The organism is Pandoraea apista (assembly GCF_001465595.2).
Lineage (GTDB): Bacteria > Pseudomonadota > Gammaproteobacteria > Burkholderiales > Burkholderiaceae > Pandoraea > Pandoraea apista.
Genome location: NZ_CP013481.2, coordinates 1 through 57671 on the forward strand (window position 1 = coordinate 1; position 57671 = coordinate 57671).

Sequence of the window (57671 nt, forward strand, 5' to 3'; positions counted from 1 at the left end):
GCAGCGTGTGTCCAGGTGGCGCGGCCTATCCGACTGCTTCGGTTGGCGCTCTTGCCGCCCACTATCCGTTACATCAGATATGGGGGCAGAACGTCGCAAACCAAGCCGGTTACCCAGTCCCCAAGCAAGGGGCAGACGGGCTTCCGGCCGGGGTCGAGTCAGACCGACGGCGCAATGCAGACGCCCGGAGACATACGAACCATGGCGCTGCGTTCGGGCTTTGACTCGCGCGTGCGGCCGGCGTCGGCGCGCGCAGACGACAAAACCCGGCGCGCTATCCACATGGCGGCGTCACCGGTACTCTGCTGGGAAAAAAATTGATGGGGGATTTTAACGCCAAAGCGTCGGCAAAGCGAGTTATCCACAGGAATGCCCACAGCATCGGCATCTCCGGGCGGGCGCGCCGCGTTAACCCGCCTGACTTTGCGCGAGCGCTGCGCAAATGCCCAGCAATTGCGACGATTTGCCGCGAGCACCGGGATATCTTTTCCGCCAGGGTGGTTATCCACCGACGCAATCTGATGGAAAGGGCAATTTCTGCCATTATCCACAGCCGGAAGGCCGCCAGGTGGCGAATCCGGGACATCGACGGCGCCGTCGGCGCGCCGCCGTGTGGCGGGCGACGGCTAACCTATTGACACACAACGGAAAAGCCGATTAAATAGCGGGTTCGTTAGAAAGATAACCGGATTCTTATCCAACTCCCGACGGCTGGGCCGCGCGTGAAAGTCCTTGAATTTGCAGGTTTTCACGGTGTCCATGTGGCGTTTTGCGATGCTGCTGCGCGGGAATTTTTTCACACAGTGAGTGCATCATGAAACGTACTTTTCAGCCTTCCGTGACGCGCCGCAAGCGCACCCATGGCTTCCTGGTTCGCATGAAGACCCGTGGTGGCCGTAAGGTCATCGCCGCTCGTCGCGCCAAGGGCCGTAAGCGCCTGGCCGTTTAATCGCGGTTCTCGGTCGTACCGCGGTTTGCGCGTCAAATCCGCAAGGCGCGAAGTCCCGGCAATGGGGTTTCCCAAAGCTGCGCGACTTCTCAAAACGGATGAGTTTTCATCCGTTTTTAGTTTGCGCCCCCTGCGTCGCAGCGCGCACTTCGTGTTGTACATGCGCTGGCGCGAAACTGCGCCAGACACCCCTGTCGATGCCATGCCTCATGAAGGCCGCATCGGCATTGTCGTCGGTAAGAAACACGCACCCCGTGCGGTCACCCGCAACCTGATCAAGCGTCAGGCCCGCGAGATGTTCCGCCAACGCCGCGTGGCTCTGGCCGGCTGGGACTTCGTACTGCGACTGACCCGGCGCTTCGACAAAGGGACGTACACTGCGGCGGCGGCACCGGTATTGAACACGCTGGTACAGGCCGAATTCGCGCAGCTCTTCGACGCGGCTGAAAAAGCCGCCCGCAAGCGCCGCACGACCGGCGACAAGACGGAAGGTAGTTAGTCCCCAAACGGTAGCGCCCGACCCCGGGCATGCGCCGCCCACCCGGCCACCTCGGCCGGACTGACAGGCGGAATCGAGATGCGAAGCGTGCTGTTGTTGCTCCTGCGCGGTTACAAGCTGGTGATCAGTCCCTGGCTGGGGAACCGTTGCCGCTTTCATCCGAGCTGCTCCGACTACGCGCGCGAGGCCATCGTCGAGCATGGTGCCGGTTACGGCACTTATCTCGCGGCCCGGCGTCTATGCCGCTGTCATCCGTTTCATCCCGGCGGTTTCGATCCCGTTCCGCCGGCTCGACACGTCTGCAACACTCCCGATCCCACCGCCAAAGGCGCCGATGCGGCCGCCGGAAGCGACACGTCGCGAGTCAAGCAGACGGTCTCGTCCGGGCCCGCGGCCGCATCGGCAGTCACGCGCCGCGCGCCGGGCCATTCCTGAGTTTCGTCCACCACGAGTTACCGCATGGACATCAAACGCACCGTACTCTGGGTCATTTTCGCGCTGTCTGTCGTGATGCTTTTCGACAACTGGCAACGCGGCAATGGCCATTCGTCGTTGTTTTTCCCGTCGGCTGAGGTTTCGACCCCGGCCGCCACGGGTGGAAACCAGACGCCGGCCAACGACTTGCCGCAAGCTGCCAACGCCGCTGCCGCCGCAGGTAGCGCACCGGGCAATGCACCGGCCGCCGCCGCTGCGCAGAAGGTGCGCATCACAACGGACGTCTACGAAGCCGACATCAGCACGCAGGGCGGCACACTGTCGTTCCTCGCGCTGACCAAGTGGCCCGACGCCGACGAAGCCGACAAGCACGTGGTGCTGTTCGACAATACCCCGAGCCACCAGTACTTCGCCCGCACGGGTCTGATCGGCGGCGACTTCCCGAACCACAACGACATCTTCACGCAAGTGCCGGGGCCGACCACGCTGACGGGCGACTCGCTGACCGTGAAGTTCGAATCGCCGGTCAAGGGCGGCCTGCAGTTGGTGCGTGCTTACACGTTCCATCGCGGCAGCTACGTGATCGACGTGTCGAACACGATCGTCAACAAGACCGACGCCGCCATCAAGCCTACGCTGTACATGGAGCTGGTGCGCGACGGCCGTGAAATCAGCGGTGCGAAGTTCTCGCACACGTTCACGGGCCCGACGGTCTACAGCAGCGACGAGAAATTCCAGAAGGTCACGTTCAGCGACATCGACAAGGACAAGGCGAAGTACGTCAAACAGTCTAGCGATGGCTGGATCGGCATGGTGCAGCATTACTTCGCCACGGCCTGGATCCCGAAGGAAGGCGCAACGCGCGACAACTACATCGGCAAGCTGGATAACGGCCTGTACCGTGTGGGCGTGAAAGAGCCGCTCGCGAGCATTCCGGCAGGTGGCACCGAAACGGTGGACGCGCGCCTGTTCGCCGGTCCGCAGGAAGAGCACATGCTCGAGCAGATCGCCCCCGGCCTGGAGCTGACGAAGGACTACGGTTACTTCACGATCCTCGCCAAGCCGTTGTTCTGGCTGCTCTCGAAGCTGCATGGGCTGATTGGTAACTGGGGCTGGGCGATCATCGCCGTGACCGTGATCATCAAGCTGGTGTTCTTCCCGCTGTCGGCAGCAAGCTACAAGTCGATGGCGCGCATGAAGGAGATCACGCCGCGCATGCAAGCGCTGCGCGAACGCTACAAGAGCGATCCGCAGAAGATGAACGCGGCCCTCATGGAGCTGTACAAGACCGAGAAGGTCAATCCGTTCGGCGGCTGTATTCCGATCGTGATTCAGATTCCGGTGTTCATCGCCCTGTACTGGGTGTTGCTCTCGTCGGTGGAAATGCGCGGCGCGCCGTGGTTGGGCTGGATTCATGACCTCTCGACGCAGGACCCGTACTACATCCTGCCGGTGCTGATGGCCGTGTCGATGTTCATCCAGACCAAGCTGAACCCGACGCCGCCGGACCCGATGCAGGCCAAGATGATGATGTTCATGCCGCTGATTTTCTCGGTCATGTTCCTCTTCCTGCCGTCGGGCCTGGTGCTGTACTACGTGGTCAACAACACGTTGTCGATCGCGCAGCAATGGTCGATCAACCGAATGCTCGGTACCAAAAAGAAGGAAAAGGCGGCCTGACGATTCAGGTCCGACCGTCTGACTGACATAGCCGCCCGCGAGTCTCTCGCGGGCGGTTTTGTTTGGTGCATGTCAAAATAAGTCCCTGTTTTTCAAAGACCCCTTCCATGAGCGCCACCGTCTCCACTGTCCCGATCGCCGCCATTGCCACCGCCCCCGGACGCGGCGGCATCGGCGTCGTGCGCGTGTCCTTCGGCAAGCATCGCGGCGACGCCGTGCAGCGTGTGATCGCGCGTCTGGTCGGACAACCGCTCAAGCCGCGTCATGCGTCGTATCTGCCGTTTCTCGACGCCTCCGGCGAGGCGTTGGATCGTGGCATTGCGCTGTACTTCCCGGGGCCGAATTCGTACACGGGAGAAGACGTACTGGAATTGCAGGGGCACGGCGGGCCTATCGTCCTGCAGTTGTTGCTGCAACGTTGTATCGACGAAGGGTCGGCGCTGGGCGTGCGCCTGGCGGAGCCGGGCGAATTTACGCATCGCGCTTTTCTGAACGACAAGCTCGATCTGGCGCAGGCCGAGGCCGTAGCCGACCTGATCGAAGCGAGTACCGAGGCGGCGGCGCGCTCGGCCAGCCGCTCGCTGGACGGCGCGTTCTCGCGCGAGATTCATTCGCTGGTGGATCTGGTGATCCATTTGCGCATGTTGGTGGAAGCGACACTCGACTTCCCGGAAGAGGAAATCGACTTTCTGGAGGCGGCCGACGCCTTCGGGCAACTCGAGCGAATTCGCGCGCAACTGGCACAGGTGTTGTCGCAGGCGAAGCAGGGCGCGTTGCTGCGCGAGGGCATCAACGTAGTGCTGGCGGGACAGCCGAACGTTGGCAAGTCGTCGTTGCTCAACGCGTTGGCCGGGGCCGAGCTGGCGATCGTCACCCCAATCGCCGGCACCACACGCGACAAAGTGCAGGAAACGATTCAGATCGACGGTATTCCGTTGCACATCATCGACACCGCAGGCCTGCGAGAGACGGAAGACGAAGTAGAGCGTATCGGCATTGCGCGTAGCTGGAGCGAGATCGCCAAAGCAGACGCCGTGTTGCACCTGCTCGACGCGCGCTCAGGAATCACCCCCGAGGATGAGGACATCGCGAAGCAGTTGCCCAGACATGTGCCTGTCGTGCGCGTGTTCAACAAAACGGATCTGGCGGGCGAACCGGCGACAGTGCTACCGAAGGAAGGCAACGCGCCGCTGGGCGTGCGACTGTCGGCGAAAGGCGGGCAGGGAATCGATCTGCTGCGTGCGGAACTGCTCAGGATTGCCGGTTGGCAGGCGGGGAACGAAGGCGTGTTTCTCGCGCGCGAGCGGCATTTGTCGGCGTTGCGTGCGGCCCGCGATCATATTGAGATGGCCGATGCGCACGCACGTCAGAATGCAAACGCGCTCGACCTCTTCGCCGAGGAATTGCGCCTCGCGCAGGAACAACTCAGCACGATTACCGGCGAGTTCACTTCGGACGACCTGCTCGGGGTAATTTTCAGCCGGTTCTGTATTGGGAAGTGACGCTGCGCGCGCCCCATCTTCCGCGCAGATCCCTTACATCCGCTGTAAAAGGCGTAATGCTTTGAAACACTTCTAACAGGCCCCGTAATTGCTCCGGCAGGGGGACGGGCCTAGACTCGGAAGCGTCAACTCCAGGGCGGCGTTGCGGCACATTGGGGGACATCCACCTCATTGCGACGCACGTACGCGAGGCGGAATCCACCGCGCCCGGAGTTTGTTCTTCGAGGTCTGCGTCGTGAAACGTCTTCCTGTTGTCATCGGCTTCGTTGCCGTGGCGGCTGCCCTGGTCAGCGGTAGCGCCTTCGCCTGGCGAGGTGGTGTGCGTGTCTGGGTCGGCCCCGGCTATTACCCCTATCCCTACGCATACCCGTACTACGGGCCCAGCTATTACGCGCCCCCGGTGGTGGTCGTTCCCAGCCAGCCTCAGCAGTACATCGAGCAGCCCCAAGCCGGCGCACAAAACGGCCAGCCAGGCACGAACAGCGACACCTGGTATTACTGCGACAAGGCCGGTGCCTACTATCCCTACGTGAAAACGTGTCCGGCCGGATGGCGTGAAGTGCCCGCGCAGCCGGCAAACTGATCTGGAGACGCACCATGTCATTTGAGTCGTCCGTCGTCTCCCAGGCGCAAACCCCGTCGACAACCGGCGCCGGTGCCGACCACCGTATGGCCAATGCGGCACGGACCACCCGGCGCCTCGCCGCGCCGGTGGCCATCGTCATTGCCGCCGCCACACTCGCCGGTTGCGCTGTTGTTCCCGCCGGCCCAAGTCTCATGGCGTTGCCCGGCACCAATAAATCGTTCGATCAGTTCCGGCAGGACGATTTCAACTGCCGCCAATATGCTTCGGGCACGAACGGGGGTCTGGACACCGCGACCGCTGCCAACACCAGCGCTGTCGGAAGCGCTGTGGTCGGCACAGCCATTGGCGCCGCGGCCGGTGCGGCGTTCGGCGGCGGCTCGGGCGCCGCCATCGGTGCCGGTGCGGGTCTGCTCGCTGGCAGCGCCGTGGGCATGGGCAACGCCCAGTCGTCTGCATATATGACGCAAAGCCGCTATGATCAGGCCTACGTTCAGTGCATGTACGCGTATGGCAATCGGGTGCCTGTTCGCGGCGACATGGTGATGCCGCAGCCCGAGCCGCGCTACGCACCGCCGCCGCCGCCGCCCCCGGGCTGGAAGCCACCTCCCGGCAGCTACTGATTCTACAAAGACGTGACGCCGACATTGCTTCCGAAGAGGTGACGATGTCGGCGACATCGCGTCGCTTCGCCCGAGACACCCATGACCCACCCTTCGTTTGTCCGCTCCGCTCGCAACACGTCGCCCCTGCGCCAATGGCTCTGGGCGGTGCTGCCCGGCGCCATTGTCGCCGTGCTCGTGCTCGCGCCGCATGCCCACGCGCAGAACACGCCGGCCCCCGCCAACCCGGGTAACGCCGCCGCTGCGGCAGGTACCGCAGGCGCAGCGGGATCGGGCGCCTTCAATCCAAGCGCCGATATTTCGCGCGCCGTCTCGCGCGACACCACCGACACCGCCATCCAGAACAACTGGAACAGCATCATGCGCCCGCCCGTGCAGGCCAAATCGGACGACAAACCGGCAGAGACACCACGTCGCGGCCGTCGCGGCATCACCCCCGGCATTTCGACGAACTGATGTAACCCGCTGGCGGCCACCCCGGCAGCGTTTGCCCACGCAGATACCGGCAGGCGAGCCCCGAATCGCCGCCATGCCGGCTGGCATTCGCCCGGCCCCCCGTCTACTATGAGAATCATCAGCAGGACCCAACCCCTGGTGTTCTCATGCGACTTTTCCTTGCCCTGTGGCCCGGGCCGGGCGTACGCGAGCAGCTTCACACTTGGGCCGTCTCGGCTCACGCGGAATGCGGCGGACGTGTGCTGCGCGCCCAGACCCTGCATCTGACACTCGCCTTTCTCGACGAGGTCGATCCGGCCCGTCTCCCAGTGTTGCTCGCCCTCATGCAGCGCACACCGCTCACGCCCTTCGTGTTGAGCTTCGATCATCTCGGTTACTGGTCCGATCGCAAGATCGTCTGGGCGGGAGCGCCCAGTGTTCCCGAGAGTCTCGTCGCCATGCGCGACACCTTGCTTTCGCAATGGCGCGCGACGGGAGCCCGCGTGATCACGCAATCGTTTCGCCCGCATGTCACGCTGCTGCGCCACGCGCGTCGCGCGCCGTCGGACCCGCATCCGCGTCCGCTCGTGTGGCACTGCGACAGCTACGTTCTCGTGCACTCGGTCCGCACACCACGCGGCCCGCATTACCGTGTGTTGGCGGAACATCACGGCGGCCTGTCCGAAGGGGTTTTCTCAACGTCGACGGAGAAATCGGCGATCGCCACAACGCAATACGGTATAGTCGGATGACGATGTGCCGACCGGTTGGCACATCGGTTTTTCGTCATTCGCAGGAGGCTCAAGTGCAAGTCGGATCGATCGTCAAATCCAATCACATCGCAGTGCCACGTGGTGCCATGGGAATCGTCACCCGAATGCTGGGCGACATGGCGATGGTGTGCTGGTACTCCGGCCAGCCCGGTGCATCGAAACAACTCAACACCGAACCGTTCTTCATCGTCGACCTGATCGAAACAGGTGATGTCATGCCTGTCGGGGCAAGCCCCATCCTGCACTGAACAGTGTGCTGTGCCGCAAGGTGCGTCAGAGATCTACAGCGACGCAAACGGAAACGCCGGCCCGTCGAAAAACAGGCCGGCGTTTCGCTTTTCATACCGCCAGAACGTTACCGCTCTCCGACGCGTCAGACCTGTCCCGCGCGCTGGCGCATGAGTGCATCGAGTCGCGCCGCCATCCGTTCGCGCCGCCTGCGCGACGTGCGATACAGCAGCACGCCCATGGCAAGCAATACGACGCAAGCTATCAGGAATACGCCATACGGCAGCGTGTCGCCGTGCAGTCGAATGCTGATCTGTGCGGGCGTCGCAGCCGTGCAGATGATCGTGCCCGCGCGCATGCCCGTGTAGTGCATGCCGCATACCGCCACCGCCATCACCAACGACGCCAGCACGCGTTGCAATGTCGTCTCCAGATGGAACGCCAGCCACAGCGCCACGCTTGCTGCCACGATCGCGATGAGTATCGACAGTGCAATGATCGTGGTGTCCCATTCGAAGTACGCCTGCGTACGCATGGCACTCATACCGAGATAGTGCATGCCGGCCACGCCCAGTCCTCCCGCCACGCCGGCGATCGCGCATTGCTGGGCGTTGCGATACGGCGCGCGGGCAACGTACCAGAGCGCCGCCCCCGACACCACCACTGCCAGGAGCAGACTGCCAAGCGTTGGCCAAAGGGAATACGACACGGGGAAGGGCATGCGCTGCGCAGCCATGCCGATAAAGTGCATCCCCCAGATGCCAACGCCCCCCAAGGCCAGCGCCGAGACCGCGAGATAGCCCAGGCTGATGCGCCCGTCGTCGTCGCGAATACGCGACGCAGCCACCAGCGCGACATAGGCGCCCAGTGCCGATATCACGAAGGAAAGCAGGACAAGAAATTCACTGTATTGAAGAGGAACGACGCTACCTGGCTGCATGGGCTTATCCTGTGATTTTGCTGTCACCGAGGCGCCGGAAGCGCGAGCGAGAGCACTTTATTGAGCCTGCACGACTACGCCCCGGGGGGCTTCGACGTGGCATCGCGCACGTCGGGCGTCAGCGGCGATTCAATCCCGCCCGCCCACTCACGTCAAGGGGGAAAAGCGTCTGACGTTCGCAAGATGAAATTGATTTGCCGCATATGAATTGTGCGCGATGCAACGGCGCCGTCGGAAACCCTTACGGGACGCGTGCTTCGCGCAACGGCGACCAAGGCAAAAGCACGTCGAAGCATTTCCTGACGATTTAGAGACTGAATTCCAAACCCGCGTCGCACACGGCTGTCGTTCTGCGGCACCATCCGGAAAAAGACTCTGGCGCCGGTGCATATCCCGGCCGTCATTTCAGGGAGACGATTCACATGGCAGACGCCACCACGGCAAACGCCGCCGCCGCGCCGCAAGGGGCACCGCTGACCGGCGCGCGACTGGCGATCCTCACTGTGGGCCTCGCACTGGGTACTTTCATGGAGGTGCTCGATACGTCGATCGCCAACGTGGCCGTCCCGACCATCGCGGGAAGCGTAGGGGTGTCGAACAGTCAGGGCACGTGGGTCATCAGCTCGTACGCGGTGGCCGCCGCCATTGCCGTGCCGCTCACCGGCTGGCTGGCGCGGCGGGTCGGTGAAGCCAGGTTGTTCGTGGCGTCGGTCACGGCATTCACGGTGGCATCCATGCTCTGCGGTCTGGCCCCCAATATGGAAGCGCTCGTTATCTTCCGGTTGTTGCAGGGGCTCGTGTCGGGCCCGATGGTGCCCCTCTCCCAGACCATTCTGCTGCGCAGCTTCCCCGAGAAGAAGCGGGGTCTCGCGCTCGGGCTGTGGGCCATGACCGTGATCGTCGCGCCGATCTTCGGCCCCGTCGTCGGCGGGTGGATTACGGATAACTACACATGGCCGTGGATCTTCTACATCAACGTGCCTGTCGGGATTTTCTCTGCGGTCTCTTGTTTCTTCCTGTTACGCGGGCACGAGACGAAAACGCAGCAACTGCCCATCGATCTGATCGGTCTCGCGCTGCTCGCCATCGGCGTGGGGTCGCTGCAAATGATGCTCGACCTCGGCAAGGACCGCGACTGGTTTAACAACAGCCTGATCCTTACGCTCGCGCTGACCGCCGCGATCTGCCTGTCGTTCCTGATCCTGTGGGAGCTGACGTCCGACAAGCCCATCGTTGACCTGACACTGTTCAAGGATCGCAACTTCGCCCTCGGTGTCGTGGTGATTTCGTTCGGCTTCATGACGTTCTTCGCCTCGGTGGTCATCTTCCCGCTATGGCTGCAAACGGTGATGGACTACACGGCGGGCAAAGCCGGACTGGCGACGGCGCCTGTCGGCCTGCTGGCGCTCGTGCTCTCGCCGCTGATCGGGCAGAACATGAACCGGCTGAACCTGCGTGCCGTGGCCTCGTTCGCGTTCTTCGTATTCGCGGGAGTATCGTTCTGGAATTCGCACTTCGCGCTGAATCTGTCGTTCGCGAAGGTCATCGAGCCGCGGCTCGTACAGGGCATCGGCATCGCATGCTTCTTCGTGCCCGTAACCACGATCACCCTCTCGAGTATTTCGGACGATCGGCTTGCAGCGGCCTCCGGGCTTTCCAACTTCTTCCGCACGCTCTCGGGTGCCATCGGCACCGCTGTGAGTACGACGATGTGGGAAGACCGGGCGATCTACCACCATGCGCGCCTCGTTGAGAATCTCACCCCGTATTCCGACGCCACGACGCGCTATCTCGACCAGTTGCGTCAGGGGCTGGGACTGGCGAACGGGGCCGACTTCGGCATGCTCAACGATCTCGTTACCCGTCAGTCGTTCATGCTGGCCACGAACGATATCTTTCATCTGTCCGGGTATGTCTTCCTCGCCATGGCAGCGCTTGTCTGGCTCACAAAACCCAGGCGAGGCGCGAAGGCCGCCGTTGGCCACTGACGTTCGTTTTGCCCGGTCAGCCGGGGTGATCGTTCCAGAAAAGCAACAATACTTCTCGACATTCCGGCTTCTGAACGTCGTCGGCGGGGGCTACCATGCCGTATTGCGCTCATTCGCCAACAGGTACCCGGCATGCTGTTCGATCTGATCGCCCGCTACGGGCTCTGGCTGGTCTTTCTTAACATCTTCGGACAAGCGTTGGGGCTGCCGCTGCCGGCTTATCCCACGCTGATTGTCACGGCGTCGACATCGCTCTTCTCGCCGGCACTGATCGTCGCTCTGGCGGTGTTCGCCGCGCTGTTGGGCGACACCCTCTGGTTCCTCGCGGGGCGCCGCTACGGCCACCATATTCTGCGACTGATGTGCCGCCTGTCGATCTCGCCCGATACGTGCGTGAGCCGCACGGAAGGCGCGATGGGCCGTCACGGGGTACGCGTGCTGATGTTTGCCCGTTTCGTGCCGGGCCTATCCGCTCTGTCGGTGCCGATGGCCGGTGCGCTCGGGGTGTCCTGGCGTACATTCCTGATGTACGACGCCATCGGTGCGGTGCTCTGGTCTGGGTTGGCCGTCGGCCTGGGGTTCGGTTTCGCCTCGCATATCGTGGCCGTGCTCGACGCCTTCGATACGCTCGGCCGTGGCGTGCTGTGGCTGGTCGCGCTGATCTTCGCGCTGTATCTGCTCAACCGTTGGCTCAACCGCTATCGTCTGCTGCGCTCGCTGCGCATGGCGCGTATCGGCGTTCAAACGCTCGAAGCCTGGATGAAGGACGAAGTGACCCCGGTGGTGATCGACGTGCGCTCGGCTGCCCGCCGCGCCATCGATCCGTTCACGATTCCCGGTTCGCTTGCGATCGAACCAAACGAAATCGCCGAGAAGCTGCGGGATATTCCGCGCGACCGGCGGATCGTGGTGTTTTGTGCGTGTCCCAATGAGGTGACGGCCGCCCGTCTGGCGCAACAACTGCGTGCGCAAGGCTTTGCCGAGGTGCGTCCGTTGCTGGGCGGACTCGACGCCTGGCGCGAGGCAGGCTACTCCGTTCAGAAGATCGACGGCATAGACATGCTCGTGCCAGCCAACTGAATTTCAGCGTTTATCTTTCAGCGATTAACGCAATCCATTGCGCACCACTGAATGACGCGCGCCTCACCACAAGTGAGCGCGCGTCTTGCTTTGGATCACGCGTCGTTGAGAGCGTCTCTCAGTTGCAAAAGCAGGGTACGCAGGGTCTTCTGTGCAGCATCGGATTGCCCCGTGACAGCCTGCACCTGCGCGGGCACCTGACGCGCCTCACGGCGCAGACTGACGCCCCGGGACGTCAGGTCGATGAACACCTGCCGCTCGTCCGCTTCGCCCCGGCGGCGAGTCAAAAGTCCCATCGTTTCCAGTCTTTTCAGCAACGGCGTGAGCGTGCCGGAGTCGAGTCCTAGACGTGCGCCCAACTGGTTGACGGCGATATCGTCCTGTTCCCAAAGCACGACCATCGCAAGATATTGCGAGTACGTGAGACCGAGTCTGTCGAGCATCGGCTTGTGTGCTTTTGTCATGGCAAGCGATGCCGAGTACAACGCGAAACCCAACTGCTCTTCCAGTCGCACGGGTGTTTTTTGTGCGGCCTTTTTGCTAACTGCCATTCGGTTATTACTTTTCAGTTCCCATTCAATTGCGCGCCATTCTATTTCACCGCGTGGAATGTGACCAGTTCGAAAGAGGAATCGCGTGATGTCAGACGCCAGATGTGACGGCGAAGAGTCATGCGGTGCGCGGGGGAGGGGGCTAAAGGGGCGCGGCGCGATCGGACGGTGTAGTCCGGTGACGGCCTGCCGTATGGGGTTGGGATGGCAGCGGCGCGAATCCCTCGCGCTGAGCAATTATGAACGGTGATGTCTGTGGAAATAACGGATGGGCGAGGGTGTCCGGAAAAACAGCGGAAATGGCGAATCGCGCAGTCCTCAGCCCTTGGAATTTACCTTTATCTGAATAACGTTCAGAAAAACCCCACCACGACAGCCATCTGCTGACCTGATGACGGGCGAAACGCGTGAAGCCATGGGAGGGGGCGAACAAGCGGATAAAACACTCACGAACTTGAAATCGTTCAAATCACGTAACGCATCGCTGTCGGCATGACGAAAAAACACCTTATCTGAGCATGCCTCAGTTTTTCCTCCGAAATGGACATTGCCGAGCGCATCGGCGCGTCAATCCCTCCGGCCGGTGGATCCGGCATGGGAAACGCTCGCCGCGACATAGCTTCGTCAGCCGCCCCCTGTCTAATGGCAGCTCGCACTCGTTCGAACCGGCTTCCCGCGAGGTGAATCCGCTTCGACCGGACAACCACCGCCGAAACAACGTTACCTGAGCACTACTCAGTTTCCCGGGTGCAAATCGCCCCAAAAGCCGTGCGCTTTCAAAATTAGGCGTCGATCGATACCATGAGATCCAATTTCGATCACGACCGTCTTCTATCCGTGTCAGCAGTATCCGCCTGGGCCAAATTGCCCGTCGTTGTGTGGGTGCGGCGCCAATTCGCACCGAACACTCTGCAAATCACGTTGCTGCTCGCCGGCATCGTCGGTCTGCTGGGGGCGTTGGCGACCGTCGCGTTTCGCGAAGCGCTCTCGGGGTTGCAATTCCTCCTTGCCGGACACCGCAGCGGCATGGTCGAGCTGGCACAGAACCTCAACTGGTGGCAGCGCCTGTTACTGCCGAGCGTGGGAGGCCTGATCGCCGGACTGATCCTCCAGTACGCCACCCTGTGGGTGCCGAAGAAGGGCGCCGACGACTACATGGAAGCCATTGCCATCGGCACCGGCGTGCTCAGTCTGCGCCAGACACTCGTCAAGAGCCTGTCGTCGCTGTGCTCGGTGGCCTCGGGTGCGTCGATCGGGCGGGAAGGGCCGATGGTGCAGCTCGCCGCAATGTTCGCGTCGCTCGTTGGCCGCATTCTTGCGTTTCCGCCGGAACGGCTGCGTCTGCTCGTCGCTTGCGGGGCAACGGCCGGTATCACGTCGGCCTATAACGCCCCGATCGCGGGGGCACTGTTCATCTCCGAAATCGTCTACGGCTCGATCTCGACAGCCACCCTCGGCCCGCTGGTCGTGGCATCGGTGATCGCGAACATCGTCATCCGCCAGTTTCTCGGTTACGAGGCGGTGTGTCAAATGCCGCGCTTCGACTTCGTGTCCGGCTGGGAAGTCTTCTTCTACGTGGGCCTCGGCGTGCTGGCAGGGGTGCTCGCGCCGCTGTTCCTGCGCCTGCTCGATTCCGCCAAGCAGCGCTTCAGTGCGCTGCCGGTGCCGCTGTTCCTGCGTCTGGCGCTGGGCGGGCTCGTTGTGGGCGTGCTCTCGCTGCAAGTGCCGCAGGTCTGGGGCAACGGCTACAGCGTGGTCAACTCGATCCTTCACACGCACTGGGCCTGGCAGGCGCTGGCAATGGTGCTCGTATTCAAGGTGCTGGCGACGGCCTCCTCGGCGGGCTCCGGTGCGGTGGGCGGCGTGTTCACACCAACGCTCTTCGTTGGCGCGGCACTCGGCAGTCTCTATGGGCTGGCGATGAACGCACTCGCCCCGGCGACCGCCTCGGTGGCCAGCAGCTACGCCGTGGTTGGCATGGGCGCGTTTCTCGCGGCCACCACCTACGCGCCGCTGATGTCGATTCTGATGATCTTCGAGATGACGCTGAGCTATCAGGTGGTGCTGCCCCTGATGCTGGCTTGCGTGACGGCATACCTCACCGCTCAGACATTGCGCGCCGACTCGGTGTACGCGAAGTCGCTTCGTCGCAATCAGGTTGCCGGCCGTTGGTTGTCGATGACGAGCGGGGGCAGCGAAATGCGTCTGTCATCGCTGGCGGTGGACAACGACGCCGTGGTGAGCGCCGCCGAATCGCCCGAGGCCATTGGCGAGCGTTTCATCGCTACCGGCTACCGTAACCTCGTGGTGCGCGCACCTGACGGGCGTCTCGTCGGCACGCTCGACGCCGCACGCTGGTGGCAACGTCAGGCCACCGGCAAACCGGCACTGTGGACGGAGACAGTTATCCCCTGCAAAGCGCTCGATGGCGAGATGTCATTGGTCAGCGCCCTGCGCACCGTAGGCACGATGCACGCCGATTGGGTGCCTGTAACGGGCGAACAGGGAAAGTGGCTCGGTGTCGTTTCGTTGCCGGGGCTCATCGAGATCGTGACCGAAGAGCGAGGGGGCGAATGAGTCATCGACCGGGCCCGAATCCCATCCAGCCCGCCGAGCCGGCAACCGCGACGGACGGTACGCCTTACTCGACCGTATTCGACGATGTCTATCACAGCGTCAACGGGGCGCTGGGTCAGGCGCGCCATGTCTTTCTCGGAGGCAACGACCTCCCCGAGCGCTGGCGCGGCCGCGAGCAATTCGTGATCGTCGAGACCGGTTTCGGTCTGGGATTGAATTTCCTCGCCACGTGGGCCGCGTGGCGAGACGATCCGCAGCGTTGCGCGCGGTTGCATTTCGTCTCGGTGGAGAAGTATCCGTTCCGTGCCCAGGATCTGCGGCGTGTGCTGGAGTCAATGCTCGTGCTGCCCGGCATGACCGAACTGGCGCCGCTCGTTCAGCGTCTGTGCGATGTCTGGCCTTCGCCGGTAGCGGGGTGGCATCGTCTGGAGGTGGCGCCCGGTATGGTGCTGAGCGTGGGCTTCGGTGACTTTTTCGATCTGATGCCGTCGTTGCGTGCCGGCGCGGACGCCTTCTATCTGGACGGTTTCTCGCCCGCCAAAAATCCCGACCTGTGGACGCCGAACGTATTCAAGACACTCGGCCGCCTCGCACGCGACGGCGCGACGCTGTCCACCTATTCATCCGCCGGACAAGTGCGGCGCGATCTTATCGCTGCCGGGTTCGCGATGGCACGCCGGCCCGGCTTTGGCTACAAGCGCGACATGCTCGCCGGCCAATACGCGCCGCAGTATCGAATGCGTCGATACGATCCGCCCGCAGCGCCTGCGCCGCGTGTCCGCGAGGCGATTGTCGTGGGCGCCGGCATGGCGGGTGCAGCAATGGCGCGACGGCTGATCGCTCGCGGCTGGCGGGTGCGTCTCTTCGAACGGGCGCAAGCGCCGGGAACTGCCGCGTCGGGCAATCCGGCGGGCGTGTTTCATCCGCAGCTCTCGGCAGACGACAACGTGTTGTCGCGTCTCACGCGGGCGGGCTTTCTGTTTGCACTCTCTCAATGGCGGACGTTGCCGGGCGGCCTGCCCGGACGCGCCGACGGCTTGCTGCAAGTGGCCATGACCGACTCGGAAGCACAGGCGATGCGCCAGCTCGTTGCCGTGCACGAGTATCCGGACACGTATGCGAAGTGGGTCGATCAGGCTCAGGCGTCGGCCCTTGCCGGGGAAAGGCTAGCGCACGGCGGCCTCTGGTATCCGGAGGGGGGCTGGCTCGCGCCCGCCATGCTCTGCCGCGCCGAGTTGGTTGCCGCGGGTCCGTCGCTCGACGCGCGCTACGGCGTGAGCGTGGAGCGGCTCGAACCGCGCAACGGCCGCTGGGTGGCGATCGACGAGACGGGCCGAGTACTGGCCGAGGCCGACGTCGCAGTCGTGACGGCTGCCGACGTTTCGCAGAAACTGCTCGCGCCGTATCTCGCAGCGGCGTTTCTCCCCGTCAAACGCGTGCGTGGTCAATTGACCTTTCTGCCGCCCGACACCTTGCCCGATCTGCGTGTGCCGGTTTGCGGCGATGGTTACGTCGCGCCGTCGCTATTGGGTGGCGCCGGGCCGATCACGGGCGCGACCTATGGCTTCGACGATCCGGTTGAGGAGGTACGCGTGACAGATCATCAGGCCAATTTGCGCCGCCTTGCTGCGCTGCTGCCCGCCCATGCGGACTTGTTCGGCGACACCGGACTGGCCAGCGCAAGCGCCGCCGCCGAGCTTGGCGGACGCACGGCGTTCCGATCGTTGATGCCCGACCGTTTGCCGATGGCGGGGCAATTGCCCGATATGGCCGCTATCGAGCCGCTACGGCGACGGCTGACCGGGGGGCACCTGCGGGACCTGCCGCGTCTGGAAGGACTGTACGCGAGCTTTGCGTTCGGTTCTCGGGGACTGGTGTTCGCATCGCTGTGTGCAGAACTCATTGCCAGCCAGATCGAAGGCGAGCCGTGGCCCATCGGCAGCGATCTGGCCGATGCCATCGATCCCGCCCGTTACCTGATGCACGCGCTGCGCAAAGGCTGACCGCCTCGCTTGGCTGGCGTTTCCCGCCCGCCTCTGACCTCTTGAGACTGGCTCTCCCCGGATGCCCGGTCACGCTCCTATTGCCGTAATCCACGTGCCCCGTAGGCCCTCTCGGGAAATGTCGACAGCCAACTTTCTCCGAAAATTGGGGATGTTCCAATAATTCGAATCTGACCCTATATGGGTAAAAAGCCCGCCCCATGCGGGGGCGGCGCGCCCACGGCGCTTGCCCCCGTACTTTCCGCCCCTCACCCGATACCCGGCCGCCGACGCGGGTACCTCCTTGTCCGGCAGGCGAGGAACGTGCGACCGGCCGGGCCCCCCCCATGCGACGAACGCCCCGCCAACGAGACGGCCGTTTGAAATCGCCGGAAACCGAGTGTGGCAAAATAAACCCAACCCTTCGGGTTCGTCGCGCATTTGTCCTTCATCTGCAACCCCGCGCGCGACTTTCTTTCCTTTTCACCACTTGATGCGCCGTCAAGCGGCGCAAAGCGAGCATTAATGACGTCGGAACTGTCCCTTTTTCCGGGCTGGCCGCCGGCGCCCGATCCCGTTTTCTTCGCCGGGCTGGCATTGGTATTTGCCGGACTCGCCGGGGAAATCTGTTTCCGGAGATTGCGCCTGCCGCGCATGACCGGTTACGCCGTGATCGGGCTGGTCGGTGGCACGTTGGGCCTTTCTTCGATGCTGGACGCGCAAGCGAGCGCGGCTATCCGGCTGTTGATCGACCTGGCGCTGGGCCTGCTGCTGTTCGAACTGGGTAGCCGCCTCAATCTGAAATGGATGCGGGCGAACCCGTGGATCATCGTCACCAGTGCGCTCGAAGCCTTGCTCACCTTCGTGGCGGTCTACGCCGTGCTACGCGTATTTAGCGTCACGCCGCTCACGGCCGTGCTCATTGCATCGATCAGCATGGCCACATCGCCGGCCGTGGTCATCCAGCTCAAAAACGAACTGCGGGCCGAAGGTCAGGTCACGGAGCGGTTGCTGGCACTCGCGGCGCTCAACAGCGTGTATGCGGTCGTGGCGGTAAAGCTTGTCTATGGCTGGATGCACCAGGCTTACCACTCGAGCTTCTGGGTCGTGCTGTTTCACCCGTTGTATCTGCTCATTGGCTCGATCGTGCTGGCGTTCGTCCTGGCGAAAGCGTGCAATCTGGTCTTCCGCAAGTTCGGCAGCCAGGACCATCACGGCTTTGTGGTGCTCATCGGCCTGATCATGCTCATGGTTGCGCTGGTGCACATGCTCAAGCTGCCGAACTCGCTCACGCTGCTGCTCGCGGGGATCATCTTCCGCAATGTCGAGGAACGGCCGCAGCTTTGGCCAGCGTACTTCGGCACGGCGGGCTGGTTGCTCGCTGTCGTGCTGTTCGTGCTGACCTCGCTGGCGTTCCAGTGGGAATACCTCGTGATCGGCGGGTTGGCGGCGCTGGCCATCATCGTTGTGCGCTCGATTGCCAAGGTGGTGGGCACGGTCGCCGTCGCGCATCAGGCAGGTATCAGTTACAAGCAGGCCATCGCGCTCGGGCTGTCGTTGTGCCCGATGGCCAGTCTCGCATTCGTACTCGTCGCCGACACGTACGACATCTATCCTCAGTTCGACCCGATGCTCAAGGCCGTGGTGATGTGCGCCGTTGCCGTGTTGCAACTGGTTGGGCCGTTGGTGGTCTATTGGGCATTGGCCCTTGTCGGTGAACGGAAGGATTAAGCCATGTCATTAGAAGAATTCATTCCCTCGAAGCCGTGTACTTTCGGCGTGGAGCTGGAAATGCAGCTCGTCAATCGTCACGACTACGATTTGACGAAGGCGGCGGCCGATCTGATGCGGCTCGTGGCCAAGGAGACACATCCGGGCGAAATCAAGCCGGAAATGACCGAAAGCATGATCGAGTTGTCGACGGACATCTGCCATCATCACAGCGATGCCGTGACACAGTTGCGGCGAGTCCGCGACGTACTCGTGGCGGCAAGCGAGCAACTTAACGTGGGCTTGTGCGGTGGCGGTACCCACGCTTTCCAGCGCTGGAGCGAACGCACGATCTACGACTCGCCGCGTTTTCACTTCCTGTCCGAGCTATACGGCTACCTCGCCAAACAATTCACCGTGTTTGGTCAGCACGTTCACATCGGTTGCCCGGATCCGGACAGCGCGTTGTATCTGCTTCACGCGATGTCGCGTTATATCCCGCATTTTATTGCCCTGTCGGCTTCCTCGCCTTACGTGCAGGGGGTGGACACGGGGTTTCATTCGGCACGGCTCAACTCGGTGTTCGCATTCCCGCTCTCGGGCCGTGCGCCGTTCGTGTTGAAGTGGGAAGACTTCGAGACGTATTTCGACAAGATGGTCAAAACCGGTGTTGTCGAGAGCATGAAGGACTTCTACTGGGATATTCGTCCTAAGCCGGGTTTTGGGACGATCGAAGTGCGGGTCATGGATACCCCCTTGTCGATCGACCGCGCGGCCGCCATCGCCTGTTACATCCAGTCTCTGGCCCGATATCTGCTCGAGGAGCGTCCGTTCGTGCTGAGCGAAGACGATTACCTCGTCTACACGTTCAACCGCTTCGAAGCCTGCCGTTTCGGTCTGGAGGGCGCTTACGTGGACCCGCAGACCGGCGAGCGCACCACGTTAGGGCAACACGTTGCGCAAACGCTTGAGGTCATCAAGCCGCACGCGGCGGTGCTGGAGGCTGAAGCGGCCTGCGAGGAGATCCGTCAGTTGGTGGCGTCTGGCAAGAACGACGCCGTGTGGCTGCGCGAGGTCAACGCCGAGGCAAAGTCGCTCAACGAAATGGTCCGGCAACAATGCCTGAAATGGGCCGCATGACCTGACGGCTGCGGCAAACGGTGCTTTTTCGAGATCGTTTGCTGCGGCAATGTCCGTTGTTATGCGATTGGTGTCTAGAAACCCCGCCTTGGCGGGGTTTTTTATTGCCTGGACAGTTTTTGCAACGAACTTCGGTGTGAACGCTGTCGCGTAGTGCTTCGAATTCGTGCACCTCGTTGGGGAGAACGTCTTGGCGAGGCCCGGATCACGCATCGCAAGCGCTGCGTTTTCCACTATTCAGGCTGAGCGGGTTTTGCTGTTTTCGCGTCGCTCGTAGCAAGGTTTTAAGGTTTTAATAGGTTTACTGTATGTATACATAGTAGTAGTTAACAAAGGCAGCCCACTCCTGTGGATAACCACAGTTAACGCTGTGTAAACAGAAAGTTGCCCGATTGAGAACTGGATGGACAAACAGCGGGTATCCCAAGAACAACTCCGAACAGTTTTTGCCCCCTGTGGAAAGATTCGCAAGTTATCCCGAACCCATGCACATCTAGTCCGAGGACTTATCCAGAAAGTTATCCACAGGCGCCTAAATATTGTGCAAGACACCCCCGAAAACGGGGTTTTGTGGATAATTTTGACGTTCTTACGTTGGCCAACCGGTTCGCGGCTACAATCTCGCCACCCTGATTTGTGACTTGCCGCGCGTGGTGTAAGAAGTGATTGATGTTGGTTTTGCTGGCCGTAACGAGCGAAATCGCCGGTACCGTCAAATTCTTCAATTCGCGTGTCCCGAAGGTGTCACCCGCGGACGCGCCGAAGCGTTATTCCCCCACTTTTTTGCGGAACCCCGCCCCTGGCGACTGACGACTGGCGGTTGTGTTTCAAATAATTTGCGTTCTATCCGAAACGCGGGACGGCGATCGCGCGAGTCTGGCGAGCCTGCGGCGAGAAGAAAAATCTCGAATATCGAGAGAATTTTCGGAAGAGGAAAAGCGAATCCGAGACGTGTGCGACACGAGGCGACGGTCTGTGAGCCACAGCCAGTGAGGCTTTGCGGGCGTCGACCAAAATGATGCGGGGTGCGACGTGGTTCGAAATGCGCCTGTGCGTTACACCTATTCAGTGTCCGGTGTAATTCGCATGGGATGCGAAATATTTTTCTAGGAAAAACGCTTCGCACCACGAGTGCGCAGGACACCAATATTTTGTAAACATCCTGAGTAGGATTTGGGAGATCAGTACAAGAACTGATACGCCAAAATTCAACTCAGAACACACAATGGAATCGTGGTGGGACGGCGGGTTCAACAGCGACTTGCCGTCGCGTATCGACACGGAAGTGGCTTAGGGTTTCCCCCGGGCGGGGCGCCGAAATGAAGAGAAAGTAATGTGAAGAACGTGTGATGCACTGCCCGTGAGTTCATTTGACAAGCTGTTTTACTGACGTATAGTTTTTAGAAATCCTAACGAAAATCATGGCTACTCCGACCCCACTAGATGAAGCGCTGTCCAAGCGCGTAACAGCAGGTTTGTTGCGCATGGGAACCGCGTTACGGAGCCACGCCTGGGAGGGCGCGGCAATGGCTGGATTGACGCCGACGCAGGGCGAGATTCTTACGCTTCTGCTCATGCGTGGCGTGCCGATGCGATTAGGCGAGATTGCGGAGGATGCCGCACTCACATCGGCCACGGTCAGCGAGGCCGTGAGTACATTGGAGAGTAAAGGGCTGGTCGAGAAACGGCGCGATGCCAACGACGGTCGTGCTCTGGCGTTGCGTCTGACGGCGCGCGGCAAGACGGCGGCCAAGAAAGCGTCGCAATGGCCGAACTTCCTGACCTCGGCGTCGGACTCGCTTGGCGAGAAGGAGTGCGCTCAGCTTTACCGCACACTCGTCAAGCTGATCTTCACGATGCAGGAGCGCAACGACATGCCGCCCCAGCGCATGTGCCTGACATGCAGTCACTTCGAGGTGTCGGCGCGCGGCAAAGGTCAATATCACTGCAATCACTTCAACGCGACGTATGACGATTCGCGTCTTCCGCTCGACTGCAACGCGCACGAGGAAGCCGACATCGCCACACAACGTAAGGTCTGGAAGCTGTACAGCAAAGCCTGAACGGCCGACCGACATTCGTCACGCACAAGCGGCGCGAGCGAGGGGGGAGAACGTCATCCGGTACCGGGTGACGTTTTTTTTCGTCGCACCTTGTCACGCACATGACCGCCGCGTGCCTGTACACTGCGCTTTTTTGTATCCACGAAACCTCGTCGCATAGAGATGGCAGCCAAGCGCAGAATCGAAGTCAGAAAGTCCGGCGTCCACGGGAAGGGGGTGTATGCGGTCAAGCGTCTCAAAAAAGGGGAACGCGTGATCGAGTACAAGGGCGAGATCATTTCGTGGCGCGAGGCTTTGCGCCGCCATCCTCACGATCCGGCGCACCCGACACATACCTTCTATTTCAGTCTGGAAGACGGTCGCTGCATCGACGGCAAAGTCGACGGCAACAATGCTCGCTGGATCAACCACGCCTGCTCGCCGAACTGCGAAGCGCGTGAAGAAGGCGAGCACGTCTACATCTACGCCTTGCGCGAGATCGAGCCGGGCGAAGAGCTTTTCTACGATTACGGTCTGGTAATCGACGCGCGCTACACCAAGAAACTCAAACGCGAATACGCCTGCCACTGCGGCAGCAAGGCGTGCCGTGGCACGCTGCTCGCGCCGAAGCGCTGAGTACGTCGGGCATGGCCGACGGTCCACGCGGCTGAGAAGATCGGAAGGGAGTTTCGGCATCGGTGCGGATCGGGCCGGGGTGACGGGTGAGCGCGCTGGCCGCGATACCGTCCGATGCTGAGGGAAATGCCCCGAATTCGGTGTCTTGGGGGCTGTAAGGCTTTTTGGCTGGTCAGCTCGAGGCGCGATCGCCCGCGAACTGATCGATGGCCAGCGCCAGGTCGACATCGCGTTGCGTTAATCCGTCGGCGTCATGCGTCGAGAGGGTAACGTCCACGCGGTTGTAGACATTGAACCACTCGGGATGATGGTTCATTTTCTCGGCCTTGAGCGCGACCTGTGCCATGAAGCCAAAGGCCTCGTTGAAGTCGTGAAACGTGAAGCTGCGTTGGATGGCGTCGCGTCCGACCACCTGGTGCCACTCGGGCAGCACTTCGGTCAGGCTGGCGCGTGCCTCGGATGAGAGTCGTGTTGTCATGGCATTCCTTTCAAAGCGTTCAGTGCAAATCGGGCAGATTCGAGTCCGCTCGCGCCGGTTTGGCGTCAGTGATGACGGTGCGTGGCGTCAGGAGGATGGTTGGCTGCGCCGGACACAGTGCCCATGAATCGGCGGGGTTGCCGGTTCATTCGAGCTATTGTTCCACAGGCGGGCGTTGTGTGTGCGTGAGCCGCATCTGAAAGCGCGACGCACAAAAGCCCCACTGTTGGAAATCAAACGTGCCGCGGGGAAACGGGAGATGGGAAACGCGGCCCGGCGTGAACCGGGCCATGCCATCATGCCGGCAACAGGACTTGCGTGTCTTCGGGACAACGGGCGTTAGCCTCAAACGCCTGCTGCTCGGCGAACGTCTTGAACAGCGTGGGCAGGTCGGCGCGCATGGCGTCGAACAGTTGGGCAAAATCGTCGATCACGAAGTACGTTTGCTGGAAGGTGTCGATGCGGTATTGCGTGCGGAGCACCCGTTCGAGCGAAAACCCGATGCGATTCGGCTCGCGCGACGTCAGCGAGAACTCGGTCTCGCCGCGGCTCGAGACGATGCCGGCGCCGTAGATGCGCAGGCCGTCGCCGTCACGCATCAGGCCGAATTCGACCGTGTACCAATACAGACGAGCGAGCAGCGGCAATGCCCCGAGCGATTGCGCGATCTTGCCGGCCTTGCCGTAGGCCTGCATGAAGTCGGCAAATACCGGGTTCGCGAGCAACGGCACGTGACCGAAGACATCGTGGAAGCAATCGGGTTCTTGCAGGTAGTCGAGCTGATCGGGACGGCGCATCCACCACGTGGCCGGGAAACGGCGATTGGCGAGATGGTCGAAGAAGACGTCGTCCGGCACGAGGCCGGGCACGGCCACAACTTGCCAGCCGGTTGCCGCCATCAGTTTTTCGTTGAGATGGGCGAACTCGGGCACGCGATGCGCGTCCATGTCGAGAGCGCGAATGCCTTCCATGAAGGCTTCGCACACACGGCCCGGCAACATCGCCGTTTGACGTGCATAGAGTTGCTGCCACACCGCATGATCGACCGCGCCGTATTGTTCGACGGGCTGATCGATGGTGAAGTCGGGCCGGGTCGTGAGACCGGCATCGAATTGCTCCTTGAGCATGGCGGTAGTGGACATAATACGAACGACTCATTCAAGCAGTGACATTGATTAAAAGTGTAGTGCGCATCGCATGCGAAATGGGCGCATAATGCGCCTGTGGTGAAAGACGTTTGCGTAAATTTCGCATAAAAATAAACTTTGTTGCGGAGAATCGTCATGGTTGATCTGGATCAGTTCGATTTGGCTCTGCTGCACGAGTTGCAGAGGAACGGTCGGGAAACGCATCACCAGCTGGCGGAGCGCGTGGCGCTCTCACCGTCGCAGATCGGTCGCCGCCTGCAAAGGCTTGAGTCGGACGGGATTATCGAGGGGTATCGCGTGGTATTGCGGCCCGAGGCATTGGGCCTGGCGGTGACGGCGTTTACATCGCTGCGTCTGAAGCACCACGGCGATCAGGCCATCGAGAATTTTCAGAAGCAGATCGATCTCTTACCCGAAGTGCTCGAGTGTTACGCGGTGGTTGGCGAAGCCGATTACCTGCTGCGCATCGTCGTGCCGGATCTGAACGCACTGTCGACGTTCGTGATGAAACGGCTCATGCAGGTGCCCGGTGTGGAGAATGTGCGCTCAAACATTGTGCTGAGCGCGTTCAAGCGCAGCAATGCGCTGCCGCTGCACTACGTGGTACCCAAGCAAACGCAACGCTGAGCGGGTGCGGTGCTGAGCCGCCGCGCTTTGCCTCGCGCCGCGGACTCTCTGGGCTATCAGGATTGGCCCCGCTTGCCGGCGTGATTTTGCCTGGCTGAACCGTTGCGAAGCAGGGCGGGGCAGTGGCGCTAGCGGCCGTCGCGTCGCAGCTGACTGAACCGACTGATTCAATCGATCCACCTGGTCGACTGGCTCAATCGGCGGGCATCAACCAGGGTTTTACGTAGCGTCCATAGATAAGCGACTGGATAAGCGCGACCGTAGAGCCGACCAACACTTCAATGACGCGCAACATGGCAAGGCTTAGCTCTTCATGCAACCCTTGCCCCTGTCCGCTCAATGCCGCCGACATCAGAATCACTACCGTTGCCGGACCCAGACGCCAGTTGGCCGGATAGTTCTGCACCAACATGGCGGCCAACGTGGCGATGGTGATGCCCACGAGCATCGCGAGCAACCCCGGTCCTATCAATAGCAACACGATACAGGCCACAATGGCGCCGGTAATCGTATTGATCGAACGCGCGCGGAAATTACTGCGTGCCTGCAACGGGTCGGGTTCTGTCACGATGATGAGCGAGATCATTGCCCAGTAAGGCTCGGGAAAGCCTGCGGCTCTCAGGCCAAACCAGACGATCAACGAACCGCTGAGAATCTTGATGAGATAAACCAGCGCGTTCTTTTTCGGATGGAGAAAGGCAATGGACATGAGCGCGTACGTGCGAACACAAGAGATGCCAGTGTGACATAGGCGGCTTCGCGAGCCCAATGCAGACGATTCCGACAAGCGCACACCGCCGTTCCGAAATTTCGGGCTGAGTCGTGGAACTGAAGGTAATCGGATCGTAATCGGTTCGAATTGCCAAAGATCGCGGGTTAGAATCGCCTCACCAGAATCAGGGAGGAGTCCGGCATGCATAGCCGAACGCAACGCGTCTGGCTGACCGCGCCGATGGCGTGGGCGGCGCTGTGTCTTGGAATGTTCATGACGTCGCCCGCTCAGGCGGCGCGTGTCGTGAGCGTGAGTCCGCAGGGGGAGGTCGCCAGCGTCGACCAGGTGGTCGTCAAATTCGACGAGGCCATCGTGCCAGCGGGGGATCCGCGCGCTCAGGCACCGGCCGCCGTGAGGTGCTCCGATACCTCGCTGACCGGTGACGGCCATTGGCTCGAACCGAAGATCTGGGTCTACGACTTCAAGCAATCGCTGCCGCCAGGCGCGAAGTGTTCGGTCGAGATGCGCAACGGTTTGTCCGCCGTCTCGGGCACGGCGCTGTCGGGCACCACACGCTATGCGTTCAACACTGGCGGACCTGCCGTCACGTCTATCCGTCCGTCATACGGCGCCATTGACGAAAACCAGATATTCATCCTCACGCTTAACGGGGCGGCGACCCCCGCCAGCGTTCGACAGAACGCCTGGTGCGAAACGGAAGGCGTGGGCGAGCGCATTGGCGTGAAATGGATCGAGGGCGATACCCGCACCGCGCTGATCAAGCGTTTCAATCTCGACAAGCAGGCCGCGCGCGTGGTCATGCTGCAGTGCAACCGTACGCTCGCGGCAGGGGCGAAGATGCACCTGGTTTGGGGCGCGGGCATCAGCACGCCGTCGGGGGTACCGACCAAGCAGGCACGCCGCTTCGAGTACGACGTGCGTGAGCCATTTACCGCCAGCTTCAGTTGTGAGCGTGAAAACGCGAATGCGCCGTGCACGCCATTGCGCCCGCTGCGCCTGACGTTCAACTCGCCGGTCGCTCGCGATATGGCCGCCAAAATTCGCGTGCAAGGCGCGGGGGCCGAGCGCGCGCCGAAGTTCAGCGATTCGGATCGCACTTCGAGCGTGAGCGACGTCACGTTCGATGCGCCATTCCCGGAGAAAGCGGAACTGACCATTACGTTGCCGAAGGGATTCACCGACGACAGCGGCCGAGCCCTCGAAAATGCCGGCGAATTCCCCTTGAAGACGAAGACCGCGACAATGCCGCCGCTCGCCAAGTTCGCGGCGGCACCGTTCGGGATCGTGGAGCGTTTCGCCGAGCCCGGCATGCCGCCCATGTTGCCGGTCACGCTGCGCAAGGTCGAGCCCGCGTTGCAGATCAACGGACTGGGCGTCGCCGGAGAGGCCGCTACGGCCGCCAGAGCAGGCGAGAGCGGTCGCACCTTGCAGTTGCGTGTGGACGACGATGCCGAAGTCATGAACTGGATGTCGCGCGTGCGTCGCTTCGACGAAACGACGATGACTCGCAAGCAGATTGCCCAGGAGATGCCGTCGATTTTAAGCGCCCCGGCGGCGAAAGACTCGTTTGGCCCCAATGCGGCGGTCATCGTCGAGGACAAGGTCACGCGCTACGACACGCGCAGCCTGTCGTTGCTCTCGGGATTACAGGGTGTTCAGGCGCTAACCTTGCCTGTGCCCAAAGAGAAGGACCCGCGGCCATTCGAGGTAGTTGGTATTCCGTTCCAGAAGCCAGGGTTCTATGTCGTGGAGCTGGCCTCGCCATCGCTTGGGGCGGCACTGCTCGGCAAATCGTTGCCGATGTACGTGCGCACCACGGTACTGGTCACGAATCTCGGTGTGCATTTCAAGATGGGCCGAGAGAATGCCGTGGCGTGGGTAACGACGCTCGACAAAGGCCAGCCGGTTGCAAACGCGAAGGTGCGGGTGCTGGATTGCGACGGCACCGAGGTTGCCAGCGCGGTGACGGACAAGACGGGCGTGGCGAAGATCGACAAGGCGTTGGAGCGTTACCGCTATTGCGAGAAGACCATGCGCTCGGGGTATTTTGTCGTCGCGCGCACGCAGGGGAACGATCCGGACATGGCGTTCGTATCGTCCGACTGGGATCGCGGCATTGAGCCATGGCGTTTCCATGTGCCGACCGATGGTGGCAGCAGCCCGACCGTTCGTGCGCAGACGGTCTTCGATCGCATGCTGTTCCGCGTCGGAGAGACGGTTTCGATGAAGCACTTCATTCGTCAGGAGACGATGCAAGGACTGGCATTACCGGCGAGTCTGCCGTCTCAACTGACGATCACGCACCAGGGGTCCGGACAAACCTACACGCAACCGATCAAGTGGCGCAACGCACGGCTGGCCGAGAATACCTTCCAGATTCCGCAGGGCGCGAAGCTCGGTGAGTATGCGGTAACGCTCGATTACACCGATACCGATTCGAAACCGAAGACGTACCCGTCGTCGCTCGACGCCGGGCACTTCCGCGTCGAGGCGTTCCGCCTGCCGGTGCTGGCCGGATCGATCGGTGTGCGCGATGCGGTGAAGGCGCCGCTCATCAACAAGACGGAAGCACCGGTCAACGTGCAGGTGAATTACGTGGCGGGGGGACCTGCGGGGAATTTGCCCGTGCGTGTCTCGGCGCTCCTGCGTGTGCGCGACCTGACGTTCGACGGTTACGACGACTTCAGCTTCACCCCTTATCGCCCGCCGTCGGCGCAGTCGGGGGCCGATGACGACGATCAGGGCAACGACGAAAGTTCGGGTTCGAGCGACCAGAAGCTGGTGGCCGACAAGCAGCGATTGGTGCTGGATCGAAATGGTGCCGGCAGTCTGACGCTCAAGGAGTTGCCGAAGGTCGATCGTCCAAGCGACCTGGTGCTTGAAGCAAGCTTCGCCGACCCGAACGGCGAGATTCAGACGCTCCGCGGCAACGCCACACTTTGGCCGGCGAATCTGATCACGGGGGTGCGCAGCGAGAGCTGGGTATCGGTGACGAACAAGCTCCCGGTGAAGGCGCTCGCGCTCGATTTGCAGGGCAAGCCGAAGGCCGGTGTCGCGATGGATGTGCGTGCCGAGGCACGCATTACCACCAGCAGCCGAAAGCGCATGGTGGGGGGCTTCTACGCCTACGACAATCGCACCGAGGTGAAGGATCTCGGGAACGTGTGCAGCGGCAAGACTGACGATCGCGGTTTGCTGTCTTGCGACGTTTCGCTCTCGCAGCCCGGAGAGATCACACTCGTCGCGCAGGCCAAGGACGACAAGGGCAATCTCAGCACCTCAACCACGAGCGTATGGGTGACAGGGCGCGGCGAGGTCTGGTTCGGCGGTGACAACACCGACCGCATGGACGTGCTGCCGGAGCGCCGCGCCTACGAGCCGGGAGAGACGGCCAGGTTGCAGGTGCGCATGCCGTTCCGCTCGGCGACCGCGCTTGTGGCGATCGAGCGCGAAGGGGTGATGGAGACGCGCACGATGGAGATTTCGGGCAAAGACCCGAATGTTTCCCTCAAGGTCGATCCGTCGTGGGGCCCGAACGTCTATGTGTCGGTACTGGCCGTGCGAGGTCGTATCCACGAGGTGCCTTGGTACTCATTCTTCCAGTGGGGTTGGAAACAGCCGATAGAGTGGTTCAGGGCCTTCTGGTACGAAGGCCGGGAGTATCAGGCACCGACGGGATTGGTAGATCTGGGTAAGCCGGCCTATCGCTTCGGGTTGACCGAGTTGCGCGTGGGTACGGCGGGACAGCGTCTCGGTGTGGAGGTGAAGCCAGACGCGCCGACGTATCCGGTGCGGGGGCACGCCAAGGTGCGCATCAAGGTCACGCAACCGGATGGCAAGCCGGTCGCGGCAGGATCGGAAGTCGCTGTCGCCGCGGTGGACGAGGCGCTGCTCGAACTCGCGCCAAACACAAGTTGGGCTTTGCTCGACGCCATGTGGCAACGGCGCAGCTACAGCGTGACGACGGCTACCGCACAGATGGAGATCATCGGGCGCCGGCACTACGGCCGCAAGGCGGTGCCAGCGGGGGGTGGCGGGGGCAAGAGCCCGACGCGTGAGTTGTTCGACACGCTACTGCTCTGGCAGCCGCGCGTTGTGCTCGACGACAAGGGCGAGGCGAGCATTGACGTGCCGCTCAACGATTCGTTGTCCAGCTTCCGTATCGTGGCGGTCGCCGACGACGGTAGGCCGGGTGCGCAGGCGCTCGGCTGGTTCGGCACGGGCACCGCGACCATTCGAACCACGCAGGATCTGCAACTGATCTCGGGATTGCCGCCGCTGGTGCGTGAGGGCGACAACTATCGAGCCCAGTTCACCGTGCGCAATACCACCCAACACGCCATGCAGGTGCAGTTGACCGCAAGGGCAACCCAACTGACGCTGGCGCCGCAGCGCGTGGATGTGCCGGCAGGGGAATCGCGGGAAGTGGCATGGGAAGTCACGGCGCCCGCCGGGCTGGCCGACACGCGCGCCCAGCGACTGCTGTGGGAGGTGAGCGCTCAGGCCCCGGCGGCTGGTGGTGCGCCTGCCGCGAATGACGCGATCAAGGTCGGGCAGGACATTCAGCCGTCGTTGCCGGCGAGCGTACAGCAGTCGGTGCTCACGCAGGTCGAAGGCAGTCTTACGTTGCCGATGGCGCCCCCCGCAGGGGCCGTGGCCGACAGCACCGGCAAACTGCGCGGCGGTGTGCGCATCAGCATGCAGCCGCGTCTGTCGCAGGGATTGCCAGGTGTGAAGCGCTGGTTCGAGCTGTATCCGTATGCTTGTCTGGAGCAGCAGGCGTCGAAGGCACTCGGCTTGCGCGACACCGCGCAGTGGAAGCGGGTGACCGGCATGCTGCCGTCGTACCTCGACGAAGACGGTCTGGCGAGCTATTTCCCGCCGCAAGAGGGTTTCGCCAATCAGGGCAGCGACACGCTTACCGCCTATCTGCTGGCGGTGAGCCACGAAGCGAAGGCCCTCGATCCGGCATACGTGCTGCCGGACGACGCGCTGGCACGCATGGAGGATGGCTTGACGGCGTTTGTGGAGGGGCGTCTCACGCGTCGCTTCTGGGCACCGCGTGACGACCTGACGCTGCGCAAGCTCTCTGCGATTGAGGCTTTGTCTCGGTATGGCCGGGCAAACGCGCGCATGCTGAGCTCGCTTACCATCGCGCCGAACGATTGGCCGACGTCGGCGGTGATCGACTGGTATTCGATCCTGCAACGCTTGCCTGACGCACCGCAGCGTGCCGAGCGGTTGGCGCAGGCCGAACAGATCCTGCGCGCGCGGCTGTCCTATCAGGGTACCCGGGTGGGATTCTCGACACAGGGCAGCGATGGGCTCTGGTGGCTGATGGTCGGTCCGGAAACCAATGCGGCACGTCTGGCGTTGCTGATGAACGCGAACCCGGCCTGGAAGGACGAGATGCCGCGTCTGGTGATCGGACTGTTGGGATTGCAGTCGCGCGGGGCTTGGTCGACGACCACGGCCAACGTGTGGGGCGGATTGGCGGTGGATCGATTCTCGGCACGATTCGAGCGTGATACGCCGACGGGGCAAACCGCCATTCAGTGGCAGCGCGACAACCAGACGAGCGGTGCTGTGCAAACGGTCGACTGGGACAAGCTCAAGGCGGGTACGGTGCCACCGGCCGTCTCGCTGCCGTGGTTGAGCAATGCGGCCTCCGGCACGGACAGCGCGCGTGATGTATTGCGTCTCGAGCAGACGGGGGCAGGCAAGCCGTGGGCGACGATTCAGAGTCTCGCCGCTGTTCCGCTCAAGGCGCCGTTCGCGGCGGGTTACCGGGTCACGCGCAGTGTGCAGGTGCAAGATGCCGCGGATCGCTCTGGCGACAGTTTCGTGCGCGGTGCCGTATTGCGTGTGCGTCTGGATATCGACGCGCAAGCCGATATGCGCTGGGTCGTAGTCAGCGATCCACTCCCCGGCGGGGCGACGGTGCTGGGCGGCGGGCTGGGACGCGATTCGGCCATTGCTACCCAAGGCGAGAAAAGCGAAGGCGCGATGCCTGCCTTCGAGGAAAGAGCGCAAGACGCGTATCGCGCGTATTACGACTACTTGCCGAAAGGCCAGCATCGGATTGAGTACACGGTGCGTCTGAATAACGTGGGCAAGTTCGCCACGCCACCTACGCGCGTAGAAGCCATGTACGAGCCAGCCATGTATGGCGAGACGCCGAATGCGCCGGTGCAAGTGGTGCCGGCGAAGCAATGACGATAGGGAGCGGGACAGACATGACGTCGAACTTCTTGGCTCCGGCGGCGGCGCTGCCTCGCGAAGCACGCCGCTTCTGGTGGTTGGCCGCCGTCGCGGGGGCGGCTTACGCGCTCGCGCTGCGGGGCGCCCCGTATGCCGATCAAGCCGTTGCGAAGGCATTGTTGTGCGCGTTGCTGCTGTTCGCTGCGTTGTATCACCGTGTGCCGCGAGAGCGGGTGTGGCTATGTGCGGCGCTGATCTTTTCGGGGGCGGGCGATGTATTGCTCGCGCTGCCGACGCTGGCGCAAGGCTTCGTGCTGGGACTGGGCGCTTTCCTGCTGGCCCACCTTGCGTACTTCGTGCTGTTCTGGCGTTTGCGCCGGCCGTGGGCGAAGGTGCCCGGCTGGCATCGCGTTGCGATCGCACTGGTGTGGGTGGCGGCGGCGCTCGCGTACGTGATGTACTGGCCCGGCATGGGCGAACTCAGGGCGCCAGTGGCGTGCTACGTGATCGTGCTGGCGATGATGGCGTCGGCGGCGCTGCTGGCCGATGTGCGGGGGGAATGGGCTGCCGTTGGCGCGCTGCTCTTCACGATCTCGGACGCTTTGATCGGCACCACGCGCTTCGTCGGCACGATACCGGCGCAGGAGTATGCCATCTGGATTCTCTACGCGCTTGCGCAACTGTTGCTGACCGCCGGGATCATGGCAGTGCGCTCGCCTCGACTGACGCAAGAGGGCGAGGAGCATGTACCAGGTGCCTGAAGTTCGCCGTCGGGGTCGGGTGCGTTGGTTTCTGCTGAGCGTTGGGTTGGCGCTTGGGTTGCTTCAGGCACCGGAGCCCGCGTTTGCCGTGCCGTCGTTCGACGAGGTGCGGCAGGACTGGCGCGCGTCAGACTGGATTCTGCTGGACCGACGTGGCCAACCGTTGCAACGGCTGCGAGCCGACATGCAGGCACAGCGCGGCGACTGGGTGACGCTTGCCGACGTGTCGCCGGCCTTTCGTCAGGCGCTGATCGTCTCCGAAGACAAGCGCTTTTACGAGCACAGCGGTGTCGACTGGCGAGGCGTGGCCGCGGCGGCGTGGGGCAACCTGTGGCACTCGCGCACGCGGGGTGCGTCTACGCTCACGATGCAGTTGGCCGGGCTGCTCGACGACGATCTGCGCCCGAGTGCGCGCAATCGGTCCGTTACCCAGAAGATCGGTCAGGCGGCAACGGCGGTATGGCTGGAGCAACGTTGGCGAAAGGACCAGATTCTCGAAGCCTATCTGAACCTCGTGCCGTTTCGCGGTGAGCTTGTCGGCATCTCGGCCGTTTCGCAAACCCTCTTTGGCAAGTTGCCCATCGGACTCGACGCGCGCGAGTCGGCACTGGCCGTCGCCTTGCTACGGGCGCCCAACGCGGCGGCCAATAAAGTCGCGCAACGCGCTTGCGGCATCCTGCGCGACATGGGGCAGGGGGCCGACTGCACTGGTCTCGACGGCTACGCTCAACTCGTGTTTTCACGGCCGGCAAACGTGATGACCACGCGCGACGCCGTCAACCTCGCGCCGCATTTCGCGCGGCGCGTCTTCGGTGCGAGCCGCCCGCCTGCGGGCACGCGGATCATCAGCACGCTGGATGCCAACCTCCAGCGCGTCGCTGTCACCACTTTGCAGCAGACGTTGCGTGAGCTGGGCACACCGGGCCGATCGCGCAACGTGCAGGACGGCGCGATCGTCGTCATCGACAACGCGAGCGGCGACATTCTCGCGTGGGTCGGCTCGTCGGGCGCGCTGTCCTCTGCCGCGCAGGTGGACGGCGTGACTTCGTTGCGTCAGGCCGGCTCGACGCTTAAGCCGTTTCTCTATGCGCAGGCCATCGCCGAGCGGCGTTTGACGGCGGCGTCGCTGCTCGACGATTCGCCCATCGATCTGCCTACCGGCGGTGGCCTCTACATTCCGCAGAACTACGATCGTCATTTCAAGGGGTGGGTGAGTGCGCGGACCGCATTGGGCTCCTCGTTGAACGTGCCCGCCGTGCGCACGCTCGTGATGGTCACGCCGCGTCGCTTCGCGCAAACGCTCGTTGCCCTCGGCCTGCCGCTCACGCAGAGCGGCGACTACTACGGCTACAGCCTCGCCCTCGGCAGCGCCGACGTCACACTGCTTGCGCTGACGAACGCTTATCGTGCGCTGGCTAATGGCGGCAGCGCAAGCGGCGTGAACGACCGGATGCCTGACACAGCCCGCACGCGAAGCGTTGATAAGCGCAAGGACAGCGCACGGATCCCAGCGCACACGACCGTCTTTTCACCGCAGGTAAGTTTCATCGTGGCGGACATGATTGCCGACCGCCAGGCTCGCACGCGCACGTTCGGCCTGGACAGTCCGCTTTCCACGCGTTACTGGACCGCCGTGAAGACCGGCACCAGCAAGGACATGCGCGATAACTGGGCCGTCGGGTTCTCACGGCGCTATACGGTGGGGGTCTGGGTCGGCAACGCCGACGGTGCGCCCATGTGGGACGTCTCCGGCGTGTCGGGCGCAGCCCCTATCTGGCATCGCCTGATGGACTACCTGCATCGTCGGACATCGAGCTTGCCACCTGTGCCACCGCCGGGTCTCGAGCATGTCGCTGTGCAGTACGCGGAGCGTGTGGAGCCCACACGTGAGGAGTGGTTTCTCCCCGGCACGTCGCAGAGCACGATTGCCCTGTCTGCGCTCGCGACCAAAGCGCCCGGCGGGCCGCTCTGGCGGATTGCCGGGCCGGCAGACGGCACCATCGTGGCACTGGACCCCGACATTCCGCCCGCCAACCAGCGGCTATGGTTTCAGGTCGCGGCTGCATGGCCCAAGGGGGCGGCCTGGCGGCTCGACGGCAAGCCGCTCGCCGGGGGCGCGCGCGTGGGCTGGTTGCCGTGGCCAGGACGTCATACGCTCGAACTCGTCGACGCGGCCGGCGCCGTTCGAGACAGCATACGCTTTGAGGTACGCGGTGCGACCTTGACCGACGGTAAGCGCATGCGCAATGCGAGTCGCTAATCGACGGTGCGCACGAGGCAATTCGTCAGGAATAATTTTTGATGTGGCAGACGCGTCCACGCGATGCGCGCTACACTGAAATCAGACTTGGCAATGCGTGACGCGATGTAACGGCGACGAGTGCAAACCCTGCCGTCAGTGGCGCACGCCCCGGAGCGGAGACATATCGATGATCACGCTGGACGCGCGGCAAACCGCGCAGTTGCTGCCGTATCCTCAGTTGGCCGACGGCATCGAGGCCATGCTCATGGAGATGCGCTCGGGCACCGCGCGCGCCCCTGAGCGTCTGCATTTTTCCCTGTCCGAACCTGAACGCGGCCGCCGTGGCGGTGTGCTGCTGGTGATGCCTGCCGCCAATCGCGACGTCGCGATGACCAAGCACATCACCGTGCATCCCGAGAATTGCCGTGCGGGCAAACCGTCCATCATCGGTGAGGTGATGGTGTTCGATCCGCACACGGGCGAACGCTTGATGTTGCTCGACGGCCCGACCATTACGGGGCGCCGCACTGCCGCAGTGACGTTGTTCGCCGCCCGTAAATTTGCGCCGCGCCCGAAGGGTCCCGTGCTGATCGTGGGCGCTGGCGTGCAGGCACGGGCGCACCTCGAAGCCTTTGCCGCCGGGATGGGTACGCGGCATTTCATGATTTTCTCGCGCAGCCCGGAGCGCGCGCATGCGCTCGCGGATCACGCCGCTACCCTCGGGGTGGAGGCCACCGTGATCGACGCCATCGAACCGGTGCTGAGCACCGTGAGCATTGTGATTACCGCCACGACCAGCAGTGAGCCGGTGCTGCCCGATAGCGACGTGCATCGCTGGCGCGATGACATCTTCGTGGCCGGCGTGGGCGCGTTCCGTCCGGACATGCGCGAGTTGCCGCCACAGTTGTGCCGCGACGCCGCCGTGCGCGGCACGCTCGTCGTCGACACCTGGGAGGTCAAGCACGAAGCCGGCGATCTGCTGCATGCGGCGATCGACTGGGGCCGTGCAGCACCGCTTCTCGACGCGATCATCACACCCGACCGTTTCCGATCGAGCGGCCCCGTGCTTTTCAAGAGCGTAGGCTACGCGTTGTGGGATCTGGCGGCCGTGCTGTGCGCGCGCGCCAACCTCGCGAAGGACGGTGTGCCTGCGTCCGATTTTCACGCGTCGTGATGCGAGGACGAGATCACGCAATGACGCAATGGTGTTAGGCGGTTCGCGCAAACGTGTGAACCGCGTTGTTCCTTCAGGCCGGTAGCGCGAAGGGTATGCCGCCCGAAGCACCGGCAGGCGTCGGGTAGCTCAGCGCCGCCTCCGGCGTGATTACATGCACCGGCAAGCCCAGCGTGGTCTCGATCAGCTCGGCCTGCATGACTTCGCGCGGTGCGCCGGAGGCAAGAATGCGTCCGTTGGCGAGCAATGCCATGCGGTCTGCGTGACGCGCCGCGAGATTCACGTCGTGCACGATCGCCATCGCGCCCACCCCCCACGTTTTGGCAAGCTCCCGCGTGAGCGAGAGCAGGTGATGCTGGTGCGCGAGGTCGAGCGCCGCCGTCGGTTCGTCGAGCAACAGATAGCGAGGCACCGATGGCGCTGGCGCGTCGTCGTCAGGCCAAAGCTGAGCCAGCACCCGCGCGAATTGCACCCGCGCCCATTCACCCCCGGAAAGCGTCATCACGTCACGATGCAGTAGCGCAAGTGCGCCGGCGCGTTCCAGTGCGAGCGTTGCGATTTCCGTATCGCTTTTCGATGGCTTACCTGCGTCGCCACGTCTGCGCGATCTCGGGAAGGGCAGACGTCCCATTGTCACGATTTCGAGTGCGCTGAACGGAAACGACAGCTGCGCCGTTTGCGGCAGTACTGCACGCAGACGCGCAAGCGCCGCCGTGGTGTATTGCGAAAGTAGCGCACCGTTGAGCGTAATGGCGCCGCTCAGATGCGTGCGCGGTGGCAGTGGCTCACCGGCGAGTGCCTTGAGCAGGGTGCTCTTGCCCGCGCCATTCCGGCCGAGCAGCACAAGCAGTTCACCGGGACGGATATCGAGCGACAAGCCGTTGAGCACGGGGGAATCGGTGTGAGCAATCGTGAGGTCGTGTGCACTGAGCATAGCGATGTCCTGTGTCGTCGGTCGGGTGCGGTCACAGCCCGAACTGTCCGCGGCGTCGCCACAGCAGCATGAGAAAGAACGGGGCCCCGAGCAGTGCCGTGAGAATGCCCAGCGGCAACTCGGCCGGCGCCACCCAGGTGCGGGCAACGAGATCGGCGAGCAACGTCAGGATCGCGCCGAAGAGCGCCGCCGCTGGCAGCACCGCGCGCGGATCGGGGCCCACCACCAAACGCACGATATGCGGTGCAATCAGGCCGATGAAGCCAATCATGCCGCTCGATGCGACGAGTGCGCCGACACAAAGTGCGCACGCCACCATCACGCGCCGCTTCACCGACTGCACCGCAACGCCGAGGTGCAACGCCTCGGCTTCGCCCAGCAATAGCGCGTTGAGCGAGCGGCACTGGGTGGCGAGCGCGATGACCCCCAGCGCGACCGGCCAAACGATCACGGCGAGCATCGACCATTGCGCGCCGCCCAGACTACCGAGCGTCCAGAATGTCAGCGTGCGCAGTTGCGTATCGTTGGCAAGGTAAGTCAGCAGGCCGATCGCGGCACCGGAGACCGCATTGATGGCGATGCCCGCGAGCAACAGCAGCGGCAACGCAAGGCGTCCGTGTCCTGCCGCCAGCCGGTAGACGAGCGCCGTGACCCCGAGCGCACCGATGAACGCCGCCACGGGCAGCATCCAGATGCCCAGCGACGCGGCGAGCGCAGCCGGCAGCATGACACTGCCCAGCACGATGACACCGGCCGCACCGAGCGCTGCGCCGCTGGCCACGCCGATAAGTCCGGGGTCGGCGAGCGGATTGCGAAAGAGGGCTTGTAACGCGGCGCCTGCGGCGCCGAATCCGGCGCCCACCAGAATGCCGAGCACGATGCGCGGCAGCCGGATCTGCAACATGACGTTGCGCGCCTGATCCTGTGCGAAGTCACCCGTGGCGCCCCGGAACAACGCGACGATGGCTTCGTCAGGGGCAATGCGATATGCCCCGCCGCACAGCGCGGCAAGTACCGCGACAGCGAGCCATCCGACAAGCACGGTCATCACGATCCATCGCGCAGGGCGGCGGCGCGCCGCGCCGGCTTGTGCCGGTGCAGTGGCAGAGGTGGCCGAGGCGTGCGTTGGCCCGGTACGGCTGGACGGCAAAGGCTTCGGAATCGGAGGCGCGGCTGACATGTCTTTGTTCACTGGCGATAGGCGGGTTTCTGGAAGGCGTTGGCTGGCACGATGGCGCGGTGTTACCTGATAGCCGTAGCGATCGCGCTAAACAACGCAACGCGTCGCGTCGTGCCGCAGCCCATTCATGGGGTGTGCACGCGTTGCGCGAGATCGGCCACCGCCTGCGGCAAGCGCGGACCGAAGCCGAGCAGATACAAGGCGTCGAAGCTCACGACACGTTTGGCACGTCCCGCCGGCGTATTCGCCAGACCCGGCTGCGCGAGCAGCGTTGCCGCAGGGTCGGCGGGCGATGGGCCCGTCGTGGTCGTGAGCAGCACGTCGGGCTGCGCCGCGACGGCCGCTTCCGCCGTGAGCGGCCGGTAGCCGTTGAAACCGCGCAACGCGTTCTCGGCGCCGGCATAGGCGAGCATGGCGTTGGCGGCGGTGTCCTGACCGGCGACCATCACCTGATTGCCTGTATGGCCGAGGATGAACAGCACGCGTGGACGTCGCTGAATGCCGTACCGTTGTTCGACCTGATCGCGAACGCGCAGCCAGTCCGATGTAAAGCGGTTTGCTACGCGAGCGCCGACGTCGTTCATGCGCAGGGCGGCGGCCACGTCGCGAATGTTGTCGCGCACGAGTTCGGCGGTATAGCCGTGCGTAAAGCGCTTGACCGGCACCCCGGCTGCCGCGATCTGCGACAGCACGTTGGGCGGGCCCGCTTCCGCGCCGGCCAGCAGCAGGTCGGGGTGCAGCGAGAGGACACCTTCGGCCGACAGCGTGCGCAGATAGCCGATCTTGGGCAGCTTGGTGGCGGCCTCCGGATACAGGCTGGTCAGATCGTTGGCGATCACGCGGTCTTGCGCCCCGAGCGCGTAGACGATCTCGGTGAGCGCGCCACCGGCGACGACCACGCGCTTGGGACCGCCCTTACCGAGGCTGTCCTGACCTTCAGCGGCAGACGCGGCCGCGTTGGCCAGCGTGACGGGCACGAGCGTGCCCAGCCATGCGCCGGCGGCCAGCGCGGCGCCTCCCGTCAGCAATGCGCGACGCGCCCCGCCGCGCGCGCCACTCGGCCCGAGGGGTTCGTGTGACGCGAAGGAGGCGAGAGGCCGGTTCATGCCAATGCCTCCGCAACGTCTTGCGAACCTGCGGCACCCTCCACGCGCACCAGCGTTTCACGCCAGTCTTCGCGCTCGGCCTGACCCGGCTTGCGCTCGCCGAAGAACATGGCGATGACCATGCCCGAGGCGTCGAGCAATTCGAGCGACGAGACGATACCGTCGGACGTGGGCTTGCGCACGATCCATGCCGTGTCGATCAGGTCTTCGCGCAGATGCAGATTGAAGCCCGGATCGAGCACGTTGACCCACGGTCCCATCACGCGAATGTGCTTCACGGGGCCGGTGTGGATCTGGATCATGCCGGCATTGCCGACAAATACCATGATCGGCAGTCCGGTGCCGGCGGCGTCCTCGAGCAGGGTGCGCACCGATGCGGCCGGCACTTTTTGCGCATGGCCCTCGGGCGCCAGGCGCAGGGCTTGTGCACGCGACACGCCGTGACGCTTGAGCATGTCGAAGAACTGATGCGTGTCGGTCATCGCCAGCCAGTCGCGCTGGAAGGCAGCCACGTCGATGTCGGCGTCAGGCGTTTCGGCCTTGGGAGCCTCGGCGGCGACCACATGCTGGCCGGGTGTCTGGTCCTCGGCGCGAAAGCGTGCAACCAGTGCGTCGAACGCTGCCACATCGCTGTGATCGCGCAGGAACATCTTGTGCACGGCGGTCCCGGCCTTGTCGAAGAACTGGAGCGAGCGGCGCGGACCATTTTCCGCCGGTGTCTCGACGGCGTAACCGAAGGCCCACTGGTGATAGAAGATACGCAGGTCGAGATCCTTGCCCAGGCCGAGGCCGATGGTGCCCGTGTGGGAGAGCTTTTCGTACTGACCGTCTTTCTCGTGCACGGCGGCATTGTTGCGCGTGAGCGCCATGACGCGGCCCAGTGCGGGCAGCGCTTCGACGATCTCGATGAAATCCGGGCGCAGACGCACGACGTGCTCACCGACGAAAGCGGCAACCGTCTCGCCTTCGGACACACCCAGCGCGGCGGCGGCGTCGCGGTCGCGCAGGTTCTGTTCGGTCTTCACACGTTGGAATTCGCTGCGCAGACGGGTCACGTCGGCGAGGGCGGGAAATGCCGGACGGGCGGCGGAAGTAGCGTTTTGAGCGTTCATCATGGCGAGTCCTTTGTTGCGAGTTTGCTGGCAGTGGCTGGCATGCGCCGGCGGGCGTCGAACTAACGAAGTGCGGGCGCGCCGGCGCAGTTCCGACAATCAATCCGATGGGTGGGATCAGTACTGGAGCTTCAGGCTCACAGCCACGCTGCGGCCCGGTGCCGAATACGCGTCCTTGACGGTCGAGTTTTCGGCGATGTTGCGCACATCCGACCAGTTCCAGTACTTGCGGTCGAACACGTTGTAGACGCCCGCGTAAAGCGTGGCGTTTTTGTTGATGTGATAACCGCCCGACAGATCGAGCACGATCGACGACGGGGGCGCCCAGCAGTTCTGGTTTTGTTGCATGCCCGACGTGCAGGTCTTCGCGATCTCGCTTTGCGACTTGGCGGCCTGGAAGAGCAGGTCGGCCTGGGCGAACCACGTGCTGTTAGGTTCGTAACGCACGCCGAGCACCATCGAGAACGGGTTCACGGTGTTCAGCGGCTGATTGGCCGCGCCGTTGTCTTCCGTGGTGCCGTGCGTGTAGGCCATGGCGGTGCGCAACGTCACGCCGCCTCTGAGCGCCCACGCGGCGCGGCCTTCCCAGCCCTGAATGCGGGCACGGCTGAAGTTCACGTACTGATAGATGAGCGGATCGTTGTGGCGGCCCGAGCCGCTGATGTTCTGCTGCGAGATGAAGTTGCGATAGTTGCCTGCAAAGACTGCCGTGCTGTAGGTGACTGGGCCGAGCGTGGTTGCGAGGCGTCCGCGCAGACCCAGCTCGACCGTGTCGCTCGTTTCCGGCTTGAGGTTCGGATTTGCGATCGACATATAACCGAAGATCGGATTCGAGAAGCCGTTGTTGACCTGATCCGGTGTGGGCGTGCGGAAGCCGCGCGCATATTGCACGTACGGAATCAGCGACGGTGCGATCTCGTACATGATCGCCAGACGCGGCGAGAACGCCGAATCGTTCGAGGAGGTCGGTTGAACGCGTGCGCCCGAAGTCGTTTGCGATACGTACAGCGGATCGTTCTGCTTCGGCGAAAGCCAGTAGGCGTCGTAGCGAATACCCGGCGTGACGGTGAGCGCGCCGTAGCGGATTTCGTCTTGCAGATACGCACCGAACAGCGTGTAGTCGGTGTCAGGGAACGCCTTGTTCGGGAACGACTCGCCTACCCCCGGCACGGTGCCGTTGCGATAGCTGGTGATGTACGCGAGGCTGGCGTCGGTGCCGTACACGAGCTTGTGTTTGAGCGGGCCGGTCGCGAAGTTGCTCTCCGCCTGCAGCGAGCCGCCGACGGTGCGCTCCTTGTACGTGTTGTCGCGCGTGCGGTCGCCCGCTGTGCGTTTTTCGTACGCGTACTGACTGTTCTTCGCGTCCTGGAAGTACAGCAGCGCGTGCGCGTTCTGGATGTAGGCCTGCGTGGCGTCGTTGAAGTCGTAGTCGAGGCTGACGCGATTGCGCTCGAGCCGGTCGCTCGTGTTCAGGCCCAGTGTCGTCGGTGGATTGACGGCCGAGAGAACGTTCGAGTCCACACGGCGGCGCACGGTCTCGCCCGTGAGCTTGAATGTCGAGCTTGGCGTGGCTTTGAAGACCAGTTTGCCGAGCACGGAATCGCCATTGCTGTCCTGCGGGTTGGCGGTGGTGCGCGAGGTGCTGGCGGAGTTGTTCGAGCCCTTGCCGTCGAGTTCGTGCCCTTTGTTGCCGTCGACGATCACCATGCCCTGCCACTGTTCGCCACCCCACGCGGCCTGAGCCGTGGTGCCGAAGCTGCGGTCCATCGAGTTGTAGTACGGGCGCAGCGAGAAGTAGGTCGACTTGCCGAACACGTCGAGCAGGTCTTGCGGATCTTTGGTGAGGAAGTTGACGACACCGGTGAGGCCGTCGCTGCCGTACAGCGACGATGCCGGGCCGCGCAGGATTTCGATGCGGCGCAGCAGGTCCATGCTCATGTAGTCGCCACGGCCCGCTTCGAGCGGGCCGAACGAGTACGAGGAGGGCATGCGGATGCCGTCTTCGAAGAGCGCCACGCGGTTGCCTTCGAGACCCCGGATGTTGATGCTCGAATTGCCGTCGCGACCGCCGCCGGCCGCTGCCGAGGCGGGACGATACGGCGCGCGTCGCACCGTCACACCGGGCTCGTAGCGCAGTGCTTCCTTGATGTCTTGCGCCTGTTGCTCTTCGAGATCCCGATCGGTAATAACCGAAATGGACGCTGGCGTGCGTTCCGCTTCGGTGGGTGTGCGCGTCGCCGTCACGTTCACCTCGCGCAGGTTGGCTTCGGCGAGCTGCAACGGTGCGTTGGGCGATGCCTGCGCGAGTTGAAGGGTCTGGGCAGGCCTGGACGGCTGCGCCGAACCCTCTGCCGGGGCCTGCTGGGCGAAAGCGGCAGGCAGCCAGAACGCGGCAAGCACCGCGCCTGCAAGCGGGTGCAGACGCCGACGTGGCTCGCGCGCCGATTGACGTCGCGAGGCTTCGGCTCGACGCCCGTTGCCACGCATGGCACGGATCGAACCGTTGGCGCCGTATTCCCGGCGCGTGGACATAACAAAGGCGCGGCCCCCGCCGCTCGACGACTGCTTCACTGCTGGCTCCCAGTACTAGAAAACCCCGTTTCTGGCTGGCGAGCGCTGGTGGCAATCGGCGTGTCGACAGCATCATGATCGACGCTGAAAAACACGCTGGCAGGCGCGGCTGGCGAAAAAATCTCGTGCCACCCGGCCGCGGATATTCGGCCTTGGGACGAAGAACTTAAATGAGAATCATTTGCATTTTTATCGGAGAAGCGTTGGCACGTCAAGGGGAATGTCGTGCAATGTCAACAAATAGGAAGGTTCGGAGAGCTTTCCGTTTTACGTTGTGCTGTCTAACGGTGGGGACGTCGGCGACACGCGAACGAAGCGTGGATGCTCCAGACACTTTCCCAGAAATCGCTCGGCATCAATGTGCCCCGACCACGTACGCAGTAAGTTGTCAGGAACGCCGCATCTGAGAATTCTTTGCCTTGCAACAGGGAACGTTCCGATTTATCGCGGTGCCTGTGCCGGTCAGATCGGCAGGCTGGTATCGAACTTGATCTCGCGCAGCACAACGCTGGTTTTCACGTTGGCTACGGCGGGCAGACGGAAGATGTGCTCGTGCAGAAAAGCGTCGTAAGCCTTGATGTCAGGCGCCACGATCTTGAGGATGTAGTCGGCCTCGCCCGTGGTGCTGTAGCACTCGGTCACTTCCGGGCAGGTGCGGATTTCGCGCTCGAACTGCTCCGTGCCGCCCTCGGTGTGGCGCGTGAGCTGCACATGCGCCAGTGCACACACATGCAGGCCCAGCTTTTCCCGGTCGAGCAGCACCGTGTAGCGCTGAATCACGCCGCTCTGCTCCATGTCCTTGATGCGTCGCCAGCAAGGTGTGGCCGACAGCCCCACGTTTTCGGACAGTTCTTGCGCCGAGCGGCGCGAGTCGATCTGCAAGAGGCGCAGGATCTGACGGGCAAAGTTATCGAGTAATTCCATTTTCTAAAATCGCATTTTTCGAAATGAACATTTCTTATTGTGCGCTGAAAGGAGTGAAATAGTAAAAATCTTTCTCCTGCCTCCCCATACACTGCTTGCATACCAACGCGTGCCCGCCCTATGCGGCCAGTGCGTTGAGACGAACAGAACAAATGCCCCCGAAGCACGGCCGACACACGGTCGCATCCGTCCGGTGCCGGTCGCGGGGATCAGGAGATACCCAATGAATGCCCCCATGCGCGCCGCGCTTGCGACGCCGACGGCCAACCCTCTGGCCCATCCCGATTACCAGCTTTCCGACGCACTCACCGCGCGTCGCGGGCAGATTTTCCTGACCGGCACGCAGGCGCTCGTGCGCATTCTGCTGATGCAACACCAGCTCGACGCCGCGCGCGGTCTGAACACGGCGGGCTTCATCAGCGGGTATCGAGGCTCGCCGCTCGGCGGGGTGGACCAGCAGTTGTGGAAGGCGAAGAAGCTGCTCGATGCGGCTAACGTCAAGTTCCTGCCGGCCATCAACGAAGAGTTGGGCGGCACGGCTGTCATGGGCACGCAACGTGTGGAAGCCGACCCTGAGCGCACGGTCGAGGGCGTGTTCGGCATGTGGTACGGCAAGGGCCCGGGCGTGGACCGTGCGGGCGACGCGCTCAAGCACGGCAACGCCTATGGCGCCTCGCGTCACGGTGGCGTGCTCGTGGTGGCGGGCGACGATCACGGCTGCGTTTCGTCGTCGATGCCGCACCAGAGCGACTTCACGATGATGTCGTGGAGCATGCCGGTGCTCAACCCGGCCGACATTGGCGAGCTCGTCGAATTCGGTCTTTACGGCTATGCGCTGTCGCGCTTCTCGGGCGCGTGGGCGGGACTCAAGGCGATCTCCGAGACGGTCGAATCGCGGGGTACCGTCGATCTCGACAAGATTCGCACGGACTGGGCCGAGCCGCTCGACTACGTGGAACCCGCCGGTGGCCTGCACAACCGCTGGCCCGATCTGCCGAGCCTCGCGCTGGAGGCGCGTCTGGCCGACAAGCTCGACGCCGTGCGTGCGTTCTCCCGCGTGAACAGCATCGACAAATGGATTGCCCCGGCGCCAGACGCCGACATCGGTATCGTGACGTGCGGCAAGGCGCATCTCGACCTGATGGAGACGCTGCGGCGTCTGGACATCACCGTCGACGATCTCGCGGCCGCCGGTGTGCGCATCTACAAGGTCGGGTTGTCGTTCCCGCTCGACCTGTCGCGTCTGGACACTTTCGTCGCGGGGCTGAAGGAAATTCTCGTGATCGAGGAGAAGGGCCCGGTCGTCGAGCAGCAGATCAAGCAGTACCTCTACAACCGCACTACGGGCACGCGCCCGATCGTGCTCGGCAAGACCGACGCCGAAGGCCGTGCGCTGCTCTCCGCGCTGGGCGAATTGCGTCCGTCGCGTGTGCTGCCGGTGTTCGCCGAGTGGCTGGCGAAGCATCGCCCGGCGCTGGATCGTCGCGAGCGTGTGGTCGATCTCGTTGCGCACGAGATTCTGTCGAACGCGGCAGACGGCGTGCGTCGCGTGCCGTACTTCTGCTCCGGTTGCCCGCACAACACGTCGACGAAGGTGCCGGAAGGCTCCATCGCGCAGGCGGGTATCGGCTGTCATTTCATGGCGTCGTGGATGGACCGCGACACCACGGGGCTGATTCAGATGGGCGGTGAAGGGGTGGACTGGGCCGCGCACTCGCACTTCACCAAACGTCCTCACGTCTTCCAGAATCTGGGCGACGGCACGTATTTCCACTCCGGTCTGCTCGCGATTCGTCAGGCAGTGGCGTCGAAGGCGAACATCACCTACAAGATTCTCTATAACGACGCCGTGGCAATGACGGGCGGTCAGCCGGTCGACGGCTCGATTTCGGTGCCGCAGATCGCGCGTCAGGTCGAAGCCGAAGGGATTGCCAAACTGGTCGTGGTGAGCGACGAACCCGAGAAGTACATCGGTCACGAAGGTCAGTTCCCGAAGGGCACGACGTTCCATCACCGTAGCGAACTCGACGCCGTGCAGCGAGAACTGCGCGAGATTCCCGGCGCAACCGTGCTCATCTACGATCAGACGTGTGCGGCCGAGAAACGTCGCCGTCGGAAGAAAAACGAGTTCCCGAATCCGGATCGCCGTCTGTTCATCAACGAAGCCGTTTGCGAAGGCTGCGGCGACTGCGGCGTGGCGTCGAACTGTCTGTCTGTCGAGCCGGTGGAAACCGCGCTGGGGCGCAAGCGTCGCATCGATCAATCGTCGTGCAACAAGGACTTCTCCTGCGTGAATGGCTTCTGCCCGAGCTTCGTGTCGGTCAAGGGCGCGCAGTTGAAGAAGGCGCTAGCCGCCGCCTTCGATCAGGCCGCCTTTGAAGGACGTCTGAACGCATTGCCGCAGCCGGTTGCGCTCGCAGGCGATGCGCCGTTCGACATCATGGTCACGGGCGTGGGCGGCACCGGCGTGGTGACGATCGGCGCACTCATCACGATGGCCGCGCACCTGGAAGGCAAGAGCGCTTCGGTACTCGATTTCATGGGCTTCGCGCAGAAGGGCGGCGCCGTGCTGTCGTTCGTGCGCTTCGCCAACACGCCACAGGCGCTCAATCAGGTGCGCATCGATACGCAGCAGGCCGACGTGCTGCTCGCGTGCGACATGGTCGTGGGTGCCAGCGCCGACGCGCTGCAAACCGTACGCCGCGACCGCACGCGTGTGGTCGTGAACACGCACGCGATTCCGAATGCGACGTTCGTGCAGAACCCCGATGCGAATCTGCATGCCGACGCACTGCTCGCGAAGATGCATCACGCAGCGGGCAACGCGAAACTCGACGCCTGCGACGCGCAAGCGCTCGCGCAACGTTTCCTTGGCGACACGATGGGCGCGAATATCATCATGCTCGGCTTTGCGTGGCAACTGGGCCTGGTGCCGGTGTCGTTGCAGGCGTTGCAACGCGCTATCGAACTGAACAACGTGGCGGTGCCGATGAACCAGTTGGCGCTGGCCATCGGTCGGTTGGCTGCCGGCGATCCGGCGGCGTTGACGGAGACGACGGCAAGGTCGGTGCACGCCCCGGTGCATGCGCCGGTGGCCGACGACATGACGTTCGACGCCCTGGTCGCACATCGCGTGGATCTGCTCACGCAGTATCAGAACGCGGCGTACGCAGCGCAGTTCGCGAGCTTCGTGAAGCAGGTGGCCGATGCCGAGACGCGTGTGTCGGGTGCGCCGGGCCGCTTGTCGCGTGCGGTGGCACAGCAATTGTCGCGTCTGATGGCGTACAAGGACGAGTACGAAGTGGCGCGTCTGTATGCGCACACGGCATTCGCCGATTCGCTGGGCGAGACTTTCGAAGGCAAACCGGGGCGCGACTTCCGCCTCGAGTTCCATATGGCGCCGCCGCTTATCGCGCGCGGCAAGGACGGCGGCGTGCCGAAGAAGGTCACCATCGGGCCGTGGTTGTGGCCGGTGCTGCGCGGCATGGCGAAGCTGCGTGGTTTGCGCGGTGGTGTGTTCGACGTCTTCGGTTACACGCTGGAGCGCCGTATGGAGCGTCAGTTGATCGCGGACTACCGCACGACGATGGAGCGTGCGCTGGCGGGTCTGTCGGCCGACACACTGACCGATGTGATCGCACTGGCGGAAGCCCCGGCGAAGATTCGCGGCTACGGTCACGTGAAGCTCGCGAATCTGGCGATGGCCAAGCGTGTCGAAGCCACGATTGCGGCGCGGCTCGATGTGACGCCGGCGACCGGCGACGCCGTCGCACAAGCGCTGGCGCACGCGCGCAGCAGCGGCAAGTCGCTCAAGGGCATTCCGGTGGTGACGACACGTTGAGTCGCTAGGTATTGAGCGCCGAATTCGGTTCGGCGTTACCGCATCGATGGGGAGAAACGGGGGCTACGGTCCCCGTTTTTCATGGGCGCATCCCTGTGTTGCGGCACAACGTGCCGACCTGTGCCGAGTGCGTTTCTGTACCGTCATCGGGCCGACGCGCTACCATTCGGGGGTTACGGTTGACGCAACTGGGTGAACCAGAGGCCGAAGGTGGCGCGGCGACGGGAAACCGGCCACCGCCCGCGAGGCATCGGGAATTGCCATAAGCGCTTGATTACGGAGAGGAAAATGAGTGTTTCGAAGGCACCTGCGGATCGCAAGGTGATCCTCACGGGTGACCGCCCGACGGGGCCGCTGCATCTGGGTCACTATGTCGGCAGTCTGAAAAACCGCGTGGCGTATCAGCACGAGTACAAGCAGTTCATTCTGGTCGCCGACGCACAGGCCCTGACCGACAACACTGACGATCGGGGCAAGGTGCATCGCAACGTCTCGGAAGTGGCGCTCGATTACCTGGCCGTGGGCATCGATCCGACGGTAACGACCATCTGTGTGCAGACCTGGTTGCCCGAGCTGACCGAACTCACGTTCTACTATCTGAACCTGGTAACGGTCGCGCGGTTGGAGCGCAATCCGACCGTCAAGCAGGAAATCGGTCTGCGCAATTTCGAGCGCGACATTCCGGCCGGCTTCCTCACGTATCCGGTGAGTCAGGCGGCAGACATCACGGCGTTTCGCGCCACGCTCGTGCCGGTGGGCGAAGACCAGTTGCCGATGATCGAGCAGACGAACGAAATCGTGCGTCGCCTGAATCGTCTGGCGGATCGCGAGATTCTGGTGGAAACGAAGGCGCTGGTGCCGCCGATCGGGCGTTTGCCGGGCATCGACGGCAAGGCCAAGATGAGCAAGTCGCTGGGCAACGTGATCAATATTTCGTCCACGCCGGACGAGATTCGCGCGGCCGTGAAGAAGTGCTACACCGACCCGTTGCATCTGAAGGTGGAAGATCCGGGGCACCTCGAAGGCAACGTCGCGTTCGCCTATCTCGACGCTTTCGACGAGGACAAGGAAGGCTTGCAGGCGCTCAAAGATCACTATGTGCGCGGCGGGCTGGCCGACTCGAAGGTGAAAGCGCGTCTGGAAGAGCGCTTGCAGGAGATGCTGCGCCCGATGCGCGAGCGTCGTGAGGAATACGCCAAGAATCCGGACTTCGTCTGGGACATGCTGCGAGCAGGAACCGAACGTGCACGCGAAACCGTCTCGCAAACGCTCGAGGACGTGCGCTCGGTGTTCGTCACGCCGGGCTGGAAGAAGTAAGGCCACGTCGGTTCGTTTGCGAACCGATGCTTCGATGTCGTCGACGTGATCGGCAAAAAAAGCAGCCCATCCGGGCTGCTTTTTTGTTTGCGCTGCACGTGACGTGGCTCCGGGGGTTAGCGCAGGGGTGGCGAATCGCTACCGGCTGGCGCGCGGACAGCGTGTCAGAGCCGTGTGGTGATCGTTTCGAGGTTGCCGCACGACTGGCATCGTGTCATGTCGCTTTTCATCGATTCGCGGCATAGCCGCGATTGTGCGTTGTCTGCCGACGTGGCCCGATTCAAAGGGCGCGCATCCTGTAGGGCCGCGAGACGATCGAGGCGTGCGATGGTGGCGTTCTGCATCGCCAGAAGCGCCGCGATTCCGGCTTCGGCCTCGGTAATGGAGTCGCTCAGTCGGCCTTGGGCGGCAATGGCCAGATAGCTTTGTCCCGGATTCGTCGTCGGTGCAAAAGACGCATTATTGATTGGACGCATGATGGGTTTATCTCCTCTTGGTGAATTGACGATCTCCGAACCTCGGCCCGTAGTCAAAATCAGTTTTTCATTGGGACATGGTCGAGCGTGTCGAGTTTTCGATCGAGTGCGTGCTGATGATGCGTGGCGTGTGTGATGTCGTGATTGATCTTGTCGAGGCGCTCTTGTATCTGCGTTGTCGCGCCGGATTGGTGAAGCCCATGTCTGGCTTCTATGCCGCGATTGACGGCGTCATTCAGGTTCTTCACCGCAGTGATTTCGGTCGATAGCTGACTCCAGCCGCGATTGCGTGCGTAAGCGAAGACGTTACAGATCCCGTTCAGCGCGGTCACGATGCCCATGCCCGTCGTAGCGAACTTCAGCCCGAGCGCGAGTCCCGCCAGCGCAGGCAACAGCGCCGGAACGACTATCGATGCGACCCCCAGCGATACGGTGATGACAAGGAACGTGGCGAGGATCGCGATCTTTGTCTTCCATCGCCGCTTTTCGGCCGGAATGGCGAGCTGCGCTTGCGTCAGGTAATGATGAATCAGTGGCTCGGTCTTGCTGAGCAGATTGCCCGTGACTTCAAACGCCGCGTGCAACTCCGCCTTGGCTTGTTTGAGCGCCTCCGGCGTCATCTTCGCGCCGTCCAGTGCCTCGCGCTTGTCTTCCAGCAGCCGCCGTGCCGATGAAGCGCAAACCATGGTGTCGAGCGCGGCTTTCAGGTGCCCCAGCGCTTCCAGCGCGGCCCGCGCTTTCGGCATGAGTTGCACGGGATCGGAGATCGAGCGTTGCGAGTCGACACGTCTGATCGTGAACTTGGTGAGGGAAATGTCGCGCGCGGTGCAGATATTGTCGACGGCGCCTTCGAACAGGCGGATCAGCCCGTCGATGCCGAGGAGATCGGACGCCGGCTGCATGGCGACAGCTTCGGACAGCCGGAGAATGACACCGTACTCGTCAGACAATTTTCCACGCACTGCCGCCGGCGAGACCGTTTGTGCCGCAGCATTCCAGTCGCGTTTGATGGTGGCGAAACTCTCGAGAATGCTCTCGCGGAGTGTGTCGATGGTCGGTGAGGCATCGGCGGAGGGGGAGACTTCGCCAAGGACCGGCGCGTGCTGCCGAACGCCGACATGCCGCCAATCGGGCGATACAGAGGATTTGTCGGATGGCCACGGCGGCGGGACGGCGTCAAAGCCGAGGGAGATGTAGTTTTGCGGAACGAGCTTCATGGGGGGGGACCCTCCTTCGACAACATTCCCCGGAGTCTATGCAGCGTTGTCGCCCCGCGCTTTTTATTCGCTTTGCGGATTGTTGTAAACGAGGTGCCGCCAAGCCCTCCGCAGCGGCAATGTTGCCGGCAAATAAAGAAACGCCGCGATGTGCAAGACATCGCGGCGTTTCCGATCACCTGACCCAATTTGACGCCGGTACCCGAGCAAGAGGACTTTGCCCGTTACCGCGGCACCGACTCCCGCAGGTTACGGTTGCTTGGCGATCTTGCCGTCCTTGAAGACCCAGTGGATACCTTCGCCCTGACCGGTGAGCACCTCGATCGATTCGAGCGGATTTCCGTCGACGACCAGCACGTCGGCGAGTGCACCCGGTGCGATCACACCCAGTTCGCCGACGCGATTCAGAATTTCCGCCCCGATGACCGTCGCCGAGCGCAGTGTGTCGGCCGTGCCGAGCACATCGGCGCGGATCGTCAACTCGTCCGACTGATACTTGTGCATGTCGCCAAGCAGATCGGAGCCGAAGCCCATCTTCACGCCTGCGTCGCGATAAATCGACAGCGATTCACGGCCCGCGCGCTGCACGCTCTCCACCTTTGCGACCGATTCCGGCGGCAGGCCCAGCGACGCGCCGTCCTTGGCGAGTGCATCGTACGTGACTAGCGTGGGCACGACGTATGCGCCTTTCTCGGCCATGAGTTTGGCCGTTTCGGCGTCGCACAGATTGCCGTGCTCGATGGTGCGCACACCGCAACGCACGGCGCGCGCAATCGCACGCGGGGTATAGGCGTGCGCCATCACATAGGTTTGCGCCGCTTCGGCTTCAGCCACCGCTGCGCGGATTTCGTCTTCTGAATACTGCGTATTGGCGATGGGATCGACCGGCGACGCCACACCGCCCGAGGCCATCAACTTGATCTGCGTGGCACCTTTCTGGATTTCCTCACGCACGGCGAGGCGAATCGGGTCGACGCCATCCACCACACGGCCGATCGCTCCGGCGCGGAACGCACACGAGCACGGCTCGAGCGTATCGCCGCGCGGACGGAAGTCGCCGTGACCGCCCGTTTGCGAGAGCGCCTTGCCCGACGGAAAAATGCGCGGGCCGGGAATCACACCTTGTTCGATGGCCTGTTGCAGCGCCCAGTCGGCACCGCCGGCATCGCGCACCGTCGTAAAGCCGCGGTTCAGCATGCCTTGCATGATCGGCAGCGACTTGAGCACGGTGAGCACGTTCGGCTGACTGGCGTTCGTGCCCAGATTGGGATGCGAGGCAAGCACATGCACGTGGCAGTCGATCATGCCGGGCATGACAGTTTTGCCGGTGACGTCGATCACCGTGGCGCCGTCAATATCGAGCGGTGTGGCGCTCACTGCGGTGATGCGATTGCCCTCGATAGCAACGTCGTGACGTTCGAGCAGACGGCCGGCGGCCGCATCGAGCACATTGCCGCCGCGAAGCAGGATAACGGACATGGGGGGAGTTCCTTGCAAAAGACATAAGGCGCGCCGGTGAGGGCGCGCCTTGATGAGAGAAAACTCAGGCCTTGGGGAGCGGCTTCACGAAGCGCGTGCCGATCAGGCTGATGGCGGCGGCGATGATCACGTAGATCGCTGGCGCCATGTTGCTGCCCGTGCGGGCAATCAGCCACGTGATGATGAGCGCAGCAAAGCCGCCGAAGATCGTCACAGCGAAGTTGTAGGCCACCGAGAGACCCGTCGAGAGCACCTTCGCCGGGAACAGCTCGGCGAACGCCGCGAGAATCGGGCCGGTATAGCAGGCGATGAGCAGGCCGAACACGATCTGGAACGTGAGCAGAGACGGCAGACCCGGCGCGACATTCAAGTACGTGAACATCGGCCATGCGAGCAACAGAATCAGCAGTGCCGACCCCGACAGGAACGGACGGCGGCCGTAGCGATCCGCCAGGCGTCCCACTACCGGTGCGAACACCAGAATCATCGCGCCGCCGACCATGCCGGCCGTAAAACCGTACGACGCCGGCAGCTTGAGCACGCGCTGGGCATACGTCGGCATGTAGAAGAGCAGCACGTAGGTGCAGATCGTCCACAGCACGACCATGGAGAAACTGGCGAGCGTTTCGCGCGGATACTGCGAGAACACGTCGCGCAACGGCGTATCCGATTTCTCGGCGTGCTGGAACGTTGGCGTTTCGTCGATCTTGTTACGAATGTAGAAGCCGACCGGACCGATGAGCATGCCAACGATGAACGGCACGCGCCAGCCCCACGATTCGAGCGAGGCCTTGTCCAGTTCCGTGGTCACGAACGTGCCCACGGCGGCGCCGAGCAGCACGGCGAAGCCGATGCTCGATTGAATCCATGCCGAGTAGTAGGCCCGCTGATTGGCGGGCGCATACTCGGTCAGGAACGCCGTTGCGCCGCCCATTTCACCGCCGGCCGAGAAGCCTTGCAGCAGACGCGCCAGCACGATGATGAGGGGCGCAGCGAGCCCGATCTGGTCGTAGGTCGGGGCCAGGCCGATCATTGCGGTGCCGGCGGCCATGAGCAGAATAGTGAGCGAGAGAGCTGCCTTGCGGCCCACGCGGTCGGAATAGATACCGAGCACGATGCCGCCGACCGGGCGCATGAAAAAGCCCACGCCGAAGGTCGCAACCGCGAGCAGGAACGACGACAGATCGTCGCCGGTGGGGAAGAACTGCTTCGCGATAATGGCCGCGAAGAAGCTATAGACGGTGAAGTCGAACCATTCAAGACCGTTGCCGATCACCGTCGCCACGATCGCGTGACGGCGCTGACGGGCCATATTGTCTTGAGGCACTGCGTAGGTCGCCTGCATCTGGGTCTCCCGGAGGATGGGTGGCGTCCGTTGCGTGCTTTGCTTTCACGTCATGCCGGTAATACGCCTGCTTTTTGTCGAATCACGTTTGCCGACGCCGGGCCAAAGCGTGCCGGCGGCTGCAATCAACGTGCGCGGATGACACACAAAGTAGTGCAGACAAAATGACAGGCCAAACGATAATTCCGCATGTTGCCATGCGTGCAGCGCATGGCAACTTCCGAAATGTCACGTAACCCCTATGATGGGAAACGCGTTTCTGAATAAATCCAGTTTCGGAAAATTCGTGCTGCGGCATGCTCGTGGCGTTCGGCAGGCCACACGAGGTAGTAGCCGCCGCCCAGACTCGCGGTTGCTTCGCAGGCGCGAACGAGCAGCCCGGCGTCAAGACACGGATCGATCATGTGACGCCACCCCATCACCATGCCGCCGCCCTCGATAGCCATCTGCACGAGCAACGGGTAGTAATTGGCGCTCACCATGCGTGGGAATTTCGCGGCGCTGACCCCTTGCAGCTCGAACCAGTCGGGCCATGACATCCATTTGCGCTGGCCGTCTTCGATCAGCAACAGCGTTTCGTTGACAAGATCGGCGGGTTTGAGTGTGCGTCCGTTGAGATAGGCGGGGGAGCAGACGGGGAAGACCTCCTCGTCGAAGAGACGCCGGCCGGCGAAGTCCGGTGGCAGGTCGTTACGTACGTAATAGACGCCGAGATCGAACTCCGACGCGGATAGCGACGTAATGCCGTCTTTCACGATCACGCGAATCTTGATATCGGGATGGGCCGCGCGAAAGCGCATGAGTTGTGGGGTCATCCACAACACAGCCACCCCCGACGAGCAGGCCACGGTGAGTTCAAGATCGCCGCGCCGCTTCATCAGGTCGGCGGTGGCTTCGGCGCACTCGCCAAGCAGACGCTGAATCTGCTCGGCATAGCGTTGCCCGGCCACCGTCAGCCGCAGCGTGCGATGTTCGCGCGTGAAGAGCGCGCGGCCGAGGAATTCCTCGAGCTGCGCGATCTGGCGGCTCACGGCGCTTTGCGTGAGGTTCAGCTCCGCTGCGGCCCGGGTGAAGCTCGCGTGCCGCACGGCGGCGTCGAAAGCGATCAGGCAATGCAGCGGCGGCAACGGCGAAATCGGCATGCGCTAACGAGGAATCAACGCTTGCCGACCATCTGCTCGGGGCGAACCCAGGCGTCGAATTGTTCGCTCGTCACATGGCCGAGGGCGAGGGCGGCCGCCTTGAGGGTGGTGCCTTCCTTGTGCGCTTTTTTGGCGATCTGTGCGGCCTTGTCGTAGCCGATGTGCGGATTGAGCGCCGTCACGAGCATGAGCGACTCTTCGAGCAGCGAGCCGATGCGGGCGCGATTCGGTTCGATACCGATGGCGCAGTTGTCGTTGAAGCTCACGGCCCCGTCGGCGAGCACGCGCACGCTTTGCAGGAAGTTGTGGATCAGCATCGGCTTGAATACGTTCAGCTCGAAGTTACCCATCGAGCCACCGATGTTGATCGCCACGTCGTTACCCAGCACCTGGCAGCAAAGCATTGTCATCGCTTCGCACTGTGTCGGGTTGACCTTGCCCGGCATGATCGAGCTGCCCGGTTCGTTCTCCGGAATCGTCAGTTCGCCAATGCCGCAGCGCGGGCCGCTGGCGAGCCAGCGCACATCGTTGGCAATCTTCATCAGGCTGGCGGCAAGCGTCTTGAGCGTGCCGTGTGCGTTGACGATGGCGTCGTTGGCCGCGAGGGCTTCGAACTTGTTCGGTGCCGTGACGAACGGCAGGCCGGTGTCGCGCGCGAGCGTGTCGGCAACCTTCTTCGCAAATTCCGGGTGAGCGTTCAGGCCCGTGCCAACGGCCGTGCCGCCGAGCGCGAGTTCCGCCACGTGGGGCAGGGCGTCGGCAACGTGTTTCAGGCTGTGGTCGATCTGGGCGACCCACCCCGAGATTTCCTGACCCAGCGTGAGCGGCGTGGCGTCCTGAAGGTGGGTGCGGCCGATCTTGACGATGTCGTCATAGGCGTGGGCCTTGGCGGCGAGCGTGTCGCGCAGTTGGCTGACGCTGGGCTTGAGGTGATTGACGAGGGCGTCGAGGGCGGCAACGCTCATGGCCGTCGGGAACACGTCGTTCGACGACTGGCCCTTGTTCACGTCGTCGTTGGGGTGCACGCTACGCGCTTCGCCGCGCACGCCGCCGAGCAGTTCGCTGGCGCGATTCGCGAGCACTTCGTTCATGTTCATGTTCGACTGCGTGCCCGAACCGGTCTGCCAGACCGCCAGCGGGAATTCGTCGTCATGCTTGCCTTCGATGACTTCGTCGGCTGCCTTGATGATGGCGTCGGCCTTCTTGGCGTCGAGCACGCCCAGGTCCTTGTTGACCTCGGCGGCGGCGCGTTTCACGCGAGCGAGCGCGCGCACGAGTTCGCGTGGCATCTTCTCGGTGGAAATCTTGAAGTTCTGCAGCGAGCGCTGCGTTTGGGCGCCCCACAGACGATCGGCGGGCACGGCAATTTCGCCGAAAGTATCGCGTTCCATTCTCACAGACATGATCGACTCCTCGAAGAGAGAATTAAATTCTAGAGCGTTAGACGGGTTCCGGCATGGCAGCACAGGGGGTGACGTGCCATGACGTGGGAATGAATTGCGGGGAGAGCGGCCCTTTCGAATGTAGTGAACTGAGGGCCTGAGCAGGCATGGATTATGCGCCGGAATTGTGATCCGGGGGAGTCACAAGCCGCTCCATGGCCGGCCGGCGTGGCCCGGCTCAAGCCCATACGGCCGCAACCAATTGCAGGGCCGCCGCGATGGCGGGCTCGTCGCGGCGCGCAGCCAGCGTGACGAAGGTGAGTTCGGTCGGCACCGACACGCCGTCGGCAATTACCAGACCGTGGGCGCGCGCCTCGCGCAGCGCGATCGAGTCGCGCACGAGCGACAGTCCGATGCCCGACTTCACCAGATCGAGCATCGATGGCTCCTGGTCGACTTCCGCCACCTTGGTGGGCGACACCCCAAGCGCACCGAATAACTCCGAGAGCAGGCGATGGTGGGCTGACTCGGGCGGTGTCCAGATCCAGGGCAGCGCGGCGAGTTCGCGCCAGCCGCGCCGGGCCACCCGCTCGCGCCAGCCGGCGGGCGCCAGTACCTGATACGAGAACGGCGTGAGGGTGATGGCGTGAAAGCGCTCGGGGTCGGGGCGGCCGAGATAGAAGCCGACATCGAGTTCGCCGCGTGCCAATTGTTGCAGCACCGAGCCGGACATGCCGTGTCGCAGTGCCGTCTCGATCTGCGGATACGACTCGACGAGACGCCTGAGAAACGCCCCCAGCCGGGTGAATTCGGGGTCGAGTATCGTGCCGATACGCAGGCGCCCGCGCACCGTGTCGCGCAGCGCACCGGCCGCCTGCTGGAGGTCGGCCAGTGCGGCGAGCATGCGTTCGGCCAGCGGCAGCAGCGCTTGTCCGTCGCGTGTGAGGGCCAGCCCCTGCGCGGTGCGCGTGAAGAGCGTGAGACGCAACGCTTCCTGAAGCGCCTTGACCTGCAGGCTGACCGCTGGTTGCGTCAGGTGTAGCCGACGCGCGGCACGCGTGAGGTTGCCTTCGTGGGCAATGGCGACGAAAGCGCGAAGGTGGGTGAGTTCCATGAGACGGCTGTGAGCGGACGGTGCCCGATGAACGACCGGGCAACATAAGCAGATCTTATATTGCTTTTGATAATTTCTCATTGGCTTGCGTCGGTGTCCCGCAGTACGCTTGGTGTTGCCGGGGCGCGTGCGGTTGGGCGTGTCGCAGGCGGAACAGAGTCGGGGTATACAACATGAGCGATGCTGATATTTCGGCATGGCCGACAAAATGAACCCGAGGCGGTGGGCGACAGTCCACCTCAGTCGGGTGCCGCACCAGTGCCGGCGCCGCACTATGGCGAGTGCCGCGCCATCGACGGAGACAGGCGGGAATGAGCAAGCAGGCAGCAAAGCAGGAGAGCTTTGATTACATCATCGTGGGGGCCGGCTCTGCCGGATGCGTGTTGGCCAATCGCCTCACGCAGGACCCCGACGTCAACGTGCTGCTGCTCGAGGCGGGCGGCAAGGACGACTATCACTGGATTCACATCCCCGTCGGCTATCTCTATTGCATTGGCAATCCGCGCACCGACTGGTTGTATCGCACGCAACCGGAAGCGGGCCTCGGCGGCCGCTCGCTTGCGTATCCTCGTGGCCGTGTGCTGGGCGGGAGTTCGTCGATCAACGGCATGATCTATATGCGCGGTCAGCGCGAGGATTACGACGTGTGGGCGGACGCGACCGGCGACGACGGCTGGCGATGGGACAACGTGCTGCCGTTGTTCAAGCGCAGCGAGGATCACTACAAGGGCAACACCGAGTTTCACGGCAGTGGGGGAGAGTGGCGGGTCGAGAAGCAGCGTCTGTCGTGGCGAGTGCTCGATTCGTTTGCCGA

Annotated in this window: 45 protein-coding genes (1 of these 45 running past the window's edge); 26 read left to right on the plus strand and 19 right to left on the minus strand. The window is 63.0% G+C overall.

Features of this window, described 5'->3' with window-relative positions; translation table 11 throughout:
- Positions 1-158: 158 nt before the first annotated feature.
- Positions 159-509, minus strand: coding sequence for a hypothetical protein (locus tag AT395_RS25420; protein ID WP_125347616.1), 351 nt, complete (start codon positions 507-509; stop codon positions 159-161).
- Between the two features lie 305 nt (positions 510-814).
- Here AT395_RS25420 and rpmH point away from each other — a divergent pair, with 305 nt between their 5' ends.
- The 10 genes from rpmH (at position 815) to AT395_RS00055 (ending at position 7727) form a co-directional block, all read left to right on the plus strand.
- Entirely contained in the window at positions 815-949 is a 135-nt protein-coding gene (gene rpmH, locus AT395_RS00010) for a 50S ribosomal protein L34 (protein ID WP_010806664.1), read from the plus strand.
- 61 nt (positions 950-1010) lie between these two features.
- A complete protein-coding gene (rnpA, locus tag AT395_RS00015) occupies positions 1011-1448 on the plus strand; it encodes a ribonuclease P protein component (protein ID WP_042113686.1) in 438 nt (145 codons plus the stop codon).
- A gap of 78 nt (positions 1449-1526) precedes the next feature.
- A complete protein-coding gene (yidD, locus tag AT395_RS00020) occupies positions 1527-1883 on the plus strand; it encodes a membrane protein insertion efficiency factor YidD (RefSeq protein WP_042113685.1) in 357 nt (118 codons plus the stop codon).
- A 24-nt stretch (positions 1884-1907) separates the two neighbouring features.
- Positions 1908-3563, plus strand: coding sequence for a membrane protein insertase YidC (yidC, locus tag AT395_RS00025; protein ID WP_048628402.1), 1656 nt, complete (start codon positions 1908-1910; stop codon positions 3561-3563).
- Between the two features lie 107 nt (positions 3564-3670).
- A complete protein-coding gene (gene mnmE / locus AT395_RS00030; RefSeq protein ID WP_042113682.1) occupies positions 3671-5065 on the plus strand; it encodes a tRNA uridine-5-carboxymethylaminomethyl(34) synthesis GTPase MnmE in 1395 nt (464 codons plus the stop codon).
- 235 nt (positions 5066-5300) lie between these two features.
- Complete coding sequence (locus AT395_RS00035; protein ID WP_042117598.1) at positions 5301-5648, plus strand: hypothetical protein; 348 nt, start codon at positions 5301-5303, stop codon at positions 5646-5648.
- A 14-nt stretch (positions 5649-5662) separates the two neighbouring features.
- Complete coding sequence (locus AT395_RS00040; RefSeq protein WP_376738407.1) at positions 5663-6271, plus strand: YMGG-like glycine zipper-containing protein; 609 nt, start codon at positions 5663-5665, stop codon at positions 6269-6271.
- An 81-nt stretch (positions 6272-6352) separates the two neighbouring features.
- Positions 6353-6727: a hypothetical protein gene (locus tag AT395_RS00045; protein WP_042113681.1), complete on the plus strand. Its 375-nt coding sequence runs from the start codon at positions 6353-6355 to the stop codon at positions 6725-6727.
- A 146-nt stretch (positions 6728-6873) separates the two neighbouring features.
- Positions 6874-7458 (plus strand): RNA 2',3'-cyclic phosphodiesterase, encoded by a 585-nt coding sequence (gene thpR, locus AT395_RS00050; RefSeq protein WP_048628401.1) that lies wholly within the window; start codon positions 6874-6876, stop codon positions 7456-7458.
- A 53-nt stretch (positions 7459-7511) separates the two neighbouring features.
- Positions 7512-7727 carry a hypothetical protein gene (locus AT395_RS00055; RefSeq protein WP_042117594.1) on the plus strand — a complete coding sequence of 72 codons (216 nt, stop codon included), beginning with the start codon at positions 7512-7514 and terminating at the stop codon, positions 7725-7727.
- Positions 7728-7852: 125 nt separating this feature from the next.
- On the opposite strand, the gene AT395_RS00060 is transcribed toward AT395_RS00055, so the two are convergent.
- Positions 7853-8647, minus strand: a complete 795-nt coding sequence (locus AT395_RS00060; protein ID WP_048628400.1) for an MHYT domain-containing protein — start codon at positions 8645-8647, stop codon at positions 7853-7855.
- Between the two features lie 422 nt (positions 8648-9069).
- Here AT395_RS00060 and AT395_RS00065 point away from each other — a divergent pair, with 422 nt between their 5' ends.
- Together AT395_RS00065 and AT395_RS00070 are read left to right on the plus strand one after the other, a co-directional pair.
- Positions 9070-10635 carry a DHA2 family efflux MFS transporter permease subunit gene (locus tag AT395_RS00065; protein WP_042113677.1) on the plus strand — a complete coding sequence of 522 codons (1566 nt, stop codon included), beginning with the start codon at positions 9070-9072 and terminating at the stop codon, positions 10633-10635.
- A 132-nt stretch (positions 10636-10767) separates the two neighbouring features.
- Positions 10768-11715, plus strand: coding sequence for a DedA family protein/thiosulfate sulfurtransferase GlpE (locus AT395_RS00070; protein ID WP_048628399.1), 948 nt, complete (start codon positions 10768-10770; stop codon positions 11713-11715).
- Between the two features lie 95 nt (positions 11716-11810).
- Here the strand turns inward: AT395_RS00070 and AT395_RS00075 are convergent, their stop codons facing one another.
- Positions 11811-12266 (minus strand): MarR family winged helix-turn-helix transcriptional regulator, encoded by a 456-nt coding sequence (locus AT395_RS00075; RefSeq protein WP_042113674.1) that lies wholly within the window; start codon positions 12264-12266, stop codon positions 11811-11813.
- An 876-nt stretch (positions 12267-13142) separates the two neighbouring features.
- Here AT395_RS00075 and AT395_RS00080 point away from each other — a divergent pair.
- From AT395_RS00080 to AT395_RS00105, 6 genes are all read left to right on the plus strand, one after another.
- Positions 13143-14843 (plus strand): ClcB-like voltage-gated chloride channel protein, encoded by a 1701-nt coding sequence (locus tag AT395_RS00080; RefSeq protein ID WP_048628444.1) that lies wholly within the window; start codon positions 13143-13145, stop codon positions 14841-14843.
- The gene (mnmC, locus tag AT395_RS00085) at positions 14840-16846 is read left to right on the plus strand and encodes a bifunctional tRNA (5-methylaminomethyl-2-thiouridine)(34)-methyltransferase MnmC2/FAD-dependent 5-carboxymethylaminomethyl-2-thiouridine(34) oxidoreductase MnmC1 (protein ID WP_048628398.1); all 2007 of its coding nucleotides are present in this window, start codon (positions 14840-14842) and stop codon (positions 16844-16846) included. The genes AT395_RS00080 and mnmC overlap by 4 nt, the downstream gene beginning before the upstream one ends.
- Positions 16847-17350: 504 nt before the next feature.
- Positions 17351-18556: a cation:proton antiporter gene (locus tag AT395_RS00090; RefSeq protein ID WP_042113672.1), complete on the plus strand. Its 1206-nt coding sequence runs from the start codon at positions 17351-17353 to the stop codon at positions 18554-18556.
- A gap of 3 nt (positions 18557-18559) precedes the next feature.
- Complete coding sequence (locus AT395_RS00095; RefSeq protein ID WP_042113670.1) at positions 18560-19675, plus strand: YbdK family carboxylate-amine ligase; 1116 nt, start codon at positions 18560-18562, stop codon at positions 19673-19675.
- A gap of 1421 nt (positions 19676-21096) precedes the next feature.
- Complete coding sequence (locus AT395_RS00100) at positions 21097-21738, plus strand: MarR family winged helix-turn-helix transcriptional regulator (RefSeq protein ID WP_042113669.1); 642 nt, start codon at positions 21097-21099, stop codon at positions 21736-21738.
- 162 nt (positions 21739-21900) lie between these two features.
- Complete coding sequence (locus tag AT395_RS00105) at positions 21901-22353, plus strand: SET domain-containing protein (protein WP_042113667.1); 453 nt, start codon at positions 21901-21903, stop codon at positions 22351-22353.
- Between the two features lie 172 nt (positions 22354-22525).
- Here AT395_RS00105 and AT395_RS00110 read toward each other — a convergent pair whose 3' ends face one another.
- Together AT395_RS00110 and phhA are read right to left on the minus strand one after the other, a co-directional pair.
- Entirely contained in the window at positions 22526-22831 is a 306-nt protein-coding gene (locus AT395_RS00110) for a 4a-hydroxytetrahydrobiopterin dehydratase (protein ID WP_042113665.1), read from the minus strand.
- A gap of 296 nt (positions 22832-23127) precedes the next feature.
- Positions 23128-23973 carry a phenylalanine 4-monooxygenase gene (gene phhA, locus AT395_RS00115; RefSeq protein WP_072632725.1) on the minus strand — a complete coding sequence of 282 codons (846 nt, stop codon included), beginning with the start codon at positions 23971-23973 and terminating at the stop codon, positions 23128-23130.
- Positions 23974-24114: 141 nt separating this feature from the next.
- On the opposite strand from phhA, the gene AT395_RS00120 reads away from it, so the two are divergent.
- A complete protein-coding gene (locus AT395_RS00120; RefSeq protein WP_042113663.1) occupies positions 24115-24606 on the plus strand; it encodes an Lrp/AsnC family transcriptional regulator in 492 nt (163 codons plus the stop codon).
- A 193-nt stretch (positions 24607-24799) separates the two neighbouring features.
- On the opposite strand, the gene AT395_RS00125 is transcribed toward AT395_RS00120, so the two are convergent.
- The gene (locus AT395_RS00125) at positions 24800-25315 is read right to left on the minus strand and encodes an FUSC family protein (protein ID WP_048628396.1); all 516 of its coding nucleotides are present in this window, start codon (positions 25313-25315) and stop codon (positions 24800-24802) included.
- A gap of 204 nt (positions 25316-25519) precedes the next feature.
- Here AT395_RS00125 and AT395_RS00130 point away from each other — a divergent pair, with 204 nt between their 5' ends.
- The 4 genes from AT395_RS00130 (at position 25520) to AT395_RS00145 (ending at position 35717) form a co-directional block, all read left to right on the plus strand.
- Positions 25520-31555, plus strand: a complete 6036-nt coding sequence (locus AT395_RS00130) for an alpha-2-macroglobulin family protein (protein WP_048628395.1) — start codon at positions 25520-25522, stop codon at positions 31553-31555.
- Between the two features lie 20 nt (positions 31556-31575).
- Positions 31576-32301, plus strand: coding sequence for a lysoplasmalogenase (locus AT395_RS00135; protein WP_042113660.1), 726 nt, complete (start codon positions 31576-31578; stop codon positions 32299-32301).
- Complete coding sequence (gene pbpC, locus AT395_RS00140; protein ID WP_082164711.1) at positions 32285-34561, plus strand: penicillin-binding protein 1C; 2277 nt, start codon at positions 32285-32287, stop codon at positions 34559-34561. The genes AT395_RS00135 and pbpC overlap by 17 nt, the downstream gene beginning before the upstream one ends.
- Positions 34562-34730: 169 nt before the next feature.
- Positions 34731-35717, plus strand: a complete 987-nt coding sequence (locus tag AT395_RS00145; protein ID WP_048628394.1) for a delta(1)-pyrroline-2-carboxylate reductase family protein — start codon at positions 34731-34733, stop codon at positions 35715-35717.
- 73 nt (positions 35718-35790) lie between these two features.
- On the opposite strand, the gene AT395_RS00150 is transcribed toward AT395_RS00145, so the two are convergent.
- The 6 genes from AT395_RS00150 to AT395_RS00175 form a co-directional block, all read right to left on the minus strand.
- Positions 35791-36651, minus strand: a complete 861-nt coding sequence (locus AT395_RS00150; RefSeq protein ID WP_042113658.1) for a heme ABC transporter ATP-binding protein — start codon at positions 36649-36651, stop codon at positions 35791-35793.
- A gap of 31 nt (positions 36652-36682) precedes the next feature.
- A complete protein-coding gene (locus AT395_RS00155; protein ID WP_042113657.1) occupies positions 36683-37831 on the minus strand; it encodes a FecCD family ABC transporter permease in 1149 nt (382 codons plus the stop codon).
- A gap of 125 nt (positions 37832-37956) precedes the next feature.
- On the minus strand, positions 37957-38937 hold the full coding sequence (locus AT395_RS00160; protein ID WP_082164710.1) for a heme/hemin ABC transporter substrate-binding protein: 981 nt from the start codon (positions 38935-38937) through the stop codon (positions 37957-37959).
- Positions 38934-40052 (minus strand): hemin-degrading factor, encoded by a 1119-nt coding sequence (locus AT395_RS00165; protein WP_048628393.1) that lies wholly within the window; start codon positions 40050-40052, stop codon positions 38934-38936. The genes AT395_RS00160 and AT395_RS00165 overlap by 4 nt, the downstream gene beginning before the upstream one ends.
- 114 nt (positions 40053-40166) lie before the next feature.
- Entirely contained in the window at positions 40167-42536 is a 2370-nt protein-coding gene (locus AT395_RS00170) for a TonB-dependent hemoglobin/transferrin/lactoferrin family receptor (protein WP_414813079.1), read from the minus strand.
- Positions 42537-43082: 546 nt separating this feature from the next.
- The gene (locus tag AT395_RS00175) at positions 43083-43544 is read right to left on the minus strand and encodes an Lrp/AsnC family transcriptional regulator (protein WP_010806630.1); all 462 of its coding nucleotides are present in this window, start codon (positions 43542-43544) and stop codon (positions 43083-43085) included.
- 223 nt (positions 43545-43767) lie between these two features.
- Here AT395_RS00175 and AT395_RS00180 point away from each other — a divergent pair, with 223 nt between their 5' ends.
- Together AT395_RS00180 and trpS are read left to right on the plus strand one after the other, a co-directional pair.
- A complete protein-coding gene (locus AT395_RS00180; protein WP_094068055.1) occupies positions 43768-47385 on the plus strand; it encodes an indolepyruvate ferredoxin oxidoreductase family protein in 3618 nt (1205 codons plus the stop codon).
- A gap of 288 nt (positions 47386-47673) precedes the next feature.
- Positions 47674-48702 carry a tryptophan--tRNA ligase gene (gene trpS, locus AT395_RS00185; protein ID WP_042113654.1) on the plus strand — a complete coding sequence of 343 codons (1029 nt, stop codon included), beginning with the start codon at positions 47674-47676 and terminating at the stop codon, positions 48700-48702.
- Positions 48703-48866: 164 nt separating this feature from the next.
- On the opposite strand, the gene AT395_RS00190 is transcribed toward trpS, so the two are convergent.
- The 7 genes from AT395_RS00190 to AT395_RS00220 all read right to left on the minus strand — a co-directional run bounded on the left by AT395_RS00190 (position 48867) and on the right by AT395_RS00220 (position 56857).
- Positions 48867-49178 carry a hypothetical protein gene (locus AT395_RS00190; protein WP_048628392.1) on the minus strand — a complete coding sequence of 104 codons (312 nt, stop codon included), beginning with the start codon at positions 49176-49178 and terminating at the stop codon, positions 48867-48869.
- Between the two features lie 59 nt (positions 49179-49237).
- Positions 49238-50395, minus strand: a complete 1158-nt coding sequence (locus tag AT395_RS00195) for a hypothetical protein (RefSeq protein WP_048628391.1) — start codon at positions 50393-50395, stop codon at positions 49238-49240.
- Between the two features lie 249 nt (positions 50396-50644).
- On the minus strand, positions 50645-51874 hold the full coding sequence (locus AT395_RS00200) for a metal-dependent hydrolase family protein (protein WP_048628390.1): 1230 nt from the start codon (positions 51872-51874) through the stop codon (positions 50645-50647).
- Positions 51875-51938: 64 nt separating this feature from the next.
- Positions 51939-53219, minus strand: a complete 1281-nt coding sequence (locus tag AT395_RS00205) for an MFS transporter (protein WP_042113650.1) — start codon at positions 53217-53219, stop codon at positions 51939-51941.
- Between the two features lie 239 nt (positions 53220-53458).
- On the minus strand, positions 53459-54361 hold the full coding sequence (locus AT395_RS00210; protein WP_042113649.1) for a LysR substrate-binding domain-containing protein: 903 nt from the start codon (positions 54359-54361) through the stop codon (positions 53459-53461).
- A 14-nt stretch (positions 54362-54375) separates the two neighbouring features.
- Positions 54376-55764 (minus strand): class II fumarate hydratase, encoded by a 1389-nt coding sequence (gene fumC, locus AT395_RS00215; RefSeq protein ID WP_072632726.1) that lies wholly within the window; start codon positions 55762-55764, stop codon positions 54376-54378.
- Between the two features lie 217 nt (positions 55765-55981).
- Positions 55982-56857 carry a LysR family transcriptional regulator gene (locus AT395_RS00220; protein ID WP_048628389.1) on the minus strand — a complete coding sequence of 292 codons (876 nt, stop codon included), beginning with the start codon at positions 56855-56857 and terminating at the stop codon, positions 55982-55984.
- A 311-nt stretch (positions 56858-57168) separates the two neighbouring features.
- Between AT395_RS00220 and AT395_RS00225 the strand changes: the two genes are divergently transcribed.
- A protein-coding gene (locus AT395_RS00225; protein ID WP_048628388.1) for a GMC family oxidoreductase crosses the window boundary here: on the plus strand, positions 57169-57671 show its start. Its footprint extends 1132 nt past the window's final position; only the first 503 of its 1635 coding nucleotides appear in the window; its start codon is at positions 57169-57171; its stop codon lies off the right edge, out of view.

Bases quoted from the DNA above. Each gene is read 5' to 3' on its own strand.
- rpmH (WP_010806664.1), top strand. From the start codon at position 815: ATGAAACGTACTTTTCAGCCTTCCGTGACGCGCCGCAAGCGCACCCAT.
- rnpA (WP_042113686.1), top strand. From the start codon at position 1,011: ATGGGGTTTCCCAAAGCTGCGCGACTTCTCAAAACGGATGAGTTTTCA.
- yidD (WP_042113685.1), top strand. From the start codon at position 1,527: ATGCGAAGCGTGCTGTTGTTGCTCCTGCGCGGTTACAAGCTGGTGATC.
- yidC (WP_048628402.1), top strand. From the start codon at position 1,908: ATGGACATCAAACGCACCGTACTCTGGGTCATTTTCGCGCTGTCTGTC.
- mnmE (WP_042113682.1), top strand. From the start codon at position 3,671: ATGAGCGCCACCGTCTCCACTGTCCCGATCGCCGCCATTGCCACCGCC.
- AT395_RS00040 (WP_376738407.1), top strand. From the start codon at position 5,663: ATGTCATTTGAGTCGTCCGTCGTCTCCCAGGCGCAAACCCCGTCGACA.
- AT395_RS00045 (WP_042113681.1), top strand. From the start codon at position 6,353: ATGACCCACCCTTCGTTTGTCCGCTCCGCTCGCAACACGTCGCCCCTG.
- thpR (WP_048628401.1), top strand. From the start codon at position 6,874: ATGCGACTTTTCCTTGCCCTGTGGCCCGGGCCGGGCGTACGCGAGCAG.
- AT395_RS00060 (WP_048628400.1), bottom strand. From the start codon at position 8,647: ATGCAGCCAGGTAGCGTCGTTCCTCTTCAATACAGTGAATTTCTTGTC.
- AT395_RS00065 (WP_042113677.1), top strand. From the start codon at position 9,070: ATGGCAGACGCCACCACGGCAAACGCCGCCGCCGCGCCGCAAGGGGCA.
- AT395_RS00070 (WP_048628399.1), top strand. From the start codon at position 10,768: ATGCTGTTCGATCTGATCGCCCGCTACGGGCTCTGGCTGGTCTTTCTT.
- AT395_RS00075 (WP_042113674.1), bottom strand. From the start codon at position 12,266: ATGGCAGTTAGCAAAAAGGCCGCACAAAAAACACCCGTGCGACTGGAA.
- mnmC (WP_048628398.1), top strand. From the start codon at position 14,840: ATGAGTCATCGACCGGGCCCGAATCCCATCCAGCCCGCCGAGCCGGCA.
- AT395_RS00090 (WP_042113672.1), top strand. From the start codon at position 17,351: ATGACGTCGGAACTGTCCCTTTTTCCGGGCTGGCCGCCGGCGCCCGAT.
- AT395_RS00095 (WP_042113670.1), top strand. From the start codon at position 18,560: ATGTCATTAGAAGAATTCATTCCCTCGAAGCCGTGTACTTTCGGCGTG.
- AT395_RS00100 (WP_042113669.1), top strand. From the start codon at position 21,097: ATGGCTACTCCGACCCCACTAGATGAAGCGCTGTCCAAGCGCGTAACA.
- AT395_RS00105 (WP_042113667.1), top strand. From the start codon at position 21,901: ATGGCAGCCAAGCGCAGAATCGAAGTCAGAAAGTCCGGCGTCCACGGG.
- AT395_RS00110 (WP_042113665.1), bottom strand. From the start codon at position 22,831: ATGACAACACGACTCTCATCCGAGGCACGCGCCAGCCTGACCGAAGTG.
- phhA (WP_072632725.1), bottom strand. From the start codon at position 23,973: ATGTCCACTACCGCCATGCTCAAGGAGCAATTCGATGCCGGTCTCACG.
- AT395_RS00120 (WP_042113663.1), top strand. From the start codon at position 24,115: ATGGTTGATCTGGATCAGTTCGATTTGGCTCTGCTGCACGAGTTGCAG.
- AT395_RS00125 (WP_048628396.1), bottom strand. From the start codon at position 25,315: ATGTCCATTGCCTTTCTCCATCCGAAAAAGAACGCGCTGGTTTATCTC.
- AT395_RS00130 (WP_048628395.1), top strand. From the start codon at position 25,520: ATGCATAGCCGAACGCAACGCGTCTGGCTGACCGCGCCGATGGCGTGG.
- AT395_RS00135 (WP_042113660.1), top strand. From the start codon at position 31,576: ATGACGTCGAACTTCTTGGCTCCGGCGGCGGCGCTGCCTCGCGAAGCA.
- pbpC (WP_082164711.1), top strand. From the start codon at position 32,285: ATGTACCAGGTGCCTGAAGTTCGCCGTCGGGGTCGGGTGCGTTGGTTT.
- AT395_RS00145 (WP_048628394.1), top strand. From the start codon at position 34,731: ATGATCACGCTGGACGCGCGGCAAACCGCGCAGTTGCTGCCGTATCCT.
- AT395_RS00150 (WP_042113658.1), bottom strand. From the start codon at position 36,651: ATGCTCAGTGCACACGACCTCACGATTGCTCACACCGATTCCCCCGTG.
- AT395_RS00155 (WP_042113657.1), bottom strand. From the start codon at position 37,831: ATGTCAGCCGCGCCTCCGATTCCGAAGCCTTTGCCGTCCAGCCGTACC.
- AT395_RS00160 (WP_082164710.1), bottom strand. From the start codon at position 38,937: ATGAACCGGCCTCTCGCCTCCTTCGCGTCACACGAACCCCTCGGGCCG.
- AT395_RS00165 (WP_048628393.1), bottom strand. From the start codon at position 40,052: ATGATGAACGCTCAAAACGCTACTTCCGCCGCCCGTCCGGCATTTCCC.
- AT395_RS00170 (WP_414813079.1), bottom strand. From the start codon at position 42,536: ATGCGTGGCAACGGGCGTCGAGCCGAAGCCTCGCGACGTCAATCGGCG.
- AT395_RS00175 (WP_010806630.1), bottom strand. From the start codon at position 43,544: ATGGAATTACTCGATAACTTTGCCCGTCAGATCCTGCGCCTCTTGCAG.
- AT395_RS00180 (WP_094068055.1), top strand. From the start codon at position 43,768: ATGAATGCCCCCATGCGCGCCGCGCTTGCGACGCCGACGGCCAACCCT.
- trpS (WP_042113654.1), top strand. From the start codon at position 47,674: ATGAGTGTTTCGAAGGCACCTGCGGATCGCAAGGTGATCCTCACGGGT.
- AT395_RS00190 (WP_048628392.1), bottom strand. From the start codon at position 49,178: ATGCGTCCAATCAATAATGCGTCTTTTGCACCGACGACGAATCCGGGA.
- AT395_RS00195 (WP_048628391.1), bottom strand. From the start codon at position 50,395: ATGAAGCTCGTTCCGCAAAACTACATCTCCCTCGGCTTTGACGCCGTC.
- AT395_RS00200 (WP_048628390.1), bottom strand. From the start codon at position 51,874: ATGTCCGTTATCCTGCTTCGCGGCGGCAATGTGCTCGATGCGGCCGCC.
- AT395_RS00205 (WP_042113650.1), bottom strand. From the start codon at position 53,219: ATGCAGGCGACCTACGCAGTGCCTCAAGACAATATGGCCCGTCAGCGC.
- AT395_RS00210 (WP_042113649.1), bottom strand. From the start codon at position 54,361: ATGCCGATTTCGCCGTTGCCGCCGCTGCATTGCCTGATCGCTTTCGAC.
- fumC (WP_072632726.1), bottom strand. From the start codon at position 55,764: ATGTCTGTGAGAATGGAACGCGATACTTTCGGCGAAATTGCCGTGCCC.
- AT395_RS00220 (WP_048628389.1), bottom strand. From the start codon at position 56,857: ATGGAACTCACCCACCTTCGCGCTTTCGTCGCCATTGCCCACGAAGGC.